Annotated in this window: 52 protein-coding genes and 1 pseudogene; 31 read left to right on the top strand and 22 right to left on the bottom strand. The window is 38.3% G+C overall.

The genetic code is table 11. From position 1 onward, the window contains the following. Positions 1–55 precede the first annotated feature (55 nt). Both C0W29_RS15965 and trpS read left to right on the top strand, forming a co-directional pair. Positions 56–277 (top strand): GntR family transcriptional regulator, encoded by a 222-nt coding sequence (locus C0W29_RS15965; RefSeq protein ID WP_080888879.1) that lies wholly within the window; start codon positions 56–58, stop codon positions 275–277. Between the two features lie 461 nt (positions 278–738). Continuing rightward, on the top strand, positions 739–1,770 hold the full coding sequence (gene trpS / locus C0W29_RS15960) for a tryptophan--tRNA ligase (RefSeq protein ID WP_045042879.1): 1,032 nt from the start codon (positions 739–741) through the stop codon (positions 1,768–1,770). A gap of 146 nt (positions 1,771–1,916) precedes the next feature. Here the strand turns inward: trpS and C0W29_RS15955 are convergent, their stop codons facing one another. After that, a complete protein-coding gene (locus tag C0W29_RS15955; RefSeq protein ID WP_235869038.1) occupies positions 1,917–2,462 on the bottom strand; it encodes a DUF2799 domain-containing protein in 546 nt (181 codons plus the stop codon). Positions 2,463–3,180: 718 nt separating this feature from the next. Here C0W29_RS15955 and C0W29_RS22025 point away from each other — a divergent pair. Then, the gene (locus C0W29_RS22025; protein WP_052671675.1) at positions 3,181–3,642 is read left to right on the top strand and encodes a winged helix-turn-helix domain-containing protein; all 462 of its coding nucleotides are present in this window, start codon (positions 3,181–3,183) and stop codon (positions 3,640–3,642) included. A 724-nt stretch (positions 3,643–4,366) separates the two neighbouring features. Here the strand turns inward: C0W29_RS22025 and C0W29_RS15940 are convergent. From C0W29_RS15940 to C0W29_RS15900, 9 genes are read right to left on the bottom strand one after another with little or no spacing between them, the layout of a single operon-like run. Next, a complete protein-coding gene (locus C0W29_RS15940) occupies positions 4,367–4,810 on the bottom strand; it encodes a F0F1 ATP synthase subunit epsilon (protein ID WP_036791564.1) in 444 nt (147 codons plus the stop codon). Between the two features lie 16 nt (positions 4,811–4,826). Further along, on the bottom strand, positions 4,827–6,212 hold the full coding sequence (gene atpD / locus C0W29_RS15935; protein ID WP_036791566.1) for a F0F1 ATP synthase subunit beta: 1,386 nt from the start codon (positions 6,210–6,212) through the stop codon (positions 4,827–4,829). Between the two features lie 21 nt (positions 6,213–6,233). Further along, positions 6,234–7,106 carry a F0F1 ATP synthase subunit gamma gene (atpG, locus tag C0W29_RS15930; RefSeq protein ID WP_036791569.1) on the bottom strand — a complete coding sequence of 291 codons (873 nt, stop codon included), beginning with the start codon at positions 7,104–7,106 and terminating at the stop codon, positions 6,234–6,236. Between the two features lie 57 nt (positions 7,107–7,163). Beyond that, positions 7,164–8,705 (bottom strand): F0F1 ATP synthase subunit alpha, encoded by a 1,542-nt coding sequence (gene atpA / locus C0W29_RS15925; RefSeq protein ID WP_036791571.1) that lies wholly within the window; start codon positions 8,703–8,705, stop codon positions 7,164–7,166. 12 nt (positions 8,706–8,717) lie between these two features. After that, positions 8,718–9,266 carry a F0F1 ATP synthase subunit delta gene (locus tag C0W29_RS15920; protein WP_036791573.1) on the bottom strand — a complete coding sequence of 183 codons (549 nt, stop codon included), beginning with the start codon at positions 9,264–9,266 and terminating at the stop codon, positions 8,718–8,720. 14 nt (positions 9,267–9,280) lie between these two features. Continuing rightward, positions 9,281–9,751, bottom strand: a complete 471-nt coding sequence (atpF, locus tag C0W29_RS15915; RefSeq protein ID WP_036791575.1) for a F0F1 ATP synthase subunit B — start codon at positions 9,749–9,751, stop codon at positions 9,281–9,283. A gap of 52 nt (positions 9,752–9,803) precedes the next feature. After that, entirely contained in the window at positions 9,804–10,040 is a 237-nt protein-coding gene (gene atpE / locus C0W29_RS15910; RefSeq protein ID WP_036791577.1) for a F0F1 ATP synthase subunit C, read from the bottom strand. Positions 10,041–10,091: 51 nt separating this feature from the next. Then, positions 10,092–10,859, bottom strand: a complete 768-nt coding sequence (atpB, locus tag C0W29_RS15905) for a F0F1 ATP synthase subunit A (protein ID WP_036791580.1) — start codon at positions 10,857–10,859, stop codon at positions 10,092–10,094. 1 nt (position 10,860) lies between these two features. Further along, the gene (locus C0W29_RS15900; RefSeq protein WP_036791582.1) at positions 10,861–11,259 is read right to left on the bottom strand and encodes an ATP synthase subunit I; all 399 of its coding nucleotides are present in this window, start codon (positions 11,257–11,259) and stop codon (positions 10,861–10,863) included. 589 nt (positions 11,260–11,848) lie between these two features. Between C0W29_RS15900 and C0W29_RS15895 the strand changes: the two genes are divergently transcribed. Continuing rightward, positions 11,849–12,670 carry a hypothetical protein gene (locus C0W29_RS15895; RefSeq protein WP_045042883.1) on the top strand — a complete coding sequence of 274 codons (822 nt, stop codon included), beginning with the start codon at positions 11,849–11,851 and terminating at the stop codon, positions 12,668–12,670. Positions 12,671–13,011: 341 nt separating this feature from the next. Continuing rightward, the gene (locus C0W29_RS15890; RefSeq protein WP_036791588.1) at positions 13,012–13,224 is read left to right on the top strand and encodes a VF530 family protein; all 213 of its coding nucleotides are present in this window, start codon (positions 13,012–13,014) and stop codon (positions 13,222–13,224) included. Positions 13,225–13,304: 80 nt separating this feature from the next. Here C0W29_RS15890 and C0W29_RS15885 read toward each other — a convergent pair whose 3' ends face one another. After that, the gene (locus C0W29_RS15885) at positions 13,305–14,555 is read right to left on the bottom strand and encodes an NAD(P)/FAD-dependent oxidoreductase (protein ID WP_045045291.1); all 1,251 of its coding nucleotides are present in this window, start codon (positions 14,553–14,555) and stop codon (positions 13,305–13,307) included. 23 nt (positions 14,556–14,578) lie between these two features. Next, positions 14,579–15,646 carry a methyltransferase gene (locus tag C0W29_RS15880; protein WP_045042885.1) on the bottom strand — a complete coding sequence of 356 codons (1,068 nt, stop codon included), beginning with the start codon at positions 15,644–15,646 and terminating at the stop codon, positions 14,579–14,581. 257 nt (positions 15,647–15,903) lie between these two features. On the opposite strand from C0W29_RS15880, the gene C0W29_RS15875 reads away from it, so the two are divergent. From C0W29_RS15875 to C0W29_RS15795, 17 genes are all read left to right on the top strand, one after another. Beyond that, positions 15,904–16,641: a beta-ketoacyl synthase chain length factor gene (locus C0W29_RS15875; protein ID WP_045042886.1), complete on the top strand. Its 738-nt coding sequence runs from the start codon at positions 15,904–15,906 to the stop codon at positions 16,639–16,641. Next, positions 16,638–17,420: a lysophospholipid acyltransferase family protein gene (locus tag C0W29_RS15870; protein WP_045045292.1), complete on the top strand. Its 783-nt coding sequence runs from the start codon at positions 16,638–16,640 to the stop codon at positions 17,418–17,420. The genes C0W29_RS15875 and C0W29_RS15870 overlap by 4 nt, the downstream gene beginning before the upstream one ends. A gap of 43 nt (positions 17,421–17,463) precedes the next feature. Then, complete coding sequence (locus C0W29_RS15865) at positions 17,464–17,721, top strand: phosphopantetheine-binding protein (protein ID WP_036791603.1); 258 nt, start codon at positions 17,464–17,466, stop codon at positions 17,719–17,721. Between the two features lie 5 nt (positions 17,722–17,726). After that, positions 17,727–17,984, top strand: coding sequence for an acyl carrier protein (locus C0W29_RS15860; RefSeq protein WP_036791606.1), 258 nt, complete (start codon positions 17,727–17,729; stop codon positions 17,982–17,984). Between the two features lie 5 nt (positions 17,985–17,989). Then, the gene (locus tag C0W29_RS15855; protein WP_045042928.1) at positions 17,990–18,553 is read left to right on the top strand and encodes a COG4648 family protein; all 564 of its coding nucleotides are present in this window, start codon (positions 17,990–17,992) and stop codon (positions 18,551–18,553) included. 37 nt (positions 18,554–18,590) lie between these two features. After that, positions 18,591–19,988 carry an AMP-binding protein gene (locus C0W29_RS15850; RefSeq protein WP_045045293.1) on the top strand — a complete coding sequence of 466 codons (1,398 nt, stop codon included), beginning with the start codon at positions 18,591–18,593 and terminating at the stop codon, positions 19,986–19,988. 17 nt (positions 19,989–20,005) lie between these two features. Next, a complete protein-coding gene (locus C0W29_RS15845; RefSeq protein ID WP_045042889.1) occupies positions 20,006–20,377 on the top strand; it encodes an ApeI family dehydratase in 372 nt (123 codons plus the stop codon). Then, entirely contained in the window at positions 20,374–22,062 is a 1,689-nt protein-coding gene (locus tag C0W29_RS15840; protein WP_045045294.1) for a glycosyltransferase family 2 protein, read from the top strand. The genes C0W29_RS15845 and C0W29_RS15840 overlap by 4 nt, the downstream gene beginning before the upstream one ends. Further along, positions 22,052–23,608 (top strand): HAL/PAL/TAL family ammonia-lyase, encoded by a 1,557-nt coding sequence (locus C0W29_RS15835; protein WP_036791616.1) that lies wholly within the window; start codon positions 22,052–22,054, stop codon positions 23,606–23,608. Before C0W29_RS15840 ends, C0W29_RS15835 begins: the two co-directional genes overlap by 11 nt. A 118-nt stretch (positions 23,609–23,726) precedes the next feature. Next, positions 23,727–24,167: an acyl-CoA thioesterase gene (locus C0W29_RS15830; RefSeq protein WP_045045295.1), complete on the top strand. Its 441-nt coding sequence runs from the start codon at positions 23,727–23,729 to the stop codon at positions 24,165–24,167. Beyond that, a complete protein-coding gene (locus C0W29_RS15825; RefSeq protein WP_045045296.1) occupies positions 24,154–24,840 on the top strand; it encodes an outer membrane lipoprotein carrier protein LolA in 687 nt (228 codons plus the stop codon). The genes C0W29_RS15830 and C0W29_RS15825 overlap by 14 nt, the downstream gene beginning before the upstream one ends. A 25-nt stretch (positions 24,841–24,865) precedes the next feature. Beyond that, positions 24,866–27,196, top strand: a complete 2,331-nt coding sequence (locus tag C0W29_RS15820) for an MMPL family transporter (RefSeq protein ID WP_308810768.1) — start codon at positions 24,866–24,868, stop codon at positions 27,194–27,196. A gap of 1 nt (position 27,197) precedes the next feature. After that, the gene (locus C0W29_RS15815) at positions 27,198–27,809 is read left to right on the top strand and encodes a DUF3261 domain-containing protein (RefSeq protein ID WP_080895421.1); all 612 of its coding nucleotides are present in this window, start codon (positions 27,198–27,200) and stop codon (positions 27,807–27,809) included. A 17-nt stretch (positions 27,810–27,826) separates the two neighbouring features. Then, positions 27,827–29,056: a beta-ketoacyl-[acyl-carrier-protein] synthase family protein gene (locus C0W29_RS15810; protein WP_045045332.1), complete on the top strand. Its 1,230-nt coding sequence runs from the start codon at positions 27,827–27,829 to the stop codon at positions 29,054–29,056. Then, positions 29,049–29,510 (top strand): hotdog family protein, encoded by a 462-nt coding sequence (locus C0W29_RS15805; protein ID WP_045042892.1) that lies wholly within the window; start codon positions 29,049–29,051, stop codon positions 29,508–29,510. Before C0W29_RS15810 ends, C0W29_RS15805 begins: the two co-directional genes overlap by 8 nt. A 9-nt stretch (positions 29,511–29,519) precedes the next feature. Next, positions 29,520–30,245, top strand: a complete 726-nt coding sequence (locus C0W29_RS15800) for a 3-ketoacyl-ACP reductase FabG2 (RefSeq protein ID WP_036791627.1) — start codon at positions 29,520–29,522, stop codon at positions 30,243–30,245. Continuing rightward, complete coding sequence (locus tag C0W29_RS15795; protein WP_045042893.1) at positions 30,242–31,468, top strand: beta-ketoacyl-ACP synthase; 1,227 nt, start codon at positions 30,242–30,244, stop codon at positions 31,466–31,468. The genes C0W29_RS15800 and C0W29_RS15795 overlap by 4 nt, the downstream gene beginning before the upstream one ends. Positions 31,469–31,541: 73 nt before the next feature. On the opposite strand, the gene C0W29_RS15790 is transcribed toward C0W29_RS15795, so the two are convergent. The 4 genes from C0W29_RS15790 to C0W29_RS15775 all read right to left on the bottom strand — a co-directional run bounded on the left by C0W29_RS15790 (position 31,542) and on the right by C0W29_RS15775 (position 36,929). Continuing rightward, complete coding sequence (locus tag C0W29_RS15790; RefSeq protein WP_036791632.1) at positions 31,542–31,907, bottom strand: SpoIIAA family protein; 366 nt, start codon at positions 31,905–31,907, stop codon at positions 31,542–31,544. Positions 31,908–32,081: 174 nt separating this feature from the next. After that, the gene (locus tag C0W29_RS15785) at positions 32,082–32,777 is read right to left on the bottom strand and encodes an aldehyde dehydrogenase family protein (protein ID WP_036791634.1); all 696 of its coding nucleotides are present in this window, start codon (positions 32,775–32,777) and stop codon (positions 32,082–32,084) included. Positions 32,778–32,790: 13 nt separating this feature from the next. Further along, positions 32,791–35,934 carry a bifunctional proline dehydrogenase/L-glutamate gamma-semialdehyde dehydrogenase PutA gene (gene putA, locus C0W29_RS15780; protein ID WP_045045298.1) on the bottom strand — a complete coding sequence of 1,048 codons (3,144 nt, stop codon included), beginning with the start codon at positions 35,932–35,934 and terminating at the stop codon, positions 32,791–32,793. A gap of 227 nt (positions 35,935–36,161) precedes the next feature. Beyond that, positions 36,162–36,929 (bottom strand): AraC family transcriptional regulator, encoded by a 768-nt coding sequence (locus C0W29_RS15775; RefSeq protein ID WP_045042895.1) that lies wholly within the window; start codon positions 36,927–36,929, stop codon positions 36,162–36,164. Between the two features lie 1,127 nt (positions 36,930–38,056). On the opposite strand from C0W29_RS15775, the gene uhpT reads away from it, so the two are divergent. The 3 genes from uhpT to C0W29_RS15760 all read left to right on the top strand — a co-directional run bounded on the left by uhpT (position 38,057) and on the right by C0W29_RS15760 (position 42,695). Then, positions 38,057–39,445, top strand: a complete 1,389-nt coding sequence (gene uhpT, locus C0W29_RS15770; RefSeq protein ID WP_036792957.1) for a hexose-6-phosphate:phosphate antiporter — start codon at positions 38,057–38,059, stop codon at positions 39,443–39,445. A 359-nt stretch (positions 39,446–39,804) separates the two neighbouring features. Further along, entirely contained in the window at positions 39,805–41,355 is a 1,551-nt protein-coding gene (locus tag C0W29_RS15765; protein WP_045042896.1) for a DUF1800 domain-containing protein, read from the top strand. A gap of 5 nt (positions 41,356–41,360) precedes the next feature. Beyond that, positions 41,361–42,695, top strand: a complete 1,335-nt coding sequence (locus C0W29_RS15760) for a DUF1501 domain-containing protein (RefSeq protein WP_052671676.1) — start codon at positions 41,361–41,363, stop codon at positions 42,693–42,695. Between the two features lie 63 nt (positions 42,696–42,758). On the opposite strand, the gene C0W29_RS15755 is transcribed toward C0W29_RS15760, so the two are convergent. Beyond that, positions 42,759–44,441, bottom strand: a complete 1,683-nt coding sequence (locus C0W29_RS15755; RefSeq protein ID WP_045045299.1) for an alpha-keto acid decarboxylase family protein — start codon at positions 44,439–44,441, stop codon at positions 42,759–42,761. 195 nt (positions 44,442–44,636) lie between these two features. On the opposite strand from C0W29_RS15755, the gene C0W29_RS15750 reads away from it, so the two are divergent. After that, positions 44,637–45,554, top strand: a complete 918-nt coding sequence (locus C0W29_RS15750) for a LysR family transcriptional regulator (protein WP_107174119.1) — start codon at positions 44,637–44,639, stop codon at positions 45,552–45,554. 69 nt (positions 45,555–45,623) lie between these two features. Here the strand turns inward: C0W29_RS15750 and eno are convergent, their stop codons facing one another. Next, positions 45,624–46,910 carry a phosphopyruvate hydratase gene (gene eno, locus C0W29_RS15745; protein ID WP_045045301.1) on the bottom strand — a complete coding sequence of 429 codons (1,287 nt, stop codon included), beginning with the start codon at positions 46,908–46,910 and terminating at the stop codon, positions 45,624–45,626. 446 nt (positions 46,911–47,356) lie between these two features. Continuing rightward, complete coding sequence (locus C0W29_RS15740; RefSeq protein WP_036791657.1) at positions 47,357–47,560, bottom strand: hypothetical protein; 204 nt, start codon at positions 47,558–47,560, stop codon at positions 47,357–47,359. A 595-nt stretch (positions 47,561–48,155) separates the two neighbouring features. Here C0W29_RS15740 and feoB point away from each other — a divergent pair. Continuing rightward, positions 48,156–50,495: a Fe(2+) transporter permease subunit FeoB gene (gene feoB, locus C0W29_RS15735; protein ID WP_045045302.1), complete on the top strand. Its 2,340-nt coding sequence runs from the start codon at positions 48,156–48,158 to the stop codon at positions 50,493–50,495. Next, complete coding sequence (locus C0W29_RS15730; protein ID WP_045042901.1) at positions 50,495–50,746, top strand: FeoC-like transcriptional regulator; 252 nt, start codon at positions 50,495–50,497, stop codon at positions 50,744–50,746. Before feoB ends, C0W29_RS15730 begins: the two co-directional genes overlap by 1 nt. An 82-nt stretch (positions 50,747–50,828) precedes the next feature. On the opposite strand, the gene C0W29_RS15725 is transcribed toward C0W29_RS15730, so the two are convergent. After that, entirely contained in the window at positions 50,829–51,020 is a 192-nt protein-coding gene (locus C0W29_RS15725) for a hypothetical protein (RefSeq protein ID WP_045045303.1), read from the bottom strand. A 316-nt stretch (positions 51,021–51,336) separates the two neighbouring features. Then, the gene (locus C0W29_RS15720) at positions 51,337–52,230 is read right to left on the bottom strand and encodes a LysR family transcriptional regulator (RefSeq protein WP_045045304.1); all 894 of its coding nucleotides are present in this window, start codon (positions 52,228–52,230) and stop codon (positions 51,337–51,339) included. Positions 52,231–52,642: 412 nt separating this feature from the next. Here C0W29_RS15720 and C0W29_RS15715 point away from each other — a divergent pair, with 412 nt between their 5' ends. After that, positions 52,643–53,749, top strand: coding sequence for a linear amide C-N hydrolase (locus C0W29_RS15715; protein ID WP_045045305.1), 1,107 nt, complete (start codon positions 52,643–52,645; stop codon positions 53,747–53,749). Between the two features lie 73 nt (positions 53,750–53,822). Here the strand turns inward: C0W29_RS15715 and C0W29_RS15710 are convergent, their stop codons facing one another. Continuing rightward, positions 53,823–55,295 carry a C69 family dipeptidase gene (locus C0W29_RS15710; protein ID WP_045045306.1) on the bottom strand — a complete coding sequence of 491 codons (1,473 nt, stop codon included), beginning with the start codon at positions 55,293–55,295 and terminating at the stop codon, positions 53,823–53,825. 274 nt (positions 55,296–55,569) lie between these two features. Here C0W29_RS15710 and C0W29_RS15705 point away from each other — a divergent pair, with 274 nt between their 5' ends. Then, entirely contained in the window at positions 55,570–56,769 is a 1,200-nt protein-coding gene (locus C0W29_RS15705; RefSeq protein WP_052671677.1) for an acyl-homoserine-lactone synthase, read from the top strand. Between the two features lie 10 nt (positions 56,770–56,779). Next, positions 56,780–57,671: pseudogene (locus tag C0W29_RS21785) on the top strand (hybrid sensor histidine kinase/response regulator); the annotation flags it as partial.

The following is a 57,671-nucleotide window of genomic DNA, read 5'->3' as shown; positions in this document are numbered from 1 at the left end:
ATACCATTGCTATGCTATTAGCCGTTTACATTCACAATGATTAGCAAAGGTTATAATGAGCGAACAACTATCATCTCCCCCCACTATTATTTGTGAAACTATACTCCAGCAAATTGAACGAGGGTTATTTGCTACTCAATCAAAGCGACTACCTTCAGAACGGGAACTAAGCGAAATTTTTAATGCCAGTCGGCTTACGGTAAAACACGCATTACTACAATTAGAATCTCAGGGAATTATCTATAGAAAAGAACGTCGTGGGTGGTTTTTAGTGTAAGTTATATCAATAAATAATACCTAGACTGCGAGTAAAGGGGGATAATTCGCTATAAGAAAAGATCAAATAACAAAACATCACTTAACAATATTAAAAACGTAATTCCTCTTAATATATTGCTTAGATTCTAAACACCAAGATAGTGCTACACACTCAATTACTTTTATTGTTTTAACGAACTATCACTGCGTTCAAATACCATCTGACTTAGATTTTCAGCCATTTTTATTTACTGATTAAAACAGCTTGTTTGACTAATTATATTTTGATACGTTTATAACATGATAATGGCAGTAAGTAATATCTCACCCCTTTTCTTTTGGTGGCGCTCTTTATAGAGCGGCGCTGATATAGTTTTTTCTCATTTCTATTTCATTTTGCCGCCGGAAGGTCGCAAATGAATACGCCTATTATTATCCGTATTTTTTTACCTCTCCGGCCGCATTTTTTCGGAGAGCTTCATGAACACTCAACCATCAACAATTAGTCCTCAACAACAAGCCATCATTCTTACTGGTGATAGAGCCACGGGTCAACTACATCTCGGACACTATGTCGGCTCACTACAACAGCGAGTACATTTACAGCATCACTACCAACAAAATATTTTAGTTGCTGATATGCAAGGCCTTACCGATAACGGCCATAACCCCCATAAAGTTGCCACTAATATTGTTAATGTCGTTGCCGATTATTTAGCTGTTGGCATTGATCCTAAACTGACCACTATTTGCCTCCAATCAGCGATTCCAGCTTTGGCAGAACTGACCATGTATTATTCCAATCTAGTTTCGATTGCACGTTTAGAACGTAATCCAACAGTTAAAAGTGAAATTCAATCTAAAGCTTTTGGTCGTTCAATTCCTGCTGGATTTTTAACTTATCCCATCTCTCAAGCTGCTGATATTACAGCATTTCGTGCAAGCTTAATTCCCGTTGGTGACGACCAACTACCAATGCTTGAACAAACTAATGAAATAGTAAGAAAAATAAATACCATTGCCGGCAAGGATATTTTAGTAGAGTGCCAACCTTTACTCAGTAAAGTTGCTCGCTTACCAAGTACTGACGGTAAAAATAAAATGTCGAAATCGATGGGAAATACCATCACGCTTGGTGCTGATAGTAAAACCATTTCACAGGCAGTAAAATCAATGTACACCGATCCAAACCATCTTCGAGTGGAAGATCCAGGAAGTGTCGAGGGCAATATTGTTTTCACTTATCTTGATGCTTTCCATCCTGACAGCAATTATGTTGCGACATTAAAACAACAATATCGTCAAGGTGGATTAGGTGATGGCACCACGAAAAAAATCTTAGAGCAATGTTTACAAGATTTAATCGCTCCAATACGTGAGCGTCGTGCAGATTTTTTAAATAATAAAGACTACTTAATTGAGGTGCTAAAATCAGGCACTGAACACGCTAATCAACAAACTCAACAAGTGTTAGCTGATGTTAAACAGGCTTTTGGTTTGAACTTATTCTAATAATTAATATTCATGCGGCTTCATAATGCCTGTTATCGAGTATTAATACTAAAAAGTAGAGCATATAAAATCGTAATATAATAATCCTCACTAATTGACCATCAATTAGTGAGGATTATTATCGTTAGCCGCAGCGCTTACGAAGATTAATAGCTTAACATTGATTCTAATTTAGCCAATTTCCTTTTCAGTTTGCTTAAGGTCTGTGTTTTTTCTTTAATTAAATTTGGTCGTTGATTAATTTCGTCAATTTCATCTAACTTCTCACGTCGCTCTCGGGATGAAAGCTTATCGTAAATTAGACTATTTTTTAGATCGTTTAATTTATCTTTTTTATGAGCTATTTCGTCTTTCTCATCGCGTAAATCTTGCTCTGCTTGGCTTACTCTTTCTCTTATGCTAAAGAGTTCTTTGCCTTTATTGTAACCTTTCAAAAATAGGGTTGCTGTTTTTTGTGGGCAAACGCCTTGATAGCTCTGCCCCTTAGAACCAATAAAAAAACCATTATTTTCAGTGCAGTAGATAGTCAAGCCTTGATTGTAACCTAGTTGATATTCGTTGAAATTAGCGCGAACATTGTATTCCGAGCAAGCAGAACTTCGATCACTAAATTGAGAGGAAGAAGCGCCCTGTGAACCGTCAACATATCCCAATGCTGACCAGTTTGCTGTTTCGCATTCTTGCTGATTCATAACAGAACATGCTGTTAATGTTGAGCATAAAAAGAGTGTTATCGTAAGAGATTTTGTTGTCATAGCTAACTTGTTACAAAGAAATAAAGCCCGATACTCTATAGGTATTATTGTTAAAAATAAAGTTATCTATGTTGCATAAGTAATAACAAACTAGAAACTTATACTCTTTGCAATGATGATATGGGAATACACCAGTCTGTAGTGATTATTTCAACAGAATGATCAACCTACCTATCGTAGATAGGCTGATATATTGTAATATCTTACATCATAGACATGATTATTAACGCTTAATCCAATACATATCATTGGTAATAAAAAGTATTATTTTTCTTATAAAATACATTACTACAAAGCTATATGGGAAAATAGCCACCCCTAATAGATTATGCTTATAATAATGAATCCTTTTGAACCAATAAATAAAACCTAGTAGGAAATTAACACTTAAGATACTGATTAGAAGCGTATACATAAACATTATTCTTAATGATAAACAATATCTGAATTATTATCTTTTTATCTCCAACAATACCATTTATAAATAATTATTAAATCATGATAAAAACTATTATTACTTTAATAACAATGTTTACATTCACCATTTAAATGAAAACGGCAACTCCCATATTAATAGTCGATTGGTAATTTCAATAAATTATAGTTTATCATTGCTACAATTTATATTGATACATAACTCAATAATGAGCAATAAATGGCGATATATCACATTAACAATAAAATACTTGATATCAATAATCGTATAATCATAGACAGTAATAATAATTCAATTAAGATAAGTCAAAGTGAACTAAGGATTTTAATTAGCTTTATCAGTATGCCAACTAAAGTATGGAATAAAGATGAATTACTTCAGCAAGGTTGGCCCAATAGTATTGTTGTAATCAATTCATTAACAGTTGCTATCAGTAATCTACGGAAAGTATTCAAAGATGCAAATATTATCATATCTCATAAAGGAATCGGTTATTCCTTAAATGCTAATACCAAAATATCTCAAATTAACACCCAACCTAGCCATCAATTAAACGAGCTAGAATCACCACAGATAAAAACAATAAAACCCTCACTAATCAATATACTACTAATTAGTTCCATTCTGTTTTTTATGTTCTCTTTATGGTTTTATTATTCTTGGAACTACACTTATGTTTAGGCGAATAAATAATAAAACAAAGATCATAATTTCATGTTTACTCATAGGGATTTCATTATTTTTTACCTTACCTATATGGAATGGTTTTGGATGTAACGCTTTATTCCGTTACGAAAATAAAAACTTTATCGGTTATGGATATTGTAAAAGGGGAAGTGTTGAAATATTTCTTACCCAAAGAAACTCAAAACATACTGTTTTAGCAACTCATATTAACGCTCGAATTATCACATATAAAGGAAAAAACGCGCTTTATTTTTATAATTTAGAAACAAACAACCATTCAATCAGTAAATCGAATTTAATTACTATTAGCATGCTAAAGTACAACCCTTTCTATAGCTTTAAAAGTAATTATTTAAAAGATGATACGTTAAGTCTAATCCATAAAAAAGATTTAGAGACGATTCTTACAATTAATGAAGGGAGATTATCTTTTTTCTAATTTATTATAAAAAATATAATACATATATAATTATATTTAAAGAAACATCTTAACGGAAAAAGCCCCTGCTCTCGGTACAGCGCAGGGGGCTTTAGATAGTGATGGTAAACTGAAAGTCCACCTATAATAAATAACATCCTGTATATTTATTATTTTGTCCCTTGGTACTAGGCTGGAGACCTATAGAGACGGGGACCAGTAGATATAAGACAATAACCACACGTTGCAACTATGGTGATTTAGTGGCAACGTGCTGTTAGCGTATTATCGCCACTGGTTTTAGCGGCGCATTTGTTTCTGAGTTAATTCAACAGCACGTAATTGTGCCATCGCTTTAGCTAGATCCATTTCCGCTATTGCGAAGTTAACATCATCAGCATGCTTGTTGATGTTTTCTTCTGCGGCGCGTCGAGCTTCATCAGCGCGGGCTTGGTCGATGTCCTTCCCATGCATTGCCGTATCGGCAAGTACAGTTACTACGTTGGGCTGAACTTCAACTATACCGCCTGAGATATAAAGGATTTCTTCGGGATCCTTCAAATCTGTGACGAAACTCGCTACACCAGGTTTTAGTCGGCTCAATAAAGGAGAGTGACCAGGGCGAATACCCAACTCACCATCGGAGCCTGAAACTGCCAGCGCGTGAGCTGGACCAGAGAACAAGGGTCCCTCAGCACTTACGATATTGAGTTGGAACGTGTTCTCGGTAACGCCAATAGCCATAATGCCTCCTTAAGCCTTATAGAGTTTTCGCTTTTTCGAGTACATTTTCAATGCTACCGCAGTACAAGAATGCTTGTTCTGGAATATCATCATACTCACCGCTTAATAAGCCTTTAAAGCCTGCGATAGTCTCTTTAAGAGAAACGAAAATACCTTTTTGACCAGTAAATACTTCTGCTACGTGGTAAGGCTGAGTTAAGAAACGTTCAATCTTACGAGCACGAGATACAGTTAACTTATCTTCTTCAGATAATTCATCCATACCTAGAATAGCAATAATATCTTTTAATTCTTTATAACGCTGAAGTACAGTCTGTACACCACGAGCAACATCATAATGCTCTTGACCAACAACCAATGGATCAAGCTGACGCGAGGTTGAATCCAATGGGTCAATCGCAGGGTATAAACCCAAGGCTGCGATATTACGTGACAATACTACTGTCGCATCAAGGTGGGCGAACGTCGTTGCTGGTGATGGGTCAGTCAAGTCATCGGCAGGTACATATACCGCTTGAATTGACGTGATAGAACCAGTCTTAGTTGATGTAATACGCTCTTGCAGTACCCCCATCTCTTCAGCCAATGTTGGCTGATAACCTACCGCTGATGGCATACGGCCTAACAATGCTGATACTTCTGTACCTGCTAAGGTATAACGATAGATATTATCGATAAACAACAATACGTCACGACCTTCATCACGGAAGCTTTCCGCAATGGTCAAGCCTGTTAGTGCAACACGTAGACGGTTACCCGGTGGCTCGTTCATCTGACCGTAAACCATGGCTACTTTATCGAGTACCCCAGCATCTTTCATCTCGTAATAGAAGTCATTACCTTCACGAGTACGCTCACCAACACCAGTAAATACTGATAAACCTGAGTGTGCTTTGGCGATGTTGTTGATAAGTTCCATCATGTTAACGGTCTTACCTACACCCGCACCACCAAACAGACCGACTTTACCACCTTTAGCAAACGGACAAATAAGGTCGATAACCTTTACGCCAGTCTCTAGCAGCTCAGAGCTGTTAGATTGCTCTTCATAAGATGGTGCAGCACGGTGAATAGCGTATTTTTTCTTTTCGCCAATTTCGCCACACTCATCGATTGGGGTACCCAATACGTTCATGATACGGCCAAGAGTTTCTTCACCTACAGGAACAGAAATTGGCGCATTAGTATTAACCACTTCTAACCCACGACGAAGACCGTCTGATGAACCCATTGCGATACAACGAACAACACCACTACCAATTTGCTGCTGCACTTCTAATACTAACGCAGCATGTTCACTGTCACTAAGAGTAAGCGCATCATATACTCGTGGCACGCTATCTTGATTAAATTCAACGTCAACGACAGCGCCGATGACTTTGACAATCTTACCAGTACTCATTTGATATCCTCAAAATTCTGTTTAAACGGCTTGTGCCCCAGCTACGATTTCACTTAGCTCTTGGGTAATTGCTGCTTGACGGGCTTTGTTATATACAAGCTGAAGATCATTAATCAGCTCACCCGCATTATCTGTTGCAGCTTTCATTGCAACCATTCGTGCTGCTTGTTCACAAGCGATACTCTCAACGGTGCCTTGGTAGACTTGTGATTCGATATAACGAAGCATCAATTCATTGAGGATCGGTTTAGGATCAGGCTCATAGATATAGTCCCAACGACTTGCTTCATTCACATCTTCTGATGCGCTTTCCTCAAGCTCAGGGTTAGGTAACAACTGGGTTACCTTTGGCATTTGAACCATAGTGTTTACAAATTGGTTGTAAACCAGGAACAAGCGGTCAATTTTGCCTTCGTCGAAAAACTCCAACATTGCATTAACCGGACCTAAAATATCTTCTAGTTTTGGCTCATCACCAATACCTGATGTTTGTGCAATCACGTTGCCGAAGCGATGGAAAAACGAAATTGCTTTTGAGCCGATCAAGGTGGTATCTACGTCAACCCCTTGATCTCGCCACTGGCGCATATCTGCCATGGCTTTCTTGAACAAGTTAATGTTCAAACCACCACATAATCCTCGGTCAGAGGAAATAATGATGTAAGCTACTCGTTTTACTTCTCGCTCTTCAAGATAGGGATGCTTATATTCCAACGAACCGGAAGTTAAATGCCCGATCACCTTACGCATATTTTCTGCGTAAGGGCGGGTTGCTTCCATGTTGTGCTGAACTTTACGCATCTTACTTGCGGCAACCATTTGCATTGCACTAGTGATCTTTTGCGTATTTTGTACGCTAGCGATTTTAGTGCGGATCTCTTTTGCATTTGCCATGGTTAGCTCCTATCTACATTCATACTGCGTCGTCTGGACGGAAAATATTCTCGTTACTTAGTACGACTGCGTATCAACGAATGTTTTTAGAAGCTGATGCAGACTTGCTTCGATATCATCGTTGTAATTACCTGATTCATTGATTGAAGCAAGCAACTCTGCGTGCTGACTTTTAGCAAAAGCCATCAATGCTTCTTCAAATGCACCAATTTGAGATAACTCAACGTTGTTCAAATAGCCTTTCTCAGCAGAGAAAATAGCAAGTGCTTGCTCCGCCACAGACATCGGTGCGTACTGTTTCTGCTTCATCAACTCAGTTACTTTTTCACCGTGATCAAGCTGCTTACGCGTCGCATCATCAAGGTCAGATGAGAACTGAGCAAACGCTGCCAATTCACGATACTGTGCCAATGCGGTACGAATACCACCAGACAGTTTCTTGATAATCTTAGTCTGCGCAGCACCACCTACACGTGACACTGAAATACCTGGGTCAACCGCTGGACGTAAACCTGCGTTAAACAAGTTAGTCTGTAGGAAAATCTGACCATCAGTAATCGAAATTACGTTAGTTGGTACGAACGCTGATACGTCACCCGCTTGAGTTTCGATGATCGGCAAGGCTGTTAATGAACCGGTTTTGTCTTTCACTTCACCATTAGTAAAACGCTCAACATAGTGTGCATTTACACGTGACGCACGTTCTAGTAGACGTGAGTGAAGGTAGAACACATCACCAGGGAATGCTTCACGGCCTGGTGGACGCTTAAGCAATAGTGAAATCTGACGGTAAGCAACAGCTTGTTTTGACAAGTCATCATACACAATCAAGGCATCTTCACCGCGGTCACGGAAATACTCACCCATAGTACAACCAGCATAAGGAGCTAGGTACTGTAGTGCAGCAGCTTCTGATGCAGACGCAACAACTACAATCGTATTTTGTAGCGCGCCATTTTCTTCTAGCTTACGTACCACGTTAGCAATCGTTGATGCTTTTTGACCAATCGCCACATACACCGAGTAGATACCAGAATCTTTCTGGTTAATGATGGCATCGATAGCCATCGCTGTTTTACCCGTTTGACGGTCACCGATAATCAGCTCACGCTGACCTCGACCGATTGGTACCATCGCATCTACAGCTTTGTAGCCAGTCTGGATAGGCTGATCAACCGACTTACGGTCAATAACACCTGGAGCAATGATTTCTACCGGTGCGAAACCGTCATTGTCAATAGCGCCTTTACCGTCAATTGGTTGGCCTAGGGTATTAACTACACGCCCTAATAAACCTTTACCTACTGGTACTTCAAGGATACGACCGGTACCGGTCACTTTCATGCCTTCCGCAAGATCTGCATAAGGACCCATAACTACAGCACCAACAGAGTGACGCTCTAAGTTAAGTGCTAATGCATAGCGGTTACCGGGTAGTTCAATCATCTCACCTTGCATAACATCAGCAAGACCATTGATATTAATAATACCGTCGCTTACAGAGACGATAGTACCTTCGTTACGTGCCTGACTAGTCACATTGAAGGTTGCGATTCGTTGTCTAATTAAATCGCTAATTTCGTTAGAATTTAGTTGCATATCTATTACCTATTACGCCTGAAGGCTCGTTGCGAGTCGGTTGATAGAGCTTTTAAGCGTACCGTCAATTACTAGTTCTCCAGCTTTGATCAGTATGCCGCCTACTAGCGTTTCATCGATGTGGCAATCGAGCTCAACACTGCGATTTAATTTTTTCTGCAGCGCCTGTACTAAATTGGCTTGTTGTTGAATGCTTAATGGCTCAGTCGTTGTTACATGCGCAGTAACCATGCGTTCATAATCATCTTTGAGCTCATGAAACAATTCGACTACCTGAACAATCACATTTAGACGTCCATTTTCAGCCATTACTTTGATCAGGTTCTGGCCATGTTCGTCCAGTAGACCTTCACAAACGCCCAAGAACATGTCAGTAAACGCTGCTGAATCCTTAGCACCAAACTGTTCGCTGTCTTCAATCTGCTGAGCAATGATTGGTTGACTAGCAACCGTTGCTGCGATGGTCAACATTTGCTCCCATTGTTCCAATGCCTGATTAGCAACTGCATAATCAAATGCAGCTTTGGCATAGGGCTGAGCAATGGTTAGTGGATCTGACATAATGTGCTCTCCGCTTACATATCCGTGATAAGTTTATTAACAAGATCGCGGTTAGCATCAGTATCCAAATTGCGATTAATCAGTTTCTCTGCAGTCTCAATGACCATATCGGACATTTCTGCACGTAGTTCCTGACGAATGCGATTACGTTCGCTTTCTAACTCGGCTTGACCCTGAGCAACAATACGAGATTTTTCTTTCTCACCTTCTGCTTGGGCATCTTCGATAATCTGTGCTCGACGCTTATTACCTTGCTCAACTAACTCACTCGCACTTTTCTTCGCATCTTCAAGAACTTTTGCGCCATTCGCTTTTGCGATGTCGAGTTCTTTAGCTGCGTTTTCAGTATGAATAAGCCCATCTGCAATTTCACGCTGGCGCTGCTCAATTAACGCAGTAAGCGGCGGCCAGACATACTTCATGCATAACCAAACAAAAATCACAAAGGAGATTGCTTGACCAAGCATGGTTGCATTTAAATTCATACCATCCTCACTATTTAAATAACGTTATGATAAATAACGGTAGTTTTAGCTATTAAGCCACAGCAAAGATGATGTAAAGACCGATACCAACACCAATCATAGGAACCGCATCGACAAGACCCATCATGATAAAGAACTGTGTACGTAGCATCGGCATAAGATCCGGCTGACGTGCAACACCTTCAAGGTATTTACCTGCTAAGTTACCGATACCAGCTGCAGCACCCGCTGCACCTAAACCAATCAGTAGTGCACCAGCAACATAAAGAACTGCACTTACAATATCCATGAATGACTCCAAATTTATTAAATAGTTAAAACGTAAATCGAACTTAATTTATTAATGTTCTTCTGTTGCCATCGCAAGGTACACAACTGTAAGTACCATAAAGATGAAGGCTTGTAGGAACACAATAAGAATGTGGAATAGTGCCCATGGAACGCTAAGCGCCCACTGCATCCACCACGGCATCAACGCAATTAGGATAAAAATCATTTCACCTGCGTACATGTTGCCGAACAATCGAAGACCGAGAGAAATTGGTTTTGAAATTAATGTGACTAACTCCAAAACTAAGTTCACAGGGTAAAGCCATGGACTTTCAAAAGGTTGTGTCGTTAGTTCTTTAACAAAACCACGAATCCCTTTTGTTTTTAAGGTATAAATTATGATCAACATAAATACACCCAGCGCCATAGACATAGGCACATTGACATCCGCTGAAGGTAATTCACGGAAATGCTCAAAACCAAATAGACGAGCAAGTGCTGGAATAAAATCAACAGGCAATAAGTCAATTGCGTTCATCAAGAAAACCCAAACGAAAATAGTTAATGCCAATGGGCCAATTAACTTGTCTTTTGTTTGAAAAATTTCCTTAACAAGGTTGTTCACAAATTCATAGGTGATCTCAATGAAACATTGCAATTTACCAGGAACACCACTGGTTCCTCGTGAAGCAACGTATCTAAAGACACCGATAAACAGTAAACCTAACAACCAAACCATGAGCATGGAGTCAAGGTTAATGCTCCAAAAACCCTTACCCACAGTGAAGAATGTTAGATGGTGCTCAATATAATCGTGAGCGGTAGTTACTGATTCCACCTTACGTCATCCTAAATTGAGGTTTGTTAAGTATCGGAGTTAAAAAGCATCCCAAAAATGTAACGCTATATGCTAATAACATAATCTCATTATTAACCGGGATAAAACGAACCACTGCCAATATCATTAATGCGGTATAAACCCATTTAACTAGCGTATTAAGTTTGGCTAGATATTTAATATTAACTTCATTATTCATCTTCAATTTATATGCTGCGCTACCAAGCCCAAGCAATGAAGGAATAACAGCGATCGCAACACCTATAATTGCAGATTTCACACCAAACGTATTATTTGCAATACAAATGAATAATATAAATAAAAATCCAAGTATTGACTGTCCGAGTAATATGATTTTTGCTGCAGAAAGAATATCGTTACAACCTGAGTCTGCTTTCATATTTAAATCCTCTACACCGTCTGTATCTTAATTATTAATGCTCCTTATCTTAATTGTGTATATTACAGAAAATATAAAATCATTAATTAAGTACGGCATATACTACGCTACATGTTGAGCCTGTATAAAAACTGAATAATTTTTTAAATACTTTCACATCACAATAAAACGTCCAATTTCACAGCGTCATTAAATATATAATATAAACTTATATCTTATGAGGCTTCTCACTAATAGGCTTATTTTTCAATACGTTTAAGTCCACCGTGTGCAGTACAAAATTTACGTGATCAGTTTTGTGATAGCCATCAAAATAAATGCAAACAATGATTACCATTTTTGGCTCTTGATGTTGGTGCCCAAGATCTAGATTATCATGTGCGTATTACGCATAAGTAATCATTAACATATTTTAACTTTTCTTTACATCTCATTACTGAACATCTTTAACTGAATCGTATTTAAAAAGCGATATTTTCTCCCTAATTGCATTATTGACCATTTGCTGACAAATAGTTTTTCCATCATTTCTTACGTTTTTATTTAACAAATAACATCAAAAGTAATCAAATCGAATAACCTCCAAAATATGAAAAAAAATACTGACACGTTTATTAAACGAGCAAAAAATCGCCACTCAGAAAAATATAGTTACGCTTTTTTTGATTATATAAACGCCAAAACCAAAGGCATTATCACTTGCCCAATCCATGGAAATTTCAATCAACGGCCAGATGCTCACCTTGCAGGACATGGCTGCCCAGCCTGTTCTGGCAAACAAAAGATGGATATTCAGACTTTTATTGACCGAGCAACGGCCGTTCACGGTAACAAGTATTCCTATAAGGAATTTATATATAGCGGGACATTAGATAAAGGGATCATAAACTGTCGAACTCATGGCAATTTTGAACAGCGTCCTAATGCACATCTTGCAGGAAAGGGGTGCCCTCAATGTGCTTTGTCTTATCGCCATTCACAATCTGTCTACATAGCAAAGGCTAACAAAGCGCATCACAACCGTTATCGTTATGATCATTTCATCTATACTGGCGCACTCAAAAAAAGTGACATAACTTGTCTTATTCATGGTGATTTTACGCAACGAGCTGATGCACATTTACGTGGTTCAGGATGCCCTAAATGTACAAAAAACAAGCATAAGAAGACCACAAAACAATTTATCGAAGATGCAAATAAAATTCACAATAACCACTATAATTATTCATTATTCGAATATAAGAACATGAGAGTTAAAGGTATTATTATTTGTAATATCCATGGTGAGTTTTCCCAATTACCAGCGAATCATCTGGCGGGAAATGGCTGTCCTAAATGCGCCTTACAACGTAGGAAAAAAGCCAATAATATAAATAAACAGCCACCGATTAAATTATTACAGTCATATTAAAAAGACTATTAAAATTATTATTGGTGGTAATTACCTGTACGAGCCAATATAAAAACCATAATAATAAGCAACAACAATCTTATACTTTCGAACATACTGTTTGAGAGTAAGTACTATATGCATTTTAATTAATTAGCTTTGATTATTTTATTTCACTCTTTCGCTTATTCAGTATTAGCATTAATAATGGTTAAATTTATTTTCAGTTTTATCTAATCATGTAACGATTGAAGAGGCAGTGTTTGTCAGCCATAAAACAGCATTGGGTATCGTGTCATTGTCAGTTACACTAAGCACTAACAACTAAGTATCTTAAATGAATCACTTGAACGGCATATAGCATGACACAAAAAAATAACCCATTACACGGCATCACGTTAGAAAAAGTATTGATTGAACTTGTCGAGCATTATGGTTGGGATGAACTTGGCTCACGGATTAACATTCGCTGCTTTAATGATGATCCAAGCATTAAATCAAGCCTCAAGTTTTTACGTAAGACTGAATGGGCGCGTACTAAGGTTGAAAGCTTATATCTTGATATGATGCGCTAACAACCACCGATAAAAAAGCCGCTACATTCATCACTCGCTTGAGTTGAAATGTAACGGCTTTTTTCAACGAAATCTTGGTCTTAATCTGCACATAATGCAGCTACAACAGCTAATCTACGTTGTGATTGGGCAACAAAAGGATTATTAATATCCCACGCATAGCCAGCTAAAATTGCACATATCATTTGTTTAATTTTAGGATCAGGATTAGGATGAAAAATGACTGTTTGTAACTCTCCTGAATACCACCCTTCCACATAAGTACGGAAAGTATCAACGCCCAACATTAACGGCTCAGCATAATCACGTTGCCAATCAATGTTATCTCCGGCAAAAGAGCGTGTTAACACCCCCGCAGCTAACTGCGCAGATTTCATCGCAATTGTTACTCCAGAAGAAAATACCGGATCTAAAAACTCTCCAGCATTACCTAACAACGCATAATTTGACGTTGCCAGTTGGGTAACATTCGCTGAATAGCCCTCAATGGTTGCAGCTGTCGATGGATATTCTGCAGCAGCCAATACTGCCGCTAACCCTGATTCTTCAATAACCAATTGCTTTAATATCGAGATCGAATCATCACCATACTTCGCTAACCATTGTGGTGGCGCAACCACTCCTAATGAACAAGTGCCATTACTAAACGGAATTAGCCAATACCAGACATCGGCGGATTGAGGATGGACTGAAATTAAAATCTTATTGCGATCATATTCCACCTCACAACGGTTAACATCAATATGATCGGTGACATGACAAAATATCGCTTGCCGTGGTGGTAAATGTGACGGTTTTTCTAACCCCAGTAATCGTGGCAATACTCGACCAAAACCGCTCGCATCAAGTACAAAATCCGCTTCTAATGCATACTGTTGCTGTTGCTGTTGAGCATCCGTAATTGTAAGTACTGACTTACCATCTAAACATTCAATCGCTTCAACGGTGTGCTCATAGCGAATCTCAACCCCTTGAGCTTGCGCCTCATCCGCTAACACTTTATCAAAATGTCCACGCTGAACTTGATAGGTTGTTCCTGCTCCTGGAGTAAATTTATCGCTAAAATCAAACGCGGTATAACGGTCTCGATAACGAAAAGCAGCACCATCTTTAAACTGAAACCCAGCCGCAGTAACTGCATCTAACATTTTCGCTTGTTCAATAACCTCCATACACGCAGGCAGTAAACTTTCGCCAATGGAAAATCGAGGAAAGGTGCTTTTTTCTAATACAATCACATCAATGTGTTGCTGATGCAATAATGCAGCAGCAACAGAGCCTGAAGGGCCAGCACCAATAATAACCACTTGCGTACGCTGTTTTTGATTCACAATCGCTATCCTTACGTTACATTTTATCCAGCTTGCAACGTGAGTAATGTATGGCCTAAGCCTATATCATCCTCACGCTCAACAATAATAAAGCCCGCTTCTGTTACAAGCTCTAAAAAATCTTCACTACGATAAAAACGACTATTGCCATTCGCTAAACAAGTAAAATATAGCGATGTTGCATTTAAACAATAAGACGCAGCCTCATAACGTTGAGTATCCCAAAATAATTCTAAAATATACACTTTGGCATCTAGACTCATTGCTTGCCTTACACGACGTAAAATACTTAGAATTTCCATTGGAGAAAAACAATCTAGAAATTGACTCATCCACCACACATCAGCACCTTGTGGAAAAGCTTGATCACGATCAAGCATATCCATCGGATAGCCTTTAATCCGATCAGAAAATCCAGCCTGCTCTGCATTGACGGTTGCAACGGCAATCTGCTGTGGTAGATCAATAATTGTTACTTCAACATCTTGATTATGCTGACAACATTGCAATGCCCATTTACCCGTATTACCACCAATATCAAAAATTCGTAAAGGTTGGTGAGTAAACACTTTGTCTAATAATAACGGAAATGAACGATCTGAATAAAAATGATCGAATGCAAACCAACTTTGTTTCGCCTGTGGTGACAATTGTGATAAACCCTGATAGATAGTTGGCCAATCACCGAGTTCTTTAAGCCCAGCCGGCTTACCTTGTTGAATGGATTCTGTTAAATGCATCATTGCGGCATAACAAACATCCGCAGTAAAATCCATGTTCGCATTCGTCATGCCATCATGTAATAAAAAATATCCAAGATTAGCTAAACAATATTTATCCTGATGCCAAGTAACAATATATGCACTTAACGCCATATCTAGTAAAACTTTAACACCATATTCCGACACATTAGTAACTGCTGCAATTTGTTCAGCATTAAGTCCATTTTTACCTGCATCATCCAATACTTGTAATATTTTTAAATCACGCAAAGTTCGAGCGGTATGAAAAATAATCGGCGAAAAAGCTAATTTCTGAGCTTCCGTTTTCGCCGCTAATGCATTGAATGGATCTGTAGTAAAACGAGTCACACTGCACCTATTAATCGGGAGAGATAAAATAAAGTCGCTATTCTAACGAGCTACTATCAAGATGTACTGTTTAAAAACAAACAATATCGATAATTACACAGATATCAGCAACCAAAACAAAATCATCAATTAAAATAAAAAGATTTAATTGATGATTATAAATTACACAGTTATCTGATTGATTTAATGATAAACTTTATTAATGTTTATATTAATTTTGCAAGTACTCTGATTATTTAGTTGTTTGTGTGGAGCCTATGAATACAATTCACTTCAATATTGACCATTGGATTGCCCTTGCACCGGGTTTAACAACCCAACAAGATTGGCAGACTTGGGCTAAAAACCCACAATTAATTGATCCTCAGCCACCAGTAGCAGATAAAATACCACCAATGATGCGCCGTCGCATGAGCCCTCTCAGTAAGTTGGCACTCCAAACGGCGCTGATGATTACAGCATCAAATAATATCGACTATATTGTTTTTTCAAGTCGACATGGCGAATTACACCGTACCGTCAAGCTAATCAAAGATATTATTAATGGTGATGATGCGTCACCGATTGCTTTTTCACAATCGGTCCATAATACTGCGGCTGGTTTATATACTATTGCAGCCAAACAACCCATCGCAGTTACCTCATTAGCTGGCGGGGAAAATAATCTCCATATGGCACTGATTGAGGTTGCTTGTTATCTCAACCAACATCCACATCATCGGGTACTTATGGTCGATTTTGATCAACCATTACCGATTGAATATCAACAATTTGAACAGTACCAATACCCAAGTTTCGCGCTTGCAATGGTGATATCTAATGGGAATAACTGCCAATTAAGTTGGCGACCGACCTTCAAATTAACCAATGAACCTCAGCATAGTGTTAGTTGTTATCCACAGACACTAACGATAATTAAGCACCTTGCCAATAAAGATAGTCAATGGTCAATTAATGCTCAACACCAACAGTGGCAGTGGCGATATCAATCATGAGTACACTCTCAATAGCACAGCGACTCAATAAGAGCTGGCGTATTATCGCAACCGCAGGATGCTTCAGCCTTTTTGGTTTAGGTGCCCTTTTGCTGACGTTCATGATATTTCCGCTAATATCACTACTTACACCCAATCACCAGCAACGAGAAATCAAAGTACAAAGCACCATTCAACGTACTTTTAATTTTTTCTGTCGCACAATGCGATTTTTAAAAGTGATTGATTATCGCTTTGACAATTTGATCGCGCTTAAAGAAGACAAACACAGTTTAATTGTTGCTAATCATCCTAGTCTAATTGACTATGTCCTTATAGCTTCACAATTGCCACAATGTGATTGTCTTGTTAAAGCTTCTATTTGGCGAAATCCCTTTATTAAAGGTATTGTTAAAGCTGCTGGTTATATTCCCAATCGCGATCCTGAATCACTATTAGAAAGCTGTAACCAACGCCTACAACAAGGTAATGTATTACTGATATTTCCAGAAGGAACACGTACAACGGCGACTAAAACACCAAAGTTGCAGCGTGGAGCAGCACAAATAGCCATTCGCAGTCAGGTTAATATTCGTGTCGTTCATATAACAGTATCACCGAGCTTTTTAACCAAAGAGCAAAAATGGTATCAAGTACCCGATAAAAAGCCTTTTTTCTTAATTGAAATAAAAAACAAAATTAGTATAGAGTCGTATTTAAAAGAACATAGCTCGCCAACAACTGCGGCTCGACAACTCAATAAACATTTAGCCAGTACTCTTTTTCCAACAGACGTTTGAGCTACATTTATACTGTCGTTAACCCTTAATACAAGCAGGTAACATGGAACAACTACATACAGAATTAAAAACGTTAATTATCGATGTGTTAAATTTAGAAGATATTACTGTTGAGGATATCGATACCGACGCACCGCTTTTTAACGATGGTCTAGGATTAGATTCTATTGATGCCTTAGAACTTGGACTGGCAATCAAGAAAACATACAATATTGTTATTGATGCTGATGACACTAATACCCGTCAACACTTCGCATCAATCGCTAACCTTGCTCATTATATCTCACAGAACAAAGCGTAATTATTATGACTCAAATTAATAACGACCAAATTTTTCATCAAGTCCAAGCACTTTTAGTCGAGCTATTTGAACTTGATGCTGAGGATATCCATTTAGAATCAAACCTCTATCAAGATCTTGATCTTGATAGTATTGATGCTGTTGACCTTGTTGTACGCTTGCAAAACCTTACTGGCAAAAAAATTCAGCCCGATGAATTTAAAAATGTACGCACCGTTGATGATGTCGTTATCGCAGTTGCTGATTTGCTCAAGGCTGAATAATGATAATGCGTCTGCTAACAATATTGTCAGCCTTAGCACTGATCGCCTACCCTGTCGCCGTTTATTACGGCATTAGCCGCTGGGGATTAGCAACTGTAGGTGCATTGCTGGCAGTATTTTTCATTGTACGGATCATTGCAGCAAAGCAGACGCAACTTAAAGAACTAAAGTATATTGGTTGGTTAAGCGGTGGCGCTGGAATAGCCTTAGTTACATTAGGCTCATTATTTCGCCAACAAGGGTTATTATTATACTATCCGGTTATTGTCAATATCTTAATGCTAGGGCTATTTAGTAGCAGCTTATGGCAACAGCAAAGTTTAATTGAGCGTTTAGCACGTATACAAGAGCCTGATTTACCTGCAAGTGGCGTAAGCTATACCCGTAATGTCACTAAAATATGGTGTGTATTTTTTATTATCAATGGCACTATTGCATTAATAACTTGTTTTATGCCACTGCATATATGGACATTATACAATGGCTTTATCAGCTATATATTAGCGGGAAGCTTATTTGGTATCGAATGGTTATGCCGACAATGGTATCGCAATAAAAACACCCAATAAGTAAGCACTAACTTTTATCAAAAACTAGAGAACGGCTATGCATACAGCTATATCCCCTTCTGCTTTAACATCATTATCAACCTTAATGCAGCGCCCTACTCATCATCTCAATAATGTGGCCATTAATGGTACAACACAGCACTCATGGCCTCAGTTTCAAGCGCATGTTTTTAGTTTAAGCCAACAATTAGCGCTAACTAAACAACAACGCTTTGCCATTTGCTGTAAAGACAGTTACATCTTTGCCGTTGCTTTTATGGCTGTTATTCACGCTAATAAAAAATTGATTTTACCGAGTAACCATCAACCAGCAGCACTGGCTGAATTAAGCCCGCATTTTGATGTGTTATTGCACGATACTGATACGCAAATTCCAGCATCGTTAGTAACCATCAACCTAAGCCCCTTGATCCACCAGCATCAAGCGTTAACCTCAAAGGCAGTGTTCCCAACATTAATACTGGCTGATATTGAATTAACCCTGTTTACTTCAGGTTCTAGTGGCACACCCAAGGCGATTATAAAAACCCTTGATTTACTCGACAATGAAATCGCCCAACTTGAAGCAATCTGGGGACAACAGTTACAACACAACCATATTTGCAGTACCGTATCGCACCAACATATTTATGGATTATTATTTCGCGTATTATGGCCGTTGTGCTGCGGTCGTAGTTTTGATTGTTTTAATCTCGACTATCCGGAACAGGTGCAAGCCCAAGCCTCAACAAGTAACATTTTAATCAGTAGTCCAGCACTACTAAAACGCCTCAATAATAGCGTTACTTCTACTCCTTATAACGCCATTTTTTCATCTGGTGGCCCATTACCATTTGCCGCCGCGCAACATTGCCAGCAATTCTTAGGCGCACTGCCGTTTGAAGTCTTTGGTAGTACCGAAACGGGGGGGATTGGTTATCGCCAACAACAGCAATCTACGACACCGTGGCTACGGTTTGATGTGGTTAAAATCGCGGTTAATGTCGAACAATGTTTAAAAATTCGTTCTCCCTTTGTTGATCCTAATCAGTGGTATCAAACCTGTGATCACTGCCTATTAATTGATGATCATTATTTTGAACTCAAAGGCCGTACCGATCGAATCATTAAAATAGAAGAAAAACGCATATCGCTAACTGAAATCGAACGACGTTTATGTCAGTTAGCCTGGATTGATGAGGCGGCAGTATTACCATTAGAACGACAACAACGATTACAAATCGCCGCAGTGATCACCCTAACAGCCCAAGGTACAGAGCAACTAGAGCGAGTAGGAAAAGGACAGTTTTGGCTATTATTACGCCAACAGTTACGTCAATGGATAGAGCCAATTGCTATTCCTCGACGCTTTCGCACAATTGCAGCAATTCCATTAAATAGTCAAGGGAAACGCCTGATGCGCGATCTTGAAAACCTATTTAATGACCACAACTAATGAAGTAATAACGACCAATGAACAGACCAATGCCAACCTTACTCAACAGCCATATTGTTGATCATCATGCGGTTATTACTTTATGTGCCGATGATGGATTAGATGATTTCAAGGGACATTTTCAAACCTTTGCTCTTTTACCTGGCGTCAGTCAAATTGATTGGGCGGTACATTTTGCGCGTCATTATTTTAATGATATGCCATCTGAATTTGGTGGAATGGATGTGATCAAATTCCAACAACCTATTTTACCCAATAGCACTATCGTCCTGACATTAGACTGGGTGGCTGAAAAACAAAAATTACAGTTTAATTTTAGTTCTGTAACACCAGAAAATGAAACAGTTATCCATTCTTCAGGCAAGATTAGTATGGGGAACAAAGCATGAGTTGGTTTCATCCATGTTTTATTATTCCTTGTTATAACCATGGTAATACCGTACCGGCCATCATTGATGGATTACAAACTTTTGCTCATCCAATTATCATTATTGATGATGGCAGTAATCAATCGACCAAAGATATCCTGACGCAACAGGCACTGCGTAATAATGTCACTGTTATTACCCTACCTCAAAATAAGGGCAAAGGCGGTGCAGTAACAGCTGCAATACAATATGCCCATCAACATAATTATAGCCACGCAATCCAAATAGATGCTGATGGACAACATGACTTAACAGCCGTTAATGATTTGCTCACCACGGCTAATCAACATCCAACAGCACTGATTTCAGGCAAACCTATTTACGATAATTCAGTGCCTAAATCACGCTTATACGGTCGTTATATCACCCATTTTTGGGTATGGATTGAAACACTCTCATTTGAGATTAAAGACAGTATGTGTGGCTTTCGTTGCTACCCTATTGAACCAATAATACCCATTCTAAAGCAACATCATTTAGGTCAACGAATGGAATTTGACACTGAAATTATGGTGTATTTCTATTGGAATAATGGTTCGATTCGGTTTATTGATACTAAGGTTATTTACCCCGAGAATGGAATTTCTCATTTTGATGCTGTATGGGATAATATCAAAATCAGTTGGATGCATACCAAGTTATTCTGCGGTATGTTACCCCGTATTCCTCAATTACTAAAACGGCATCAATATCGCTCCCAGCACTGGTCAAGCCGAGGTGAGCGCGGTACTGTTTTAGGTATCAAATTCTTATTATCAATCTATAGCTTATTAGGTCGAAAAGTCGTTAATGGGTTATTGAAAGTGGTGATCGGCTATTATTATTTAACCAGTAAAACAGCTCGCCATGCTTCAGAGCAGTATTTACAACAATTACAGCATTATGCCGAGCAACAACAACTTCAATTACCAAATGATCTTTCCAGCTATCAACATTTATTATCATTTGGTCATACAACCCTTGATAAGCTCGCGGCATGGAAAGGTGATTATAACGCCAATAATCTCACCATCCATGGTCAACATCACTTTGATAATATCGTTGCGAGTAAACAAGGTGTGGTCATTCTCGGCTCCCATTTAGGTAACCTTGAATTATGCCGAGCTTTAAGCCAACGGCATAAAAATATTAAAATTAATGCATTAGTTTTTACCGAGCACGCTGCACGTTTTAATAATGTCATGAAAACAATTAATCCTAGCGCTAACCTAAATCTGATCCATGTTAATCAACTTGGTGCCGATACAGCGATCATACTCCAGCAAAAAATTGAACGTGGAGAGTGGGTCGTCATCGTTGGCGATCGAACTTCTGTAGCTAATGAAACTCGCGTCAGCTGGGCTAATTTTCTTGGACAAGCAGCCCCCTTTCCGCAAGGCCCTTTTATACTCGCAGCAATACTTAAGACGCCAGTTTATCTATTATTTGGTCTGCGTGATGACAGCCAACCCCAACCTCATTTTAATGTATATTTTGAAGCTTTTAGTGAACAAATAATTTTACCACGCGCCACTCGTAATGCCGCACTCCAAGCTGTGGTTGAACACTATGCGACTCGCCTTGAGCACTACACGCTACAAGCGCCATTACAATGGTATAACTTTTTTAACTTTTGGCAGCTCAGTGGAAAAAAAGATGATAAATAACGCAAATACAATCCCCCAACAAACTATTCGCTTTGGCGCTGAACGACTTACCATTGAAGATGTAGTCGCAATCAGCAATGGGGCAACAGCAGAAATGAACACCGATGCTGCGTTTACCAGTAAAATAGATCGCGGGGTCGCCTTTCTGGAACGATTATTAAAAGAAGAAGGGGTTATTTATGGAGTAACAACGGGTTACGGTGATTCATGTACCGTTGCAATTCCAACCCACCTTGTCGATGATCTTCCCCTAAATCTTACCCGTTTTCATGGCTGTGGTTTAGGTGAAGATCTTGATCGTCAACAAGCACGTGCAGTGCTAGCAACTCGACTATGCTCACTGTCCCAGGGTGTATCTGGTGTTAGCCATCCGCTACTCAACCAAATCGTCACCCTGATCAATCACGATATTAGCCCACGTATTCCTCAAGAAGGCTCTGTTGGTGCCAGTGGTGATTTAACGCCATTATCTTATCTTGCAGCAACACTAATAGGCGAACGCGAAGTTATTTATCAAGGTCAAATTCGACCAACCGCTGATGTTTTTAAAGAGCTCGGTATCGAACCTATCAAACTCAAGCCAAAAGAAGGCTTAGCACTGATGAACGGTACCTCGGTTATGACGGCATTGGCATGTATTGCTTATAAACGCGCAGAATATTTAGCCCAATTAGCCACTAAAATTACGGCAATGGTATCGGTGGGTATTCAAGGCAATGCATTCCATTTTGATGAAGCGTTATTTGCTGTAAAACCGCACCCAGGACAACAACAAATTGCCAGCTGGCTGCGTTCGGATCTCCAAGCTGAACGTCCACCACGTAATAGTGATCGCTTACAAGATCGTTATTCACTACGCTGCGCACCGCATGTTATTGGTGTACTACAAGATAGTCTGCCGTGGCTACGCCAAATGATCGAGAATGAACTCAATAGCGCCAATGATAATCCTATTATTGATGGTGATAATGAGCGCGTACTGCACGGCGGACACTTTTATGGTGGTCATATTGCAATGGCAATGGATACCCTAAAAACAGCCGTTGCCAACATAGCCGATCTGTTAGATCGCCAGATGGCGCAATTGATGGATTATAAGTTCAATAACGGACTGCCATTTAATTTAACGGGTGCGACAGGTGAACGTAAACCAATAAACCATGGTTTTAAAGCGGTTCAAATTGGTATTTCAGCATGGACAGCAGAAGCGTTGAAACACACCATGCCCGCAAGTGTATTCTCACGCTCAACTGAGTGCCATAACCAAGATAAAGTCAGCATGGGCACCATCGCATCTCGCGACTGTATACGCGTATTACAACTCACCGAGCAAGTCACCGCAGCGTCACTATTAGCAGCAACTCAAGCCATTGAGTTACGTAAACGTGATCATCAACTTATAGATATTAATATCAGCCCAGCGTTACAAGCTATGCAACAAGCTGTACTGGCTGATTTTGAATTTGTCATTGAAGATCGTCCATTAGAACAAGATTTACGTTATTTCATTAGCAAGATCCAACAACAACATTGGTCGTTATATTGATCGCTAATGATCTGTTAACACTTATTTGATCTTACGTGGCCTTGACCTTATCGCAAGGCCACCTGATTATTGTTAGCATTTATTTATCGTCTTAACTTCGACAATGATTGAGTAACTCATGAACCAAGATCCTTCTTTACCATTACTGACTGCCGAGCTGACGTTAACGACCCACTTTCAAGATGCCGATCCAATGGGCGTTATCTATCATGGTAATTACTTCCGTTTTTTTGAAGAAGTACGCCGACTATTGATGGAAAAAATTAATTATAGTTATCGTGATATGCAAGCCTCTGGTTATTTGTGGCCTATCATTGATACGCGCGTAAAATATGTTAAACCGATTCCTTTTGATCACCGTATTCGTATCACAGCAACCCTCACTGAATGGGAGAATCGACTCAAAGTTGATTATGTTATCTATGATGCTAAAACCAATGTTCGAATGACAAAAGGCTATACAATGCAAGTCGCTGTCGGGATTGATAATCACGAAATGTGTTTTGCTTCACCCACTGTTTTCACTGATAAAATAAAGGATTGGCATGATAAACAATGAGTCAACAGCATTAATGACAGCCATTAAATGGTGCCGTAATAGCTTGCTGTGTACCGTATTAGCTATCACCAGTTTATCAACGCAAGCGATGACCTTAGGTGAACTCCAACATACGCTTTCTGCCACCAAGGTTGTTCGAGGGGATTTTAGTCAAACGAGAACCATGGCAATGTTTAACCAACCACTGCTATCTAATGGTGAGTTTTTAATTGCGGCAAACAATGGCTTATGGTGGCATCAAACGGCTCCGATGGCGGTCTCATTAGTACTCACTAACAATAAACTTAGCCAGCAATTTGATAATCAACCGCCACAGATCATCTCGGCCGCTCAAAATCCAATGGTGTTTTATTTCAGCCATATATTTCTCGCACTCTTTAACGGTGATACTTCAGCATTAGATCAGCAATTTACCTTAAAACTGACCACATTAGTCCCTGATAACAACAGTTCCGACGCTAGCAATAGTGACAATCAATGGCAATTAGTACTCATCCCTAAACAAGCACCATTAAATAAAGTATTTACTAGCATTACACTTCAAGGTGGCAAGTTCATCAATCATCTAACATTGGCTGAAATTCGTGGCGATAAAACAGTGATTACTTTTAGTCATCAACGCACGACGCCAGCAACACTAACCACAGAAGAACAACGTGTTTTCAAATTCTAAACTTAGCCAGTTATGGCTGTTGATTATGTTGCTGTTGGTCGCTGGTTTAGGTTACCAACTCACTGCGCATAAACAACTACCTATCGAAACCAATATTCTGGCGTTATTACCCGCAAATCACCAAGATCCTGCTGCCCAACAAGCATTTGATCATATCGCCACCAGCATGAGTAATAAGGTGGTGTTTTTAGTTGGTAGCCCCAATAGTGCGACCATGATCAGTGCAACTGAACAATTTAGCCATCAACTGGCGCAACTGGGATTGTTTGCTAATATTGATGCAAAAATGAGCAATAGCCAGCAGCAAGCATGGGCACAACTGTATTACCCTAAACGGTTTCAGCTATTAACCCCAGCACAACAACAACGGCTAGCACATAACCCGCAACAACAAACAGAACAAGTATTACAAGCGCTGTATAATCCCTTCTCTGGAGTTACCGGTGCCGAGCTTAAACATGATCCCTTTTTATTATTTCGCGATTATTTAACGCAATTAAGTGCACAAAGCGGGCATTTCAGCCTCAATCAAGGTTTTTTGACCACGGAATATCATCAACGTCATTACGCATTAATTACCGCTGAACTCGCGGGTTCACCCTATAGTGTTAAATTACAACACCAATTGCCTGCACTTGATGCGTTACAACAGCAGATCATCAACCAGTATTCTACGCCGACTGAAAAAGTAGATATTTTACATACTGGCGTGATTTTTTATGCGGCTCACGGCACTCAAAGTGCAGAAAAAGAGATCAGTACTATCGGTTTAGGATCGTTATTAGGGATCATCGTTTTATTAGTGGTTGTCTACCGCAGTCCATTACCATTAACATTAGCTCTACTGTCAATTAGCTGTGGTTTAATTGCTGCATTTGTTGGTACAGTCGCCATTTTTGGCAAAGTACACCTGTTTAGTTTAGTGTTTGGCGCTAGCTTGATCGGAGTCTCGATTGACTATGCCTTCCACTATCTCACCGATAGATTAGCAGCCGGTAGAGATTGGGATCCACACCAAGGGCTCAAGCATATTTTTGTGGCCATTAGCTTAGGTCTAATTACCAGCTTAATTGGCTATTTGGGGATGTTAGTTGCACCTTTCCCTGGACTACAACAATTATCGCTGTTTTCAGCGATTGGTTTAATTGCCGCTTACGCAACTGTTGTCTGTTGGTATCCAAGCTTGGCATCAAAACCTTGCTCACCACGACCATTACCTTGCCATCAATTACTCAATGCGTGGCTACAACTGTGGCATATACCTAGCGTTCGTTGGAGTGTGCCATTAGTACTGGCAATCGCTTCTATTCTCGGCTTATACCATACTCACTATGATGATGATATTCGCCAACTTCAAGCATTGCCGCAGCAACTCAAACAACAAGAAGCAACCATAAAAGCCATTACCGGCGTAAGCAGTGGTCAGCAAATGTTGTTAGTTAAAGCAAAAACAGCACAGGATCTATTAACTAAATTAGCTGCCGTCGATCAGCAACTGAATACATTAGTCGCTACTCACAAACTTGATAGCTACCAAAGTATCGGCCATTACCTACCATCGATTGCAGCTCAAAAGCATAACTTTGAATTAGTTAAACAATTATATCAACAGCAAGGGCTCGCGTTAGATCAACAAATTAAATTAAGCCAGCCACCACAATTTACAGCGACGTTTCAACCGTTAACTATCGCCGAATATTTAGCCTCGCCAGTATCAAAACCACTGCGTTTCACTTGGCTGGGTAAAATTAATCAATCACCCACTGAACAAATTTATGGGGCGGTTATTTTGTTATCTGGTGTAAACCAGCTTAGTGCAATTAAACAATTCACAGCACAAGATAGTCAGTTAAGCTATCTCAATAAAGCTGATGAAGTATCGCACCTTTTTGGACAATACCGCCAACGAGTAACAGAGTTATTAATTGCAGCAACCCTGGTTATTTTAGCGTTATTAGTATGGCGTTATGGCATCAAAAAAGGACTACAAATGATCCTACCGTCATTCATTGGCGGTTGTGCGGGTATTGCTATCACCAGTATTAGTGGCACGCCATTAAATCTGTTTAATTTACTGGCGCTGATATTAATCTTAGGAATTGGGATTGATTACAGTCTCTTTTTTGCTGAATTAAAATCAACTGATAACAATCATCATCGCCGTTCAACATTATTAGCCATTACCTTATCAGCATTAACGACAGTATTATCATTTGGATTATTAGCGTTAAGTGCTACTCAAGCTATTCATAGTTTTGGTATTACCGTACTGACTGGGATTGTTATTGCATGGCTATTAGCACCTTTAGCCATGACGCCATCATCCCCAGCGACGTCTAATATAGGAGTTAAATGATATGTCTCGTTTTATGATAAATAACGGTAATTATCGCTACTTAATTGCATTACTAACAACAGTGTTTATTTCTGGCTGTGCGACAATATCCCAACCACAGTCAAATCAAGTTAAGATTGCGAGCCACACATTTGTTACTTTACCGACACCGGCACAATTAGGCTATTCATTAACAGCCAATCAGTTAATCACAGCTACGTGGCATCAAACAAGCCATCAACTACCGGTTCAGTTACAAGTCACGCCACAGGCATTAGCGCTCGCTGGTTTTTCATCATGGGGATCTCGTATTCTTAGCTTAGATTATACCAACCACCAGCTAAGTACGTATGTAATGCCAGGATTAGGTTCAACACTGCCAGAACCAAAACAAGTACTGTTCAATATGATGATCACCCTATGGCCACTCTCAGCATGGCAGCAACCATTACAACAGATCGGCTGGCAATTAAAACAAACAGCAAACCATCGCCAACTTGTCGACAATAAAGGTGTCGTTGTAGCCGATATTAACTACCAAAACGCAAATAAACTAAAAGGAGTCATTACGTTTGTTAATCACAAGCCTAATTACACAATCACTATAAAAACATTACAATATCAGCGTCAATAATGTCAGCACGAGATCTTATGAAAAATAATCAACCCACAACGCCAGTCTATATCCGCGGCTGTGGTTTTCATTCCGCTTTAGGTGCAACCTCTGAACAGATCCAGCACCGACTCGTTGCAGGGTTTAGTCCTGATATGCGCACGGTATCAGGCTGGCTCAATGACGGCAGTGAAACAGTCATTGGCCAAGTGACTGCGCCATTAACTGCGATAGATGAACACCAATATCCACACCAAAATACCGCGAATAATCGTCTGGCATTATCAGCATTACAACAAATCGCACCTCAAATACAGCAAGCTATTGAACAGTTTGGTAATGATCGTATTGCAGTGATTATTGGTACAACAACCTCTGGCATCAGTGATGGTGAACGAGCATTAGCACAACTTGTAGAACAAGATCACTTACCTGAAAACTACCATTATCATCAGCAAGAGCCCGCCAATACAGGGCAATTTATTGCGGATTATTTTGGCTTAACCGGCTTGGTTTACACAATATCAACGGCCTGTTCTTCAAGTGGACGCAGCTTTTTATCGGCTAAACGACTCCTCAAAGCAGGCTTAGCAGACGCAGTTATTGTTGGTGGTGCTGATACATTGTGTAGACTAACCCTGAATGGATTTCATGGCTTAGATTCATTATCCTCTCAGCGGTGTAATCCATTTAGTGTCAATCGTGACGGGATTAATATCGGTGAGGCAGCGGCATTTATGTTGTTAGCACTCACACCTGCTACAACCAATAACCAACTAGCATCGTCACAACCACAAATTGCTTTTTTAGGGGGGGGAGATAGCTCTGATGCTTATCATATTTCAGCCCCTCACCCTGAGGGTAATGGCGCAGAAGTTGCAATGCGAAATGCATTAGCTGATGCGGGGTTAAAACCTAATGATATTGGCTACATTAATGCGCATGGCACTGCGACGCCACTTAACGATGCTATGGAAGCCAAAGCGATTGCACGCGTATTCGGCACCGAGGTCGCGGTTAGCTCGACCAAACCACTCACGGGTCATACTCTCGGCGCGGCAAGTGCCGTCGAAGCTGCGATTTGTTGGTATATTCTTGCTTATCAGTTACCGTTACCATTACAAATAAATGATGGTCACCAAGATCCGTTGCTGCCAATCACACTCGTAAAACAGCCATTACCATTAACGACAGCAGCAGTACTGAGTAACTCGTTTGCTTTTGGTGGTAATAACATCAGTTTAATTTTTGGATACGTTAATGACTAAGATGCCACCGTTAGCACAATTACTGCCCCATGACGCTCCAATGATATTAATTGATGAGCTGATCAGTGTTGATGTGGAAAATGTACATTGCCAAGTGACAATCCGTTCAGATAACCTCTTTTTTGATAACCATTCTCAGAGTGTTGCGGGCTATGTAGGTATTGAGTTAATGGCACAAACAATTGCTGGTTGGGCGGGTTATCATGCATGGCAACAAGGCAAACCTGCCCCGATTGGCTTTTTACTCGGCTGTCGCCGTTATCACAGTGAATGGTCACAATTTAATCAGGGAGTTGTGCTTGATATTTATGCTGAGCGTTTAATACAAGATAATAATATGGCGGTTTTTAGTTGCCAAATTATCAGTCAACAACAAACGATTGCTAGCTGTCAACTCAATGCATATCTTCCCTCTGAAGAAAAAGTAGCAACCCTGCTTACCACTAAAAAATAGGAATAATTCATGACTCGACATGTACTTGTAACCGGTGCTAGTAAAGGAATTGGGCGAGCGATCGCTATCCAACTTGCACAAGATGGGTTTACCATTGCTGTGCATTACATGAGTGATCAAGCAGGTGCCGAAACTACTCTTGCTGCCATTATTAATGCCGGAGGCCAAGGCCGAACCATTCAATTCGATATTAGCAATCGCGAACAATGTCGCCAGCATCTCGAACAAGATATTGCTGAACATGGTGCTTATTATGGCGTAGTTAGTAATGCTGGTATTACTCGCGATACCGCCTTTCCAGCCATGACAGCACAAGAGTGGGACGGCGTTATTCATACCAATCTTGATAGCTTTTATAATGTACTCCACCCATGTGTCATGCCAATGGTACAACTGCGCCAAGGTGGACGTATTGTTACTCTAGCATCAGTGTCAGGCATTACTGGCAATCGTGGTCAAACCAACTACAGTGCAGCCAAAGCGGGTATTATTGGCGCATCAAAATCATTGGCACTTGAACTTGCTAAACGTAAAATTACCGTTAACTGTGTCGCCCCTGGTTTGATTGATACCGGCATGGTTGATGAACATGTTAAACAGCATGCTCTACCACAAGTCCCCTTGCGCCGCATGGGTGATCCCCAAGAGGTTGCCGGATTAGTGAGTTATTTAATGTCCGATATTGCAGCTTATGTTACTCGCCAAGTGATTTCTATTAATGGAGGTTTAGTATGAACCGTCGCGTTGTAATCACAGGCATGGGGGGAGTAACGGCTCTGGGTCAAGATTGGCTAACAGTGGAACAAAAATTGCGTGAGGGCGAAAATGCAGTGGTCTATATGGACGATTACGCCCTCTATGACGGTTTAAATACCAAGCTTGCAGCCCCAATTAGCAATTTTAATGTGCCTAAGCATTATACCCGTAAGCAACTGCGCGCGATGGGGCGTGTATCAAAACTCGCTACAGTCGCGAGTGAACAAGCACTCACCCAATCGGGTTTGTTAGGCCATGATGTACTTACCAATGGTAACACTGGTATCGCTTACGGTTCATCTGTAGGTAGCACGCCAGCTATTGGTGCATTTGGCGCGATGCTTAACGACAAAACCACCAAAGAAATTACCGCAACCACTTATGTACAAATGATGCCACACACCGCGGCAGTTAACGTCGGCCTATTCTTTGGCTTACGCGGCCGAGTGATCCCAACAAGCAGCGCATGTACCTCCGGCAGTCAAGCCATTGGTTATGCCTACGAGGCCATCAAACATGGTTATCAAACCGTCATGGTGGCAGGTGGTGCCGAAGAACTGTGTCCAACAGAGTCAGCGGTGTTTGATACTCTTTTTGCTACTAGCCTTAAAAATAACACCCCAAAATTAACCCCACGCCCATATGATATTGACCGTGATGGATTAGTGATTGGTGAAGGTGCTGGCTCACTAGTATTAGAGGAATATCAACATGCGTTAGATAGAGGCGCGACTATTTTAGCGGAAGTGGTTGGATTTGCGACTAATTGTGATGCAACACATATTACCCAGCCTCAGCAACAAACGATGCAGCAATGCATGACAATGGCATTGCAACAAGCACAGTTACAGCCACAGGATATTGGCTATATTTCAGCTCATGGCACTGCGACGGAAAAAGGTGATATTGCAGAAAGCCAAGCGACGGCCAATATTTTTGGTAACCAAACCCCTATTAGTACCCTCAAAAGTTATTTTGGTCATACTTTAGGGGCGTGTGGTGCTATTGAAGCGTGGCTGAGTATTGAAATGATGAACAATGGCTGGTTTAACCCAACATTGAATTTAGAGACGCCAGATCCACACTGTGGTGAACTTGATTATATTCAAGGCCAAGGACGAAATATTGATTGTGATTACATCATGAGTAATAACTTTGCTTTTGGCGGTATTAACACTTCATTAATTTTTAAACGCTTATAAATATATCCCTTGGTACAATAGCGGTGTTAATCACGCTACTGATACCAAGGGAAATTTTAGCATACAGCATCACTTATTGCTGTTGTAAGAACGTTATCGCTTGCGGCTTTTCAGCAAAGGTAAAATATTGAATATCAATATTACGGAAAAGAGCATCTTCAACTTTAACGACTTTTTCAATCCAGCCCGCGTCAGCAACAACAGCCACTTGCTTAATATGCTTCAAGCCAGCATGAACCAGATATTTTAATTCTTCAACAATTGCTGCTAACTCAATCCCAGAAAAACTTTCAATTTCTTCATAAATGACAATTCCACCGTGATCAACGGTTTTAGCTTCTGCATCCATCAAAACACGCTTCATATCATCTTCTGTCACTTTGCCCGATAATGTAAAAGCTACTGCGTTATCAATGCCAATATCAATCATGGTTAACATATAAAATTCCTTAGTCAAGATTACATCAAGAGACGTTATTACTCTTTATCTTTTAGTTACTATGCGCTTTTATTAACATTGCTTCAGCCACTAAATACAGACCTTTAGTCAATATCACATTGCAACAATAGCTGTTATCACATTTGCAAACGCCGACTTAACAAAGAGTATATTTTATTCACCACAACCTAATTCTAACAAAGTTGCATTACCGCCCACGGCAGTAATATTAATCGTACGTGTACGCTCAGTAATAAACCGCAAGCAATAATGCTGACTACCGATAACGGGGACCTGTTCTCCATCAAGCTCAGCAACCAATTGAGCTAACACCCCTTCTCTTTGTGCTAACTGGCGCGCCAGTTGTTGGGCACCATTAAGATCGCCACAATAAGCAACACCTGCAGTTTGAGGATGGGTAACTAATGCATCAACATCGGAAATATTCACTACCGTAATCACACCAGCAATACAGCCTAATTGTTCAAGCTGAATTTTGATCTTCTCTGCTTGCTTTTTATCTGCAATGCACAATAATACCGCATTACCACAGACCAATGCGGCAACTAATTGGCCCACAATAGCGACTTCAGTCATACCTTTTAACGCCGTAACAACAAACACACCTCGCCCACAGCAATAGAGCTCATTCGTTTCACCTGTGGGGCCAGGCATTAACTCAAGTTTAGCAACATATTGCAGAGCATTAGCACATTGAAAGTTCACCATCGCTGCAATATTCATCGGCAATTGCTGTGCCCAATGCAGCAAAATAGCGGCTCGTTCATCAAAACCAAGCTTATTCCAACTTATCATTGCAATATCGCTATTATCGATTAATACCTGCAAATTTTTCTCATGATGCAGCATAAACGACTCCTTGTTATTGATTAATAGGTTTTATACAGTCTTGAGTAAAGCGATATAAATAGTGTGGTCCACCCGCTTTAGGTCCCGTACCCGATAATCCTTGCCCCCCAAAAGGTTGTACCCCGACAGCAGCACCAACTTGATCACGATTGATATAGCAGTTCCCCACACGAGCATGTTGCTCTATAGCAAGATAAGTACGTTCATTACGGCTATGAACCGCCATGGTTAATCCAAATCCAGTCTGGTTTATCTGATCAATAATTTGATATAACTCACTAGCCTTAAACCGCACCACATGCAAAATCGGCCCAAAATGTTCTTGCTGCAATAGATTAATATTGTCAATTTCGATCGCCGTTGGCGGTACAAAATCCCCCCATTGACACTCAGGCGCTAATGGGGTTTGAGTGATCAACTTAGCTTGCTTTGTTAACATTTCAATATGAGCAAGTAACTTATTGCGTGCTTGCGTATCAATCACCGGTCCAATGTCAGTGTTGTGAAGCTCAGGACGCCCGACACTAAGCTCAGCCATTGCACCTTTAATTAACGCTATCACTCGATCTGCAATATCAACCTGAACGAACAATACTCGTAGTGCAGAGCAACGTTGACCTGCCGATGCAAATGCTGACCGAATCACATCCCGTACGACTTGTTCCGGCAACGCGGTACTATCAACAATCATTGCATTTTGGCCCCCTGTTTCAGCAATAAAGGGAACAGGAGCGCACTCCCTTGCCGCTAGCATACGATTAATGGTTTGTGCCGTTGGTGTCGAACCGGTAAATACCACGCCAGCAATACGTTGGTCAGAGAGTAAGTACTGACCAATATCCGCACCACCTCCCGGCAACAGTTGAATAACCCCAGCAGGGATACCAGTTTCAAGTAACAACTCAATCGCACGATAAGCAATTAATGATGTTTGTTTGGCCGGCTTGGTAACAACGGTATTGCCCGCCGCTAATGCCGCGGTAATTTGACCTATAAAAATGGCTAATGGAAAATTCCAGGGACTAATACAAACAAAAACCCCACGACCTTGATAATGCAGTTGCTGATCAATACCGTGGTAACTGGTGATCCGTTGTGGTGAACCAAAATTAACGGTTGCTTGCTGTGCGTAATAACGACAAAAATCCACTGCCTCACGAATTTCATCAATAGCATCTTGAATGGTTTTCCCGGCCTCTCGATGACATAGCGCCACTAATTCATGCTGATGACGATCTAAATTTTCAGCAAGCGACAATAAATAACGACAGCGGACAGAAGCTGGCGTTGTCGACCAATCAATAAACGCATCTTCAGCCTGTGATATTGCCGCCTCTATCTGAACTTGATTGGCAAAAGTTACCGTACCCACAACTTCACGTCGATCATAAGGAGCCGTGACTGTCATTATTTCCGCGGTATCATCACTCTTGGGTAGATTGTTAGGTAAAGGAACTGCGTGCCATTGATGATCGGCAAAGGCAGTCACTGCAGCATTAAACGGTTGCCATTGCGATTCAATGTCAATATTAATTGCTATCGAATTACGGCGTTGATCCCCAAAGATTTCAGAGGGTAAAGGGATATGACTATTATGTAATGTTTGACGCTTACTCAAGGTATCAACAGGATGTTCAATAAGCTCTTCAATTGGGCAGTCGGCATCAACTAAACGGTGCACAAAAGAACTATTAGCGCCGTTTTCTAATAACCGTCGCACCAAATAAGGCAATAGATCTTTGTGATTACCCACTGGCGCATAAATACGCACCGACACATTGTTCATCGCCATCACATGGTTATACAGTGCGTCCCCCATGCCATGTAAGCGTTGAAACTCAAAATTATTATGCTGTGACATTGCAATAATAGCACTAACGGTATGTGCATTATGAGTAGCAAACTGTGGATAAATAACCCCATTTAACGCGGGTGATAACAGCATACGAGCACATGCTAAATACGAGGTATCCGTTGCCTCTTTACGTGTAAATACCGGATAACCACTGTAGCCACCTTGCTGGCTAATTTTAAGCTCACTGTCCCAATATGCGCCTTTAACTAAGCGTAATGGAATCACATCACCTTGCTTTTTCGCTAATGCCGCTATCCAAGCGAGTACCGGTAATGCTCGTTTTGAGTAAGCCTGGACCACCAGCCCAAATCGCCCCCACCCTTGTAGTTGCGGGGAGTGATATAATTTTTCAAATAATTTTAATGACAGTTCTAAACGATCGGCTTCTTCGGCATCAATAGTAATGCCGACATTATGTTCTCGTGCACAATGTAATAATGACAATAAAGAGTCATACATTTCACTTAATACCCGTGCCTCATTAGCGACATCATAACGCGGGTGTAGTGCTGATAATTTTATGGAAATCGTAGCATCTGACGAAGTATTATTTGCACCTTTGGTGGTTAAATAGCGATCCTTTCCCACCGCCACAATGGCAGTAATATAATCTTGGTAATACTTGCAGGCATCATCAGCTGTCAATGCAGCCTCACCAAGCATATCAAATGAATAACTAAGGCCTTGATCGCGCTTTGATTTACCATTTATCATCGCCTCATCAATATTGCGTCCCAATACAAACTGATGGCCCATTATTTTCATAGCTTGGTGCATTGCTTGACGGATCACGGGCTCCGACATTTTATTAACGAGTCGATTAATAACATCAGACGCAGATCCATTACGCACTGTCTCTAACGCCACAACCTTGCCCGTTAGCATTAATCCCCATGTTGATGCATTAACAAATAATGAATCAGAATTTTTAAGATGAGATTTCCAATCTGCGACACTTAATTTATCGCGAATCAAAGCATCTGCTGTCGTAGTATCTGGAATACGCATCAGTGCCTCAGCCAAGCACATTAACAAAACACCTTCTTTAGTATCTAAGCTATATTCCAGTAATAACGCATCTATCATTTGAATCGCATTTTTATCAGCACGAACACGTGCAATTAATTCTATGGCTTGCTGCTTACTATAAGTACGCTCTTGCAATGAAGGCTTTGCCAATGGTATTAGCTGCGCCAACCACAGTGATTCATCAACTGCATAATTAGGAGAAATCAATGACCACAGCCGATTTAATGGCTGCTCAATAAAAGAAGGCTGAAGAACATCAGCTGCATTGAACATAGCTCATACCTCAATATAATCTGCACCATAAAAAACATTATCCACCAAGGAAATGTTACAACATTGTTGTTTACTGATAGATATTATGCTGAGGAGATATCACCGTCTTGCTATTTTCTCCAAATATTTGTAGTCAAACTCCGATGATTAACAAAATAAGATCCAGCCCTATATTTAGGAGTAACGTTTAACGTTTATTGGTAAGTAAACTATAACAAAAGATACCCTTAAAGCTGTCGCTGATAACGCGCTGGAGGAACGCCATATAACCGTCGAAATGCCTGAGAAAAGCTACTTTGACCAGCAAAACCACAAGCTTGTGCAATATGAGCGACCGTTAGCTTTCTCTCGCTCAGAAGTTGCTTAGCTAACTGAAGTCGTTTTTGTAATATATACCGCTGTGGTGTATTACCGGTTTGAGTTTTAAACAACGCATAAAATTGACTTTCGGCTAAGAAAACGATGGCAGCTAACTGTGCAACTGTAATTTTATGATTGATATTGCGCTGAATATAATTATCAACTACATCGATATTAAGGCGTTGCGACTGACGCTCTCGATAAGGGATATGGAGATGACGTTGCAGTACACACAGTAAGGTCATTATGCATGCTTGCTGTAACAGTTCATCGGTTGGATTTGCTTTCATTTCAGTAGTCAGTAGTTGAATTAATTGCTGTGATTGATTATCTAAATAAAAATATCCTGAGCGAGAAAATAACTGCGTAATACGTTGTTTAATTTCATTATTATCATCGAATACTAGCGGTAAGTTAATGACTAATAACTCATTATCGCCAATACCGACAAAGGCATGCTCACAATTAGCCATTACTAAACAACCAAGACCTGGATGGATCAAATTAGTGACACCATCAATATCAAACTCTGATTGTCCCGATAAGCTAATAACAACTTGATGATAGTTATGTCGATGATAGCTAACAGTTTGTGACAAACTAACAACAGCTAATTGTTTATCCTCTTGCATCATCACTTTTCTTCCTTTATCCAACCCAGCATAACTATCTTACTTGAGCAAAAAAACAATCAACCATAATTTATCAATCCTGAATAGTTACCCACTATTTTTGTGGATAACAGCGAATTATACTTAAATATCAGTATCCTAATATTTTCAACAATAAAAATTAATAATTAGAGCTGTTTTTAAATTCCAGACATTCTATTTTGAAAATAAAAAAGCCGCACTATACCAGTGCGGCTAGGATGTTGCGCTCGATGTACTTACATGGCACATCAAGTTTGTTACGCTTCGTCACTCATTACGTTGAGCTTGGCGTGTCCGATAACTATGTATGGACCCATATTTTGACGAAGAAGCAAGAGTTTACGGTATTGCTATCCAAATTGTTAACAACTAAGAGTGTCACCTTAGAAGCTTTTACGTATTTCACTTACTGTTACGCGTTGCAACTTGATTGTTATTAATAACGGGTTGAATAGGTCTACTAATAACAACCGGAACCTGACTCCCTGAGTTAGATGGAAAACAGCTTGTTTCCTCCGTAAGCTCGATAATATATCTCAGTGCAGGTTAATTAAACTATGGTAGATAATTCATGAATAGGCAAATTTTAAGCTGTGATCAATGTCAAAAATAACAAATAAAACCAAGTAATCGACTAATTCCATTATTTTTCAACACGCTATTAAAAATAACCCCTAAACTCGATATAACGGCTGAATTATATTAATACTAATGCCTATAAATATAGTTAGCTTTATTTTTATAATAAAGCATTAACCAATAAGATTAATATTTTCCAATTATAAATTTATTTGTAGAAAATAATTCTTAAATAGGCATTATATATAATATACATCAACATTTTTTGGTTTTAAGCCAATTAAAGCTGTTATTGTTTAAGTTATTTTTATATCTTTGTCGCTCAATCGACACCCTCATCCCTCCAAAAATGAAATCTTTGTTTTACGCTTGCAATATTTAAAAACGTGATCTGACAATGAGATTTAAAATTCCATAAAAAAACTAGGAAAAATTCTTAATCACTTTATCAATTGTATCTGTATGGTCTCGGCTGCAGCGATTTGCCTAATTACAGCAAATCTGATTTAAGTCCTAACGAGATTCAGCCGATGGAATTATCAATACTTCAACGAGTCCGCAAGCCTACGCTTGACTTGTCGCCAAAAGAACGTCGTAAACTATGGTTCTCTCCTTTTTTAAAGTCCTATTTAGTAGTTTTCGTTAGTTATATGGCCATGTATTTGGTGCGTAAAAACTTTAACATTGCCCAGAATGATATGATTTCTGATTATGGCATGAGCCTAACGCAACTTGGCACCATAGGTCTTGGTTTTTCAATCACTTACGGTGTTGGTAAAACCATTTTAAATTATTGGTCAGGCGGTAAGAATGCTAAAAACATTCTCCCTCTAGGGCTGTTATTATCAGGTTTCTGTATTCTTGGTATGGGCTTAGTTATGGGACCAAGCTCTAGCCAATTTATTATGATGACCATCCTTTATGCAGCCTCTGGTTTCTTCCAATCAGGTGGTGGCTCAAACTCGGTAGTAACTATTACTAACTGGACGCCACGTAATCGTCGCGGTCTTGGCGTTGGTTTCTGGAACATCTCACATAATGCAGGTGGTGCATTAGCAGCAGCTGTAGCTATGTTTGGTGCTGATTACTTCTTTGGCGGCGATGTACAGGGTATGTTTATCTTCCCTGCCGTGATTGCGATTATTATTGCGATTATTGGCTTTTTTATGGGTAATGATAGCCCAGAAGCCTACGGCCTTGGTACTGTTGAAGAAATTTTTGAAGAGCCTGTTTCTGAAGAAGATAACGCCGTTAAAGAAAACAAATTAACAAAGATGGAAATCTTTAAGAAATATGTTCTTTTTAACAAAGTAATCTGGCTACTTTGTTTTGCTAACGTCTTTCTTTACATTGTACGTAGTGGTATTGACCAATGGTCGACTGTATATGCACACCAAATTTTAGGTTTCTCTAAAGACGTTGCAAACTCAGGCTTTACGATGTTTGAGATCGGTGCACTCGTCGGTACCTGTTTATGGGGTCTATTGTCAGATTTATTTAATGGTCGCCGTGGTGCTGTATCTTGTATTGCATTGATTGGTATAGTATTTACCTTAGGTTACTACCAACACGCCGATTCTATTTTTGCTTATAAAGCATCACTATTTGCATTAGGTTTCTTAGTGTTTGCTCCCCAACTCCTGATCGGTGTTGCTGCAATCGGTTTTGTACCAAAGCAAGGTTTAGCCGCAGCGGATGGTGTAAAAGGTACTTTTGCCTACTTAATTGGTGATTCGTTTGCAAAAATTGGTCTTGGCTACATTGCCGAAGGTAATCCTTTCTTCGGCCTTGACGGCTGGACAGGTACATTTGCTGCAATTAAAGCAGCAGCTATCGCTTGTTGCGTATTGATGGCAATCGTAGCGCTATTTGAAGAAATTAAAATAAGAAAACTAGCACAACAACCAATAGCACATTAATAAATTTCTTTTATAAAAAAAACCCTTATAATTAAATCAATTATGAGGGTTTTTTATTATCTACTACATTTCAAATAGAGTGTTTATTCTAATTAATAATATAGTTAGTTATTAACTAAAATAAAAATAAGAACACTATCGATAATATACAAATAGAAAACAAACAATAACAATAATTTAAATATCTATTTATAGTTATCATTAATATTTGACCACATAACACTACAAAAAGTCAGTTAATTGTCAGCATTTCAATACAGCCATTCCTAAAGAAATAAAACAGAGTATTATCGCCCGCCATAAGAATCCATATATATAATCATAAGATTGATACAATATAAGTATCAACTGGAATAATCATGACTGACACCAAAATATACAGCGATGACCGTAGTCAATGCGCTAAATTTCTTTATCGCGGCTCATTTGGTCCTAAAAAAGGCCAAATTGATCTCCTCCAAAAAAATGGCTTTGATGCTTGGTTTGAAGACCAATTTTCTGTATCTCCTACTTATCATCTACCAAAACTCAAAGTACTTTTTGCCAGTTCAAGTTATAGCCGAGCGCAAGATGACATGCGTCAAGGCATTTGGTGGCAATGTACCGTTACAGGCGAAGATCAACTTCGGCAGCGTATGGCTTATGCATTGAGTCAATTATTTGTTGTGTCTTCACATGGTGTCAGTTTTATTAATGAAGGTTTAGCTAATTATTACGACATGTTAGTGACACACGCTTTTGGTAATTTTCGTGACTTATTTAAGGCTGTGACACTGAGTCCAGTAATGGGAGAGTATTTAACATTATCTGGTAGTAAAAAGCATGATCCTCAAACCAATACTTTTCCTGATGAAAACTTTGCCCGTGAATGTATGCAATTATTCACTATCGGATTATGGCAACTCGATAATTATGGCGAGCCCATTGTTGATCAAAGTGGTAATAAGATCCCTACTTATAATCAAGATGACGTAGAGGATATGTCACGACTACTCTGTGGTTGGAGCATCAATCATCCCAACTGGGTATATGACTGGATCAACCCGATGTCAGCAGATAATAGCCAGCATGATATGGATGAAAAAACCGTTATGGGCACTCATTTTCCCGCGGGACAAGATGCTCATCAAGATCTCGATGCTATGGTTGATATGTTGTTTAACCATAATAATACACCCGCATTTGTTGCCGTGCACCTGATTAAACGATTTGTCACCAGTAACCCTAATCGTAATTATATAAAACGTGTTGCTGAAGTCTTTATTGATAATGGTGATGGCATTCGTGGCGATTTACAAGCAACAATTAAAGCGGTATTAACCGATCCTGACGTTTTTGCAGGCTTAGCTAATGCTGCCGGACAGGGAACCCAAGGTGAACATCAACATTTTGGCCTACTAAAAGAGCCTTTAATTGTGGTTGCTAACCAATTACGTGCACTAAATATGCAAGCTGCAGGGGAGCATTGGTGGGACACCCAATGGGCTGAAGTGACTTATGGCCAAGCAGCATTGAGTGCTGAAACAGTCTTTAATTTTTATAAGCCGACAGATGCCCCTCAAGGTGAAATAGAGAACTTAGGCCTGACCGCTCCTGAATTTGCCATTATAACGGCAGACATTATGCGTAAAACACATAATAGAATGTGGTACAACATATTAAAATGGAACAAAACTGACTATAAAGAATGGCACTGGGATCGAACTGATTTTAATGATCTATCGATGGGGACTACCGAATATGTTGCGCTTATTAATGAACGTTTTTTTGGCGGTTTAATGTCAAAAAGTCTTCAAAATTATATGTATAAAGCGTTATCAAGCCACTCAGCACCTTATCAACTCAAGATACGTTTTCTTAATGCCATATATATTGCAACAACGGCCCCTGAATTCTTTTGCGAAGGTTAATTAAAATGAAGTTATCACGTCGACATTTCTTAAAAACCAGTGCCGTTGTCAGTGCGACGACCCTATCTGCATCAACATTTGCCTCATCGCTAATACCCACAGCCGATGCGCAATCATCAGACAGTACCAATAAAACATTAGTGTGTGTATTTCTGTTTGGTGGTAACGATGCTTATAATATGATCGTTCCAACACCTGGTTGTGATGCCTACCAAGACTATAAAGCAGCTCGACCTAAAATGGGCTTGCCAGAGAGTCAGTTAAGTCCATTAAATTTAACGACGACTAATGGTGTACCGCTCAGTCTTAATAGTAATATGGCTTCATTATTACCGCTATTTGAAGCAGGTAATGCAACAGCTATTATCAATTCAGGCCAGCTAATTCAACCTACGACTCGAGATGACATCAGTAATAATAGTGTTAAATTGCCACAATTTCTTATGGCACATAATCAACAACAAGATTTATGGCAATTAGGCGCTGAAAACCTTGGTAATGCTTATGGTTGGGCTGGACGCATGATGGAGATGCTCGGTGCGAGCGGAAGTCTATCACCTCTAATTTCCGTCAACCAAGGCCAAAAATTACTTCGTTATAAAAAAGCCCAGCAAACGGTTGTCAACAGTGCGGGAAGCGGTGTATATGCCGGTTGGAATGACGAAGAGCGTCTTAATGGTTATTTTTCCCATTTTACCCAACGTCAGTATAGCAATATTTATATGCGTAACTATGCAAGTGCAATGTCACGTAATATCTCTGAAAATGAAGCACTAAAGAAAATTCTAGCCAAGCATCCGAATCATTATTCTTACCCTAAATCAGATTTAGCTGAACAACTAGATATGGTAAGTCGTTTAATTAAAGCCCGTGATGATATGCACCAACAACGACAGGTATTTTTTGTTGGTCTTGAAGGTTTTGATACTCATCATGACCAACAAAGACTTCACCCACAACTTCTTAAACAAGTAAGTGATGCCCTAAGTGCCTTTAATGCTGATATGGTAGATTCAGGCTTAAATGATCAAGTCACTTGCGTAACAATGTCTGATTTTGGGCGTCGTTTACAAGCCAATGCGAGTGGGACTGATCATGGTTGGGCTGGGCACCAAATTGTGACCGGTGGTGCGATACGCGGTAATAATGTTTACGGTGAGTGGCCACAATTAACCAATAATAGCCAACATAATTATAATAGCGGTCGAATTATTCCAACCATTGCAGCAGATCAAGTCAATGCTTCATTATGCCGTTGGTTAGGTTTATCAGAAGCACAGACATTATCAATATTCCCAAATTTAAATAATTTCAATTCACCTTATATTGAATTTATTTAATTATCGTTAAAATATCGAGCCGAATTCCCTTTATATATCAAGAGAATAGGCTCGACGCTTTATTTAATCTTCAACAGCCATTACATGTACTGGAATACCACGAGCCGGATTAAGTTGTGCCGCTAAGTTTGCAGCCAAAGCTGGGGTCTCCATAACAGCAGTCACAATCTCAATATATACCCCTGTTGTTGCTGTTTGTGCCATTGATAATGCTTTATCAAGTTCAGCGTTAGTTTCTACTTTAGCCACTAACCAATCACTAATACCAAACGCCTCAGGCAATAAAGTGTAATTCCACTGACATAAATCGTTATAAGCGATCATCGGATCTTTACACAAAATGCGTTCAATCAAATAGCCATTATTATTAATAACAAAAATAATCGGTGTTTGATGATAACGATGAAATTGTCCAATTTCCTGCACAGTTAATTGATGAGAGCCTTCGCCAGTTAATAACACGGTACGCTGCTGAGGATTCGCTAATGCAGCACCTAAAGCAGCAGGTGTCGCCCAACCAATACTGCCCCATAATGTTTGGTTATGAAAACTCGCTTGCTTAGGTAAATGTGCCATGCCAAGCCCCATCGATACCGTACCAGTTTCAGCAATAATCTGATCACCCTCTTTAAAGAACTGCTCTAAGCGTGGGTATAAAGAAGCGGCATCAATAGCACTATCAGCAGATACTTGAGTTGGGCGATAACCCATATAACATGGATAATCAACATTCGTGCGTGGCTTTAATAGGACTGTAATAGCATCTAATAAGGCGACTAAATCCACCGCATCATAATGACACTCATCGCATTCAATTCGATCACCATAGACATTAATCGTATTTTGTGGCCATTCAGCACTAAAGGCACCGGTATTAAAGTCAGTTAATAACGCTCCTAAATTAATCACGCAATCACTATTTTCAATTACCTCACGCACAGCACGATTAATCACTTTGCCATCATATAAACCAATAAAATTAGGATGCGCTTCATCGATAATCGCTTTATCAGCAAACATAGTTGCGAATGGCAAATTAGCCGTTTCAATCAACGTTTGAGCTGAAACTAAGGCATTATAAACACGTAAATGTTCACCGACCATAACCACTGGATTGCGGGCTTCATTAATCTGCATTGCTATTTTTTGTGCAAGTGCATCGACATTTTTAGACTCATTAGGTGCAGCATAACTAAAATCAAATGGCTGTGGATTATCTAATTTTAGATAGGCAATATCTTCTGGAACACCGATATAAACAGGAAGTTTAGTCGTTAACGCCATTTGAATAATGCGTTGTATTTCAACCTCGGCATTATCAGCACTCAATACTACATTGCCTATGGTTACTTCAGCAGCCATTTTCACAAAAGTATCAAATTTACCATCACCTAATGTATGGTGAATTAATTTATCCGTTGCCATTAAGCTTGAACTTGGCATACCTGCAATAAATATTATTGGTAAATGCGCCGCAAAAGAGCCAGCAACACCACATAATGCGCTTAACTCTCCTGGACCATAAGTCGTATTTAATGCTGCAACACCATGAATTCGTGCATAACCATCGGCGGCGTAAGATGCGTTTAATTCATTAGAGCAACCAATCCATTCAATGTCGCTATCATTACAAATAGCATCATTGATTGGAAAGGCAAAATCACCAGGAACACCAAAAACATGATGTAGATTAATCGCTTTTAATGCTTCAATAAGATATTCAACAACGGTAAGTGAAGGTTTCATATTTATAGCCTTGATCATTATAATTATCTACTTAACAATAAGCAGTGTGTTCAAATATCCTAACCCTTTTATATAAAAGAGTAAGCGCCAAGATTCAAAAACTGTTTTGCACTTTTCGAAACAATAATCTGTATTTACATATTTTCGCACGACAGTACGGAAATATGAGCTACAACAATATCGTGAGCTAATGCTATGAAATCTATCGAATCGTTACGTTATTTTATTGCAACAGTTAAACAAGGCAGTTTTTCTGCAGCAGCAGAACAGCTTAATGTTGCTGTTTCATCTATTTCCAGACATGTACAACAATTAGAAAAAGAGTTTAATTGCCCACTGCTTATTAGACATACGCGACGCTTATCATTAACGGAAACAGGACAACACGTTTACCATCAGGGAATTGCTATTTGTGCGCAAATCGATCAGTTAGTCGATGAGATAGCTTTACACCAACAACGCGTTCAAGGGCATGTGAAAATTAGCGCGCCACTATGGTATGGCACGCATTATATCGCGCCACTTCTACCGGCATTACAACAACAATGGCCAGATCTCACTATCTATCTTAATTATAGTGATGAAGAATTAGACCCTTATGGCGCTGATTACGATATTTATGTTCGAATTGAAGATTATTCTGACAGTAGTTTTATTGCTCGCCCATTACAACATATAGAATATTGGACCTGTGCCAGTGCGAACTATTTAGCAACTGCTGCGCCACTACATCAACCAGCAGATCTAGAACAGCATCAACTACTAGCGCAGCATTTTAGACACATTAGCACTCAATGGTATTTTGAACAGACTCAGACTCAAACAGAAATAAAAACTAAGCAGAAAATAGAACTCAACGCCGCGTGGTTATCAAGTAATAGCTCACTGGCGCTATTAGAGGCAGCACTACAAGATGGTGGAATCGTTTTACTCCCTCATCATATGGTCATCGCTGCAATTAACGAAAAAAAACTGGTACGAGTATTAAATGAATTTACCGCATCTCCCTTTAATACAACCCATTCAATGGCGCTTGTTTACACTAAAAACAAAACCCAAGAATTAAAAACAAAAGTGGTTGTTGATCATTTATTAGCCCAACTTGGTCAATAACTAATATAAAAATGCCCCCTATTAATAATTGAATTAGGAGGCATTAGTTTGAAGACCGCTCTTCAATAATTAATTATTGATGAATGCTTTACGGCCAGCATAAATAGCAGCCATTCCAAGTTCATCTTCAATACGCATTAATTGATTATATTTTTCAACACGTTCACCTCTGCAAGGCGCTCCGGTTTTAAGATGTCCTGTACGTAAACCCACGGTCATATCAGCAATAAAACTATCGATGGTTTCACCTGAACGGTGTGAGACAAATGCTCCCCAACCAGCGCCGTAACACATCTGAATTGCGGCAATAGTTTCAGTTAATGTACCAATTTGGTTTAATTTAATTAACGCAGAGTTAGCGACCTTTAGATCAATACCTTTTTGGATATATTTAGTATTGGTAACTAATAAATCATCACCAACAATCTCAATACGATCACCTAATGTTTTATTGAGGATAGGCCAGTTGTCCCAATCATCTTCAGCTAAACCATCTTCAATTAATACGATAGGGAATTCATTAACTAATTTCGCGTAATACTCAACCATTTCAGCTGACGTTAATTGGCGATTTTCAGAACGAAGGTTATACATTCCATCTTCATAAAACTCACTAGAAGCAGGATCCATACAAATACCAACATCTTCGCCCGGACGTAGACCAGCCTTCTCAATAGCTTTAACAATCAACTCAAGAGGTTCACGATTTGAATTAACCGCAGGTGCAAAACCACCTTCATCACCGACACCAACACTGAGGTTATTGTCTAATAAAACCTGACGTAGAGCATGATAAACTTCACTGCCCCACTGTACTGCTTCACTAAAAGTTGCCGCCCCATAAGGCGCAATCATATATTCTTGAAAATCGGGTCCCTGCCAGCGAGCATGAACACCGCCATTAAGAATATTCATACAAGGAACCGGTAATAAATTCGCGCCTAAACCACCAATATATTGATATAGCGGTAACTCTGAAACATCAGCAGCGGCACGAGCAACAGCTAATGAAACGCCAAGAATAGCATTTGCACCAAGACGACTCTTATTTTCAGTACCATCAAGATCAATCAATATTTGATCAACAAATGCTTGCTCACGGGCATCAATATTAATTAAAGCAGCGGCAATTTCAGTATTAATTAGTTGAACGGCTTTTAGTACACCTTTACCGCCATATCGATTCATATCACCATCACGTAACTCAACAGCCTCTCGCGAACCAGTACTTGCCCCTGAAGGCACTCCTGCTCGAACGGTATGGCCACAAGCTAACGTAATTTCAACTTCTACAGTCGGATTACCGCGAGAATCTAATATTTCGCGAGCATAAATATTATCAATTAAAAAATCCATATAATTAGCCTCAAAAAAATTAATCAGAAAATCTGCTACATATATTTATTTAAATGCTGTAATTCTAATATTTTCAAAAACATACTATTGTTAATAAATAGCAGTAAAAAATATCTTTATTAACAATAAAATAAAATACGCTACAGATATATTAGAATCTAATTTCACTATACACCGAGATAAAACAAACACAATGGAAATGATAACTATTTCTGTTTGTATTTATAAGGAAATCATAAATGGAATATAAAATACTATTTATAATATCAACCAATGTTTAATTATAAATAATTGTAACCAAGATTAATGTCTGGATTTTTAAGAAGAGTTATATTTAACAGATTGTTATAGTAACCGACTGGAAAATAAATGTTAATGAATGTAAATATCAAAGAATTATAATCAGCCATAAATATTTATGGCTGATTTTTATGACAAAAAATCAGTTAAACATTAGACGATTCAATACTCATTTGGAGTACATCCTCACCAGCAACAGCAAAATGTAGTTCAATACCGCCTTTCGATGTTATGTTTTTTATTAGCTTAATATCATGTTGACTATATTGTTTTAAAACAAGCTCGTGAATTTCAGAAATTAATTTATCTTTATCCACTACCGTTGTCTTTTTTTTGCCTTCAAACCACATAAAACATTTCACATACTGATTATAAACACAGTGATAATAAACTAGATTAATCAGATTCAAAAGCAGATAACTGTTAACAAATATTAACCGTGTCACAAAGGTAACCACAATAATCAACATTTGGGTCAATTATGTACGATTTATCTTAAACTTCGGCGTTTAAGATGCATAACACAGGCCTTAATCGCGGCTTACTATCAGATTACCAACCACCATTAACATGGTATTAACTATTTTCCATCTGCAATATATGTTTTTATATTCATAGAAGCATATATCTAATGTAAAAACCGCTATCATTATTATTAACTTTCGTAACAACAATAAACCCTACTTAATTAAAATCATCTTTAATAAATAAAAAACCATTTTTAATAAGTGGTAATAATTACTTCTAAACAGTTTGATTTATATAACAAATAATACGTTGCAGATTTTAAATAATATTTGACGGTTGCTATTAACCCCGATATAAATGTAATTGATATCTATTTACGTTTAAATAAAACCATATAACTAATAACATTAATATACTTTTAACCTGATTTTTATTAGTGACTTTTCCTATTATCAAACTATGTTCGGAGAAATAATAATGGCAAATAGCATTGCCTTATTGGGTAACCCAAACTGCGGTAAAACCACATTATTTAATACCTTAACGGGTGCCAGACAGCGTACTGGTAATTGGGCGGGCGTAACTGTTGATAAAAAAGAAGGAACTTATCAGTATCATAACCAAACGGTAACCGTTGTTGATTTACCCGGCATTTATTCAATGAGCTCATTTGACGAACAAGGATCTGTCGATGAACAAATTGGCTGCGACTATATTTTAAGTGGTGAAGCAGATCTTGTAGTTAATATTGTCGATGCTGCTAATATCGAGCGTAATCTTTATCTTACGCTGCAATTAATTGAAATGAATGTACCCTGTCTAGTGGTACTCAATATGCTCGACATTGCGCGCCAAAAAAATATTGTTATCGATGCTGAAGCATTATCAGCTCAACTCGGTTGCCCTGTTGTATGTTTAATCGCTAATAAAAATAAAGGTGTTGAACCATTAAAAGCCGCGATTGAAAAACAACTCATCACCCCACAAACATCCTCTTTTAAAACACATTTTCCACTACAATTGCGCCAGGTAATCACACAGTTAAGCGCTGATTTCCCCGACACATTAATTGCAGAAAACAATAAGCAATGGCTTGCTTTAAGATTACTAGAATCAGACATATCAGCACAAAAACATATTTTAAACACTGATATTCCTGATCGTGTAACGCATTATCAGGATTTACTTTTTCAAGCATATAATGAACATGCAGATCTATTAATTGCAGATGCTCGCTATCAAACTGTCGCTGATCTCATCGCCCAATCAACCTCTCATGAACAAGCAACTCAGCATAAATTAACCCAATGGATAGATGCAATAGTCCTTAATCGCTATCTCGGATTACCGATCTTCTTATTGGTGATGTATTTAATGTTTTGGTTTGCGATTAACATCGGTGGCGGACTACAACCTATTTTTGATGAAGGTTCAGCTGCAATCTTTATTCATGGTACTGCATGGCTATGTCAATATCTCGGTCTACCCATGTGGTTAGGGGCGATTTTATCCCAAGGTCTTGGTGGCGGTATAAACACAGTAATGCCCTTTATCCCGCAGATAGGGTTAATGTTCTTATACCTTTCGGTATTAGAAGATAGTGGTTATATGGCTCGCGCTGCTTTTGTTATCGATCGCTTAATGCAAGCTATTGGCTTACCCGGTAAATCATTTGTACCACTGATTGTTGGGTTTGGCTGTAATATTCCATCAATTATGGCTTCGCGGACGCTTGAAACACCACGAGATCGCATTCTAACCTCGATGATGGCACCTTTTATGTCTTGTGGTGCTCGACTTGCAATCTTTGGGGTTTTTTCTGCCGCTTTTTTTCAAGGTATGGGCAGCTTGATTGTGTTCTCGCTATATCTACTTGGTATTTTAGTCGCAGTACTGACTGGTTTTGTATTAAAGAAAACACTCTTAACCGGTGAAGCATCTCCTTTTATTATGGAATTGCCAACCTATCATGTGCCAAGCCTTAAAACGACCTTAATCCACAGTTGGAGTCGCCTCCGTGGCTTTTTAGTTAAAGCTTGTCGACTTATCATTCCCATCTGTATGATTGTGATGGCGCTTAACAGCGTTACATTTTCTGGACGTGTAATTGAACCAGGACAACAACAAAATTCTGCTTTATCAGACATTGGGCGCTGGGTAACACCTGTATTATCACCGCTTGGTGTTGACCAACAAAACTGGCCAGCAAGCGTAGGTTTACTCACCGGATTCTTAGCCAAAGAAGTTGTCGTTGGTACACTTAATACCCTTTACAGCGCTGAATTAGCAAACCAAAAAATCATTGATGGTGCAGACGGTACGCAACCCTTCCATCTACTAACCGAACTGAAAACAGCATGGCAAGATACCGTCACTGGTGTTGAAAACAGTTTCTCATTAACGACCTTAAAAAACCCGATTAAAGCCAGTGAAGCCGATGGCAGTATGAATACCACGGCGATGGGGCAAATGCACAATCAATTTGGTTCGATGGTCGGTGCATATGCATATTTAATTTTTGTTTTATTGTATGTGCCATGTGTATCAACAATCGGTGTAATAGCGAAAGAAATAGGCCGCAACTGGGCTTGGTTCTCTACTTTCTGGGGGATAGCTGTCGCGTATGCACTCGCAATTGCTTTTTACCAAACCGCGACATTTACAGCCCACCCAATAGCAACAATTGGTTGGTTGATATTTGCTTGTTCACTAGTAATAAGTTTTATTATTGGCATCCGTTATTTAAGTCAAAAAGTTGATTGGCAACTATCAATACCAACAACACCAGCTCAACATAAAAGTGGAGGATGTCACTAATGGCCTCCTTAATTAGCGTTAGAAATGCCGTACGAACAGCCAGAGTTATTTCTCTCGCTCAGCTATGCAAAAAATTTAATAGTGAGCCGCAATGGTTACTCGTATTGCTAGATGATTTAATAAAAAGAGGCAAAATAGATCGCTGTGAAGCAACGAAAGTCTGCGATCAAACTTGCCATGATTGCCAAACAAACTCACAAGATATTATTTTTCGCTGGCGTGATGAGCAAATAACGATAGTTAATCTTTAACTATCATTGAGCAACTCGTGTTATAGCCATAAAAAAAGACCACTCTCGAGGTGGTCTTTCTATTAATGGCAACTTTAACTTTTTATACAGTACCATTCTTCTGTTTTTTATAATGTTTATAAGCCTGAGCGAAGTTTCCATCATCATAGTGTTCTAACAAAAAAAGTGACAATTCTTCATTAGAAATATTCATCATCTTATCCAATTCATCCGTTGTATTGGTAGCCTGACAATGAGTATGTTGATTATTTAAAACAATGTGTTGAGTATACATAAGCAATCCTTGCAAATTTGTATAGTCTTCATCATGTCTTAATTCATTTATTTCTTATAACGCTAGCTATCAAAAACACCACACAGATCAACATAGCGATAACAATTTAGCTACTTAAACCACACTTAGCTGCAAACCATATGCAATGAAAAAGGCACTTAATATGCCTTTGCTTTCATAGGCTTGGTTGTATTTATGCACCTGAGAAATTGTATAACTTATCGGTATCAATTGTTAATCGAGTAAACAATTCATTAGTTAAATCTTCTGTCAGAGCTAAAGTTAATATACTGGAAAGCCAACTAAATACTCACCTTCATTCATCTAAATTCTCATTGTAAAAAATCAAAAATTCCTCAATAAATATTCGACTACTAAAATTAGTGTAAGAGCGAGATGGATAAATTATTTTTATTGTATCCTCCTTTAATTTCCAACTTGATAAAACCTCCACTAACTCACCACTTTTAATATATGAATCGACAAACATCGCAGGTAAAGATGCGATTCCAGTATTTTTTAGAGACAAATTTAAAGCAAAACGCATACTATCAGTAATAATAATTTGTTTTTTAGGGGAAATTTTTATTTCTTTATTATCAGAGTATAGATTCCACGCTTTTTTATTACTCATAATAAGTGTCATTTCAAAAAGTTGTTCTATCGTATCTTGAAATTTAGATTGTTTTAAGTACTTAGGTGTAGCGACTAAGCGTCTTTGAAACTTACTTAAGTTTCTACATATTAAATTTTCATCAATATTAACCCCCTCAATGCTAAATAATACATCAAAATCAAGATTATCAATTTCACTATTATCAAAAATATGTACACTACTTTCTATATTTATTTTAGGATAGCGGCAACAAAACTGACTCACAAAGCTATTAAGTATACCAATATTAAATTCAGATGGTGCAAGTATTTTTATATTCCCCTCTGGAATCATAAGCATATCTTTTGTAAAGTTAACAAACAGACAATATTCATCTATAATTGATTGTGATTTTCTAATTAATATACTCCCAGCTCGAGTTATATTTATTTTTCTAGTATTTCTAATAAATATCTTTATTCCAGTTTCTTCTTCTAAGTTTTTTATTTTTCTACTAATAGTTGATTTTGGAATAGACAGATTCTCTGAAGCTGCTGTAAAACTTCTAAATTCAGCTACTGCATTTAATATTTTTAATGTTTCTATATCTATCATTGTTCCCTCCTAACATAAACCATACCGTATGTAGTACTATATAATCATTCTAAGTGATACTCACAACTTAAGCATTAATAATATATCTACTCTAGCCGACTTCTTAGAACTAAAGTCATTCAGCACACCATCTAAAAAGAATTGTCTAAATCGAACCATTTGTGATCTCATTCTACAATCTCAATTATTTCAAAACATTAGTATTAGAACATAACATCACAAGTAGTGATTATTCCATATTTGGCATACAGTTAACCACTACATCTACTTAATCAAAGAGCTATATGTTTGTATGCTTATATTAAATTAGCATATCAAACATAAAGAATTTAAATAAATCTCAGTATTACCATTAATTTAATATTTTTAATTAATAATCATGAAAATGTTTTATATATCTGGAAATAATATAATGAATACAAAAAAACTTTTAAAAAAAACACTTAATTTAACGTTAGCATCGATTTTTTCATTTAGTATTTTAGGAACATCAATATCAGCAAATGCATGTAGTACAGTATTCTTAAATCAGTTTGATTCAGTAAAAGTAGTAGGTCGAAATATGGATTTTATGTACCCATGTGATCCTGTACTAATGATCTCACCTCGAGGTATCCATCGTATTGGTAGCAGTAATAAGGATGCATTAAGTTGGACAAGCAAGTACGGTAGCGTAATCACTGTCGTTCATGACATCTTTACCTCAGAAGGAATTAATGAAAAAGGGCTCTCAGCGCACGCCCAAGCATTTACTAATAAAGAACAGACAATTAATAATATCAAAGGACCAGTATTAGATTCAAACTATTGGATTAATTATATATTAGACACTCACGAAACTGTTCAGCAAGTTATTGATGATCTAAGTAAAATAAAAATGAGAGCTGTCTTTTTTCCAGTAACTTATCCTACCGATTCAAAACATATCGCAATTGAAGACAAAACGGGGGATTCTGCTGTTATTGAAATATATCACGGAAGATTAAATATTTATCATGGCAAGGACTTTAACGTCATGACTAACTATCCAACGCTAGATCAACACATAAAAGCATTTAAAGTATCATCTAAAAATAATCTACCACTCGACTCAGGAGCTGTTTCTCGGTTTATTCGATTGAAGAATAATTTAAACGCTGTACCAAAACCTCGTAGTTCACAAGAAGCATTAGGTTATATAAATTCCATTATTAACTCTGCTGCTTTTGTTATAGGCCAGCCTATACCAGATGAGGATCAATTATTTGTTGAAAAGTATAGTCAATATGCCTCTAAAAAAGAAGAGCTTCGTGGTGCAGCAACATATTGGCAAACACTATCCGATTTAAATAATCCAGCATATTATTTTAAGTCAATTTCAGCCGAGAATTATTTAAAGATTGATTTGAAAAAAATTGATTTTGAGAAATTACACAATGTTAAACGGTTAGATAATATAATGAACATAGATAGTAACAACCATATAAATGCTATATTTACAATTCAAGAAGGTGATATTTACAGTCACTATAAAAAATAAAACACCACATAAATATTAATTTCATGTAATAAAAAAGGCACTTAATATGCCTTTTTTATATAATTAGATGTATTTAAGCACCTGAGAAATTGTATAACTTATCGGTATAAATTGTTAATCGAGTAAACAATTCATTAGTTAAATCTTCTGTCAGAGCTAAAGCTAACTCTAAAGTCTCATGCTCAAAAGCATTAATAAGTGCAACAGCTTGCTCCGGTTGAGTAGCATGCAATACCATATATTCAGCTTCCATCAACTTTTGTTTATGGGCTGTTTGTTGTTCAAATTGATGGTAAGCCTGCTGCACAATTGGCGCAAATTGATTCCAGTCCACCATTGCTAACGTTTGTAGCTTACGGAATTTCCAATAGGCAGAATGACTATCAGCTTTATTATCACCGAGCGTCAATGCTTCAGGAACAGATGTCATTCCTTGATAAAACGGTAAATACACACTTAGGGCTGTCATACCATAAGCGATATATTGAATTTCCCCAATCGCAATTGGTAGTTGCGGACGTAACTGTAATACATGTGAATGTTCTGTTCGAAAAACAGCAATAGGGCGATAAGGATCACTCGGGTTACAATGAGCATAAGGATCATGATCAGTTGCTTGATAATGGTTACGTAAACCTTGCATCACATCATATACACTGAGCTTATTTTTAGGTGTTAAATAAACTGGAAATGATTCACCTTGATCTATTTTCGTTGTAAGACCATCAGTGTACATATGTTGCAATGTCCATACCCGTGGGTAATTATATGTTTTATCATGCTCAACATCTTGTGAATAAGCGCGATGAAAATTAAAGCTACCACTGTTTTCAGCTGATGGTAATTGGTGTTTTTTAGCAAAATCGACTAAACCCGCAGAGGCCATAAAATCAGGATGATTGGCGACATAATCAACTAATCGACCTTGATTAGCAGATACAAAATACTTATCGGCAGGAATCTTAGCAGCCATCCAATGATGTCCACTCCCCGTCTCTAAATACCAAATACCGTCTTTATCAACGAATGCGACCCCAAAACCTTCCGCTGTCCCTTGAGTTTCGATAATGTGCCCTAACAAAGCCACACCTTCTTGAGCACTATGCACTCGAGGTAAAATAACATTAACAATGGCATCTTCACCGATACCGGTCTTGGTTACATAGGGATCAACAGCTAAAACCTGAGCATTATTAAATACCGTTTCAGTCGCGGTGATACCGACACCTGCAGAATTAAATCCTGCGGCACCAAAACTGGTACCATTAGTATCAAAGTCAGAATTTGAGGTATATTGCAGCGCATTTTTGGCAGCAGGATAAGTAAAATCATTTCCCATCGCCCCAATAGAATGAAAATCATTTAATTGAGCCGTTTCTGCAGGGTGAAAGTTAAACCGCTTAGCATTGATCGCTTCGTGATCTTCATTACGAGCAATGATAAACGAGCCATCAACAGTCACTTGATTACCAACAAGAATCGTAGTGCAAGCGCTCGCTGCTATTTCAGATTGCTCAACTTCGCTATCAGAATAATATCCTTTCATCAAAAATCGCCCTTTAAATAAAAAACACTGTTAAATGTATACGGTGAAAAGCAAATATATTTTGCGATCTAGATCACACATTTATGTTATTAAAAGGCATTTTTGTATTTAAAATTTATTTGTTAATACGTATTTATTGTTAATTTTGTCACGTTATAGAAAGTAAAATACCGCTTTTATGTGAACTACCACGCATAAGAGATAAAGATAGATTTGTAGATAGTAGAATCTTTCATAGATTATCAGCAATCCTAAATCACAAGAACAGCAGATAATGCAATCTCATCTATCCATTAGTCCATCACTATCAAACACAATCATATCTGAGCTTGAACAACTCCTGCTAAGCCCAGTAACTCCCGTTACTACATCAATCTTATTACATAATGTAGAGCAATTAGAGCAACAACAGTCTCATCAGTTCTTCTCAGAAATACTTTATCAACGTATCACATTAACAAAACAAATAGACCCTACGACTCAAATACTAAATATTGCAGGAGTTATAGCCTCCAAAAATTATGAGAAAGCACTAAATATTGAAATAGAAGCTTGGCCAGGCTACTACTATTTACTAGAAAGACTCGCAATTAAATATTTTGATAATTGGGCTATTTTTTGGTGTCAATATGAGATTCATAAACTCACATCAAAATATAAAGATCAGACATCTTATAATCATCAATTGACACTCAATGAAGACGATTATTTTTCTGTTATTATTCCAGATATAGCATGTAATGATAATTTATATTTAACACTGCATCACCATGCACCAATGAAATTATCAGATGCGGTTGTTCTTATTAATCTCTCTACCTTTGTCATGCAACACAAATGGTATGAAATGTTAGATATTATTAAACTATCCTCCTATGGTGAGCACTTTTTACTATTAACAAATAATCATGAAAATATTTCAATCATAGTATCAACGGCACGAATTCAACAATGGCAAGATGCTAATCAATGGCTTTATTTTTCGCCTTTTTTTCGAACGCCACAATGGGAATTGTGTTTACCTAAAAATATAAATTTAATATGTAAAGAACTAAATCTATTTAATGAAAATTATCAACCAATAACAAAATGTTATAATAGTTTCGAAGAGCATTTCAATGAAAATATCTTATATAAAGATAAAGTATGTGAAATTCTAAGATTAACAGTAAGTGGGACGCGCTTACAAGCAATGTTCTATTTATACCTAGCACAAAAAAATATCAATCAACTTTTAGACTCTAAAAAATATGCTCTAGCTTATACGATTATTGAACAACCTTTAATGATTCGGTTTTATGAGTCATTATCCAATAATGAATATATATCAATAGCAAATCAAGATCTTAATGACACAGGACATTTAACATACAAAGGATTATGGGTAATATCGAATTTAAATAAAAAACTCAGAACAATGTCTTTTAGAAATTATAAGAAATCGCTCAAATTACTATCAAGAACTAATATTTAGAATATAAAATATGGATTACAATTTTATTCACAATATAATTAACTTAAAATCAACTCTATTGATTTTTATAGCGATGATTATAATAATTTGGAGTGGATATTTTTATTTATCCAAGATTAAAAATAAAAAAAACAATATATCATTATATAAAAACTACATTATATACTCATTGAGTATTTCATGCTGGATAGTAACAAACAGTTATTTCCACACAGAGTTTTTAATTTTATATAGTGAGAGTACAGCAATTAATATTGCATTAATATCAAACATCTCTGTTTTAATTGCTTTTTTTAATGCCTTTATTTTTTCGTGTAAATTACGAGAACTAACAAGAAGAGATAAGGCTTTAAAAATAAAAACGCGTCTATTATCAGTATTGTTTATCTTTAATATTTTGTTGAACACAGACACTGACCATATAATAAAAGATATATATATCAAAGATATAAGTGATTTTACAATTATATTCGGTCAATCTACGACCATATTCTTCTTAAGTCTAATAATTTTTGCAACACTGACTTTGTATAATTTTATTATAATAAATAATAGCGTTGATAAATTAATAAAAATAAAATCACAATATATGATAATAGGAATAGTGATATTTATGTTATCAACTGCAATAATTCAAATAGGCTTTACTTATTTCTTTGGGGATTTCTCATTAACATGGTTACCGCCAGCTTTATCAATAAGTGAAATTACATTTATAGGCTATGCTTTATTAACCTCCCGCTTCTACAGTAACCATTTGATTTTTAAGAATATTATATCAGGTGTAATATCGATATCTATCTATGTTTTTATATTTAAATTACTATTAATATATTCTATCATCGGTAATAATACTAAAGATATAATTATATTTTTACTATGTACTATTATTTCATGGAAGT

This window comes from Photobacterium kishitanii (assembly GCF_003026355.1).
Classification (GTDB): Bacteria; Pseudomonadota; Gammaproteobacteria; order Enterobacterales; family Vibrionaceae; genus Photobacterium; species Photobacterium kishitanii.
This window is presented reverse-complemented; position numbering and strand designations above follow the sequence as displayed.

What these genes read in the sequence shown, in the direction of transcription:
- C0W29_RS15965 (WP_080888879.1), top strand. Translation starts at nt 56, where the DNA reads ATGAGCGAACAACTATCATCTCCCCCCACTATTATTTGTGAAACTATA.
- trpS (WP_045042879.1), top strand. Translation starts at nt 739, where the DNA reads ATGAACACTCAACCATCAACAATTAGTCCTCAACAACAAGCCATCATT.
- C0W29_RS15955 (WP_235869038.1), bottom strand. Translation starts at nt 2,462, where the DNA reads ATGAATCAGCAAGAATGCGAAACAGCAAACTGGTCAGCATTGGGATAT.
- C0W29_RS22025 (WP_052671675.1), top strand. Translation starts at nt 3,181, where the DNA reads ATGGCGATATATCACATTAACAATAAAATACTTGATATCAATAATCGT.
- C0W29_RS15940 (WP_036791564.1), bottom strand. Translation starts at nt 4,810, where the DNA reads ATGGCTATTGGCGTTACCGAGAACACGTTCCAACTCAATATCGTAAGT.
- atpD (WP_036791566.1), bottom strand. Translation starts at nt 6,212, where the DNA reads ATGAGTACTGGTAAGATTGTCAAAGTCATCGGCGCTGTCGTTGACGTT.
- atpG (WP_036791569.1), bottom strand. Translation starts at nt 7,106, where the DNA reads ATGGCAAATGCAAAAGAGATCCGCACTAAAATCGCTAGCGTACAAAAT.
- atpA (WP_036791571.1), bottom strand. Translation starts at nt 8,705, where the DNA reads ATGCAACTAAATTCTAACGAAATTAGCGATTTAATTAGACAACGAATC.
- C0W29_RS15920 (WP_036791573.1), bottom strand. Translation starts at nt 9,266, where the DNA reads ATGTCAGATCCACTAACCATTGCTCAGCCCTATGCCAAAGCTGCATTT.
- atpF (WP_036791575.1), bottom strand. Translation starts at nt 9,751, where the DNA reads ATGAATTTAAATGCAACCATGCTTGGTCAAGCAATCTCCTTTGTGATT.
- atpE (WP_036791577.1), bottom strand. Translation starts at nt 10,040, where the DNA reads ATGGATATTGTAAGTGCAGTTCTTTATGTTGCTGGTGCACTACTGATT.
- C0W29_RS15900 (WP_036791582.1), bottom strand. Translation starts at nt 11,259, where the DNA reads ATGAAAGCAGACTCAGGTTGTAACGATATTCTTTCTGCAGCAAAAATC.
- C0W29_RS15895 (WP_045042883.1), top strand. Translation starts at nt 11,849, where the DNA reads ATGAAAAAAAATACTGACACGTTTATTAAACGAGCAAAAAATCGCCAC.
- C0W29_RS15890 (WP_036791588.1), top strand. Translation starts at nt 13,012, where the DNA reads ATGACACAAAAAAATAACCCATTACACGGCATCACGTTAGAAAAAGTA.
- C0W29_RS15875 (WP_045042886.1), top strand. Translation starts at nt 15,904, where the DNA reads ATGAATACAATTCACTTCAATATTGACCATTGGATTGCCCTTGCACCG.
- C0W29_RS15870 (WP_045045292.1), top strand. Translation starts at nt 16,638, where the DNA reads ATGAGTACACTCTCAATAGCACAGCGACTCAATAAGAGCTGGCGTATT.
- C0W29_RS15865 (WP_036791603.1), top strand. Translation starts at nt 17,464, where the DNA reads ATGGAACAACTACATACAGAATTAAAAACGTTAATTATCGATGTGTTA.
- C0W29_RS15860 (WP_036791606.1), top strand. Translation starts at nt 17,727, where the DNA reads ATGACTCAAATTAATAACGACCAAATTTTTCATCAAGTCCAAGCACTT.
- C0W29_RS15855 (WP_045042928.1), top strand. Translation starts at nt 17,990, where the DNA reads ATGCGTCTGCTAACAATATTGTCAGCCTTAGCACTGATCGCCTACCCT.
- C0W29_RS15850 (WP_045045293.1), top strand. Translation starts at nt 18,591, where the DNA reads ATGCATACAGCTATATCCCCTTCTGCTTTAACATCATTATCAACCTTA.
- C0W29_RS15845 (WP_045042889.1), top strand. Translation starts at nt 20,006, where the DNA reads ATGAACAGACCAATGCCAACCTTACTCAACAGCCATATTGTTGATCAT.
- C0W29_RS15840 (WP_045045294.1), top strand. Translation starts at nt 20,374, where the DNA reads ATGAGTTGGTTTCATCCATGTTTTATTATTCCTTGTTATAACCATGGT.
- C0W29_RS15835 (WP_036791616.1), top strand. Translation starts at nt 22,052, where the DNA reads ATGATAAATAACGCAAATACAATCCCCCAACAAACTATTCGCTTTGGC.
- C0W29_RS15830 (WP_045045295.1), top strand. Translation starts at nt 23,727, where the DNA reads ATGAACCAAGATCCTTCTTTACCATTACTGACTGCCGAGCTGACGTTA.
- C0W29_RS15825 (WP_045045296.1), top strand. Translation starts at nt 24,154, where the DNA reads ATGATAAACAATGAGTCAACAGCATTAATGACAGCCATTAAATGGTGC.
- C0W29_RS15820 (WP_308810768.1), top strand. Translation starts at nt 24,866, where the DNA reads ATGTTGCTGTTGGTCGCTGGTTTAGGTTACCAACTCACTGCGCATAAA.
- C0W29_RS15815 (WP_080895421.1), top strand. Translation starts at nt 27,198, where the DNA reads ATGTCTCGTTTTATGATAAATAACGGTAATTATCGCTACTTAATTGCA.
- C0W29_RS15810 (WP_045045332.1), top strand. Translation starts at nt 27,827, where the DNA reads ATGAAAAATAATCAACCCACAACGCCAGTCTATATCCGCGGCTGTGGT.
- C0W29_RS15805 (WP_045042892.1), top strand. Translation starts at nt 29,049, where the DNA reads ATGACTAAGATGCCACCGTTAGCACAATTACTGCCCCATGACGCTCCA.
- C0W29_RS15800 (WP_036791627.1), top strand. Translation starts at nt 29,520, where the DNA reads ATGACTCGACATGTACTTGTAACCGGTGCTAGTAAAGGAATTGGGCGA.
- C0W29_RS15795 (WP_045042893.1), top strand. Translation starts at nt 30,242, where the DNA reads ATGAACCGTCGCGTTGTAATCACAGGCATGGGGGGAGTAACGGCTCTG.
- C0W29_RS15790 (WP_036791632.1), bottom strand. Translation starts at nt 31,907, where the DNA reads ATGTTAACCATGATTGATATTGGCATTGATAACGCAGTAGCTTTTACA.
- C0W29_RS15785 (WP_036791634.1), bottom strand. Translation starts at nt 32,777, where the DNA reads ATGCTGCATCATGAGAAAAATTTGCAGGTATTAATCGATAATAGCGAT.
- putA (WP_045045298.1), bottom strand. Translation starts at nt 35,934, where the DNA reads ATGTTCAATGCAGCTGATGTTCTTCAGCCTTCTTTTATTGAGCAGCCA.
- C0W29_RS15775 (WP_045042895.1), bottom strand. Translation starts at nt 36,929, where the DNA reads ATGATGCAAGAGGATAAACAATTAGCTGTTGTTAGTTTGTCACAAACT.
- uhpT (WP_036792957.1), top strand. Translation starts at nt 38,057, where the DNA reads ATGGAATTATCAATACTTCAACGAGTCCGCAAGCCTACGCTTGACTTG.
- C0W29_RS15765 (WP_045042896.1), top strand. Translation starts at nt 39,805, where the DNA reads ATGACTGACACCAAAATATACAGCGATGACCGTAGTCAATGCGCTAAA.
- C0W29_RS15760 (WP_052671676.1), top strand. Translation starts at nt 41,361, where the DNA reads ATGAAGTTATCACGTCGACATTTCTTAAAAACCAGTGCCGTTGTCAGT.
- C0W29_RS15755 (WP_045045299.1), bottom strand. Translation starts at nt 44,441, where the DNA reads ATGAAACCTTCACTTACCGTTGTTGAATATCTTATTGAAGCATTAAAA.
- C0W29_RS15750 (WP_107174119.1), top strand. Translation starts at nt 44,637, where the DNA reads ATGAAATCTATCGAATCGTTACGTTATTTTATTGCAACAGTTAAACAA.
- eno (WP_045045301.1), bottom strand. Translation starts at nt 46,910, where the DNA reads ATGGATTTTTTAATTGATAATATTTATGCTCGCGAAATATTAGATTCT.
- C0W29_RS15740 (WP_036791657.1), bottom strand. Translation starts at nt 47,560, where the DNA reads ATGTGGTTTGAAGGCAAAAAAAAGACAACGGTAGTGGATAAAGATAAA.
- feoB (WP_045045302.1), top strand. Translation starts at nt 48,156, where the DNA reads ATGGCAAATAGCATTGCCTTATTGGGTAACCCAAACTGCGGTAAAACC.
- C0W29_RS15730 (WP_045042901.1), top strand. Translation starts at nt 50,495, where the DNA reads ATGGCCTCCTTAATTAGCGTTAGAAATGCCGTACGAACAGCCAGAGTT.
- C0W29_RS15725 (WP_045045303.1), bottom strand. Translation starts at nt 51,020, where the DNA reads ATGTATACTCAACACATTGTTTTAAATAATCAACATACTCATTGTCAG.
- C0W29_RS15720 (WP_045045304.1), bottom strand. Translation starts at nt 52,230, where the DNA reads ATGATAGATATAGAAACATTAAAAATATTAAATGCAGTAGCTGAATTT.
- C0W29_RS15715 (WP_045045305.1), top strand. Translation starts at nt 52,643, where the DNA reads ATGAATACAAAAAAACTTTTAAAAAAAACACTTAATTTAACGTTAGCA.
- C0W29_RS15710 (WP_045045306.1), bottom strand. Translation starts at nt 55,295, where the DNA reads ATGAAAGGATATTATTCTGATAGCGAAGTTGAGCAATCTGAAATAGCA.
- C0W29_RS15705 (WP_052671677.1), top strand. Translation starts at nt 55,570, where the DNA reads ATGCAATCTCATCTATCCATTAGTCCATCACTATCAAACACAATCATA.